Here is a 57,671-nt window from a genome sequence, read left to right as displayed (position 1 = left end):
GATTGACGAACAGGCGATGGCCGACCTTGTCGCCTATCTCATCGAACCCGCCCACTAGTATCTCTCGACATTTCAAGGAGTCGAACATGACAGACCATCAACAACATCAACGTGACCGCCGTTTGTTTCTCAAAGGAAGTGCCGCGATCGGCGGCGCCATGCTCAGCCGAACGGTGATGGGTGACACCAGCAGCGAGGCGAGCTCGGACAAGCCGGCGTCAGCGAACGAAACTCAGCGCGTCGCGATCATCGGTGTCAACAATCGTGGCTCGGCGCTCGCTAAAGGTTTCATCGCCAATCCAGACTCGGATGTCGTTTGCATCTGCGACGTGGATTCACGGGCAGCAGAAAAGGCCGCCAACATGATTGAGGAGCGATCGCAACGACGGCCTGAAATCGAAACCGATATCCGTAAGGTGCTCGACCGAGCTGAAATCGACGCGATCGTGGTCGCCACACCGAATCACTGGCACGCGCCCGCCACGATCATGGGATGTGCCGCAGGCAAGCATGTCTACGTGGAAAAACCCTGCAGTCATACCGCCGAAGAAGGCGTCTGGGCCGTCGAAGCCGCACGCAAGCACGATCGGACCGTGATGATGGGGTCGCAGCGCCGCAGCTGGCCGGCGGTCATCAAGGCGATTGAGATGGTCCAGTCAGGACGAATCGGCAAAGCCGCTTACGCGCGAACGTGGTACAACAATCGGCGACCGTCGATCGGTCACGGCAAACAGGTCGCGACCCCGGATTGGCTCAACTGGGAACTCTGGCAAGGTCCAGCACCGCGGCAATCCTATCTTGATAACCTGGTCCACTACAATTGGCACTGGAAATGGCGATACGGTAACGGTGAACTGGGCAACAACGGCATCCACATGCTCGACCTCGCGCGCTGGGGCTTGGAGGTGAACCATCCCAACCGCGTCACGGCCGGCGGCGGCAAGTACCGGCATGATGATGATCAAGAAACGCCCGATACGATGATGGTGACCTACGACTTCCCCGAGTCCAAATCGATTACCTGGGAAGGTATCAGTTGGTCGCCACTGGGGCCGTTCGATAGCCAAGTCGGTGTCAGCTTCCATGGTTCCGCTGGATCACTCGTCATCCTCGGTACTGGCTACACGCTGTTCGACGACCATAACAAGGAAATTGAAACGGTCAGTGATAGCGGTGGCGACACTACACATATCGCTGAGTTCCTCGACTGCATTGAGTCTGGACGACGCCCCAATGCCGACATCGCCGAGGCTCACCGCAGCACCCTACTTTGCCACCTCGGCAATATGGCGTATCGCACCCAGTCGACTCTACAGGTGGACCCCAAAACGGGCAAGCCGCAGAACGATTCAAACGCTCAGAGCATGTGGGGCCGAGAGTATGCCAAGGGTTGGAAGCCCCAGGTCTGAGGGTGGAGCCGATCGAGGAATCTCTGACGTCAGTCCGTTAACAGGAGTGGCGTCATGGGATCCAGGGATGGACGATCTGTTCAATGGAAGTCCGCACGGTATTCGAGCGGTTTCATTCCCGCGATTCGCTTGAACGTACGGTAGAACGTCGACAACTCCTCAAAGCCCGATTGAAACGCGATGGATGTCACCTTGTGGTCCGTCTCACGAAGCAGCATCCGGGCATGGTCAATGCGTAGTTGATTGAGATAACCGAGCCAGGTTTGTTGCATTTTCTGGCGAAAATCGTTGGTGAATTTTCTTCGCGACATGCCGCAGGCGGACGACGCCGACTCCACCGTGAGGGCTTCGTAAAAGTTCGATTGCATCCAGATCACGTATTCGTCAATCACATCGATGTCGACCGCGCCGCCGGTAGCTGACGGATGGGTGTCGTTGGCTCCCCGGTCACCGCCCGACGCCAATGCGAGCCGAGCAAAAATCTCAATTGCTCCCGCGATCGCAGCCAAATTGGATGCGTTGTCTCCGCGTGAGACAAGATAAAGCAGACGCCGCATCCGCTGCTCAATCTTCAGCAGAGACATCCGTTGGCGAGGCAGTTTTCCAAACGGAATCATCTGTTCGATCGATGCACAGAGCGAAATCTTGCCCGGATCAATTGCTAGACCGTAGAGCGAAATCGGATGCCGAGAATCATCGATGACCCGGTGCCGTGTGCCCGATGGCACCAAAATGCAATCGCCCGAAATGCAATTCCTAGGATCGACCGCCTTGGCGGGCCAGTCCGCCTCCACACGACCGCGGCCCTCGCGGATGATTAGCAGTTTCGGAAAACGATGCTGTGTCCCTTCCATTAGAAAGGACTCGTTGTGCCTGCTTTCAAACACCCACATGCCTGAATCGGACATCGATTCGGCGACGGGAACGCTGCGGCGGTAGGATCGTTTGGTTGCCATGCCGCACCATATTCGGCGCTACGTGCCCAAATTGCAAGTCGTTTATGCGCAAAATGCGAGGCAGCACAGGCGGCTACTGGCCATGATTACGGCCGTGGGGATCTGAGCCCTTGTTCCATCGCATTTATTCTGAGGTTTCTTGCATATGTCAAACACTACCGAATCGAATATCGACCGTATTCCTCCGATTCGCAAGCGACGATCGATCAGCGGCATGTCTGCGATCCTGTTGCCGCTTTTGTCCGAAACAGAAATCGATTGGAAGGGGTTTCGAGACCACGTCAAGCGGACTGCCGATGCGGGCTTGGTACCCGCAGTCAATATGGACACCGGTTTTGCCAACCTGATCTCCGAAACGGAGCGTGAGCAGGCTCTCGCCGAAACGAAACAGGTCATGGGTGACGGCGAGTTCGTCGCGGGCGTGTTCGTCAAAGACTCGCCCGGCTCTCCATTTGACTTTGACGCCTATCGGCTCGGCCTGGATCAGATTCAAAAACATGGTGGCACACCCATTCTCTTTCAATCGTACGGATTGACTGAGCAGGACGACGAGCAGATTGTTGAGTCCTATCGACGTATCGGCAATCATGCTGGCGATTTCCTCGCCTTCGAGCTCGGCAAGATGTTCGCTCCTTTTGGAAAAATCTACAACCTCGAGGTCTACGCCGGTCTGATGGGCATTGAATCCTGTCGCGGTGCAAAACACTCTTCGCTGAGCCGAGAGTTGGAATGGCAGCGGCTTTTACTGCGAGACGAAAAACGTCCCGATTTCAAAGTGCTCACCGGCAACGACCTCGCAATCGACATGGTCATGTACGGCAGCGACTACCTGCTCGGACTGAGCACGTTCGCTCCGGAAGCGTTCGCCCGTCGCGATGCGATGTGGGCCAGTGGCGATGCGGGATTCTACGAGCTGAACGATCTCTTGCAGTACCTGGGGTTCCTCGCCTTCCGAGACCCCGTTCCTGCCTACAAGCACAACGCCGCACAGTTTCTGCACGCACGCAATTGGATTGAAACCTCGCTGACGTATCCCGGCAGCCCGCAGCGTCCGGAGTCAGACGTCGCTTTGCTAAGAGATATCCTGCAACGCCTCTCTTCCTAATTCACCACTACCGACTGCAAGCTTTGATCTAATGAAAACAATAACCATTGCCATGCACGGTGTGACCGGGCGTATGGGCACCAATCAACATTACGTTCGCTCGATCCTCGCGATCATGAAGGAGGGGGGCGTGGCTTTGCCCGGCGGCGGACGCGTCGCTGTCAAACCCATTCTGCTGGGGCGAAACGAGTCGCGTTTGCGGCATCTCGCCGAGACCGTGGCTCAGCATGAGATCGGCGAATCGGTCGCCTGGTCGACCGATGTCGACGCCGTCATCTCCGATCCGGCGACAGATATCGTCTTCGATAGTTCGAGCACACAGATGCGATCATCGATTGTCCGCAAAGCGATCGCGAACCAAAAAGCTGTCTACTGTGAAAAACCAATCGCCGTCGACGCCGATGACGCGTTCCGGCTTGCCAGCGAATGCGAAGCTGCCGGGGTCAAAAATGGCGTCGTGCAAGACAAGCTTTGGTTGCCTGGAATTCGAAAGTTGCGAATGCTTCGCGATCAAGGATTCTTTGGCGACATCCTGAGCGTACGAGGCGAGTTCGGATACTGGGTCTTTGCGGGAGACCAGCCCAACCAACCGACCCAGCGTCCGTCGTGGAACTATCGCAGCGAGGATGGTGGCGGCATGATGATCGATATGTTCTGTCATTGGCAGTACCTGATCAATGACCTCTTCGGCCCCGTGGACCGAATGCTGGCCCATGCGACCACCGACCTCCCCGCCCGGATCGATGAGTCAGGGGAACCCTACACCTGTACCGCTGACGATTCAGCCTATGCGTTGTTCCTGCTCGAGAGCGGAGTCACCTGTCAATTCAACAGCTCTTGGGCGACCCGGGTTCGCCGGGATGATCTGTTGACGGTCCAAGTCGATGGGACGAGGGGATCGGCAGTGGCCGGTCTACGCGAATGCTGGACGCAAAGCCTCGCGGCCACACCGCGACCGGTGTGGAACCCTGATATCGCCCAGCCCATCGATTTCTATGAGAGTTGGCAACAACTGCCCGATGCCACCGATTACGACAACGCGTTCAAAATTCAGTGGGAACTCTTTCTTCGTCATGTTGTCGCAGGAGATGAGTTTCCCTGGACACTGAGAAGCGGAGCCGAGGGTGTCGCTTTCGCCAATGCCGGCGAAACCTCCGCTCGTGAACAGAAATGGGTTACCATCGACAATCAGAGATCATGATGACGAAGAGCTCTCGATGCCACCGTTTGGCCGTCCACACCCAGACCACGAAACCTTTATCCCTGGCCGCCGCATCCGCCGCATATGCCCAACGCGGGATTGAGGGGATCAGTGTGTGGGTGGAAGCGCTCGAGGGTCTGACAACGCCTCAAGCGAAACAGATTATTGATGATTTTGGATTGCAGGTTCCTGCCCTGGTGCGCGGTGGTTTCTTTTGCGCGGCCAGTCTCTCAGAGCGAGAGAGCCGGATCGAGAACAATCGGCGGCTGATTGAAACCGCCGCTGGATTGGACGCGGAAATGCTCGTGCTCGTTGTCGGAGCGCTACCGGGTGAATCACTGGAAACCCAGAGAGGCTGGGTCCGTGATGGAATCGAGCACCTGCTCGCTGATGCGGAGGCTGCCAACGTCAAGCTCGCGATCGAACCGCTCCACCCGATGTACGCGGCCGACAAAAGTTGTATCAACCGCATCGCGGAAGCTCGTCAGATCTGCGACGCGCTCGACCATCCCGCTGTGGGTGTCGCTGTGGATGTCTATCACGTCTGGTGGGATCCGGACCTGAGTCGCGAGATCTGCCTGCTCGGCACCAAGAACCAAATCTTTGCGTTCCATCTGTGTGATTGGCGAGTACCCACGCGAGATCTGCTGACCGATCGAGCCTTGATGGGCGATGGCTGCATCGATCTCAAACGTCTCCGCCGCGAGGTCGAGGCGGCAGGGTTCCAGGGCTGGAATGAGGTAGAGATTTTTTCCGAACAGCACTGGGCGGAAGATCAAAATGCCTTTCTCGATCAAATCGTAGAGAGATACAACCACGTGTGCTGAGCAGGCCGCCATCACGGTCGATGTTCCTGCCGCAATCGCATTCAGCATGGTTGTTCGACTCGCGCTCATGGTTCGGCTAGAATCGCCTCCTGACGCGAGTCGTAAGTTCAGCATGAAAAAAGGTCTTCTAGCATGACGATGTTTCGTATTTTTTTCTGCACGGCGGTAGTGCTCTGTCCCGCCGTACTGCCCCGTTCAGTCTCACCAACGCGTGGCTTGGTTGCCCAGGAATCGTCAGGTGAGACTGCCGGAGCCGACGAGATCACCGACTGGGCACGCCGCGATTTTTGGCGAACCACCGGTGACAAGCCTGTTTCGGACGGGTGGCAGTTTCAGGATGGTGCCATCACCCTTGCCAAGCCTCGCGAAGGCGGCAGCATTGTCACACCTCCTCTACCATCACACTTCGAACTCGACTGGCAATGGAAGATTGAAGAGGGAGTGAACAGTGGTCTGAAGTACCGTGTCCGTCGGTTCGGAAAGCATCTGTTTAGCAATCGCTTACTCGGACTTGAGTACCAGATTATCGACAGCCAGCCCGATAGCACGTCGAAAGGATCCACCGCGTCGATTTATGACCTCGTTGGCCCCACGAAGGAGAAAACGCTGAATCCGCCGGGCCAGTGGAACCATTCAAAAATTGTAGCGGTCGGTGACAAGATTGAGCATTTTCTCAATGGCGAACGGGTTGCCGCTGCGATCACGTCTGGGCCCGAGTGGGAAACGGCGATCGCGTTGAGCAAGTTCTATGGAAGTTCGGATTTCGGACGCCCCCAAACAGGCGACCGTTTTATGTTGACCGACCACGGCGGCAAAATCACCTACAAGGACTTTCAGTTCGTCGCTCGCGAGGCGGTTGAGTCCTCTCAGGAAACTCGCCAGGGACCTTTTCTGGCTAACGCGACGCGAAATAGCTGGGCCGATCAAAATAGCATCGTTATCTGGACGCGAACGACACGTAATCAAGAGATGCTCGTCGATGGCAAGCCGTTCGTTCAGATCGATAGGAAAAGAGCCGGCCAGCTCGCGAAGATAAAGGACGCTGACAAACTGCTCGGCGTGCAGCTGCCCGAGGACGCTTCGCTCGACCAAATGTTCGGAGCTTGCCCTGGCGAAGCGGGCAAGGTGCGATTGACCTACTTCCCCAACCAAAAGCGGAATGCCGCGAAATCGACACAGTGGACAACAACAGACGCTGAGAGCGACTTCACCGCCCAGTGGAAGCTCGAGGGGCTCCGACCCGATACGAAGTACGCAACGGTTGTCGAAGCACAAACGGTCGATGGGCGTCCATCGGCGGTGCTGCGTGGCTCGTTCCGGACGGCTCCCAACCCGACCGAGCCGGAAGATCTGAAGTTCTGTATCACGACGTGTCACGACTTCATCCGTCGCGACGATGGGCTGCAAGGTCATCAGATCTATCCCGCGATGAACCAGATACAACCCGATTTCATCGTGCATGCAGGTGATATCGAGTACTACGATAAACCCGACCCGTGGGCCCTGACGAAGCCCCTGATGCGATTCAAATGGGGACGCATCTTCTCGCTGCCCAGCAATCGTGATTTCTACAATCGAACAACCACTTATTTCATCAAAGACGATCACGACACGTTGGCGGACGATTCCTGGCCCGGGCGTACCTACGGTGCCGTGACCTTTGCCGAAGGTGTCAAGCTGTTCAATGAGGAACAATTCCCTAGCAAGGATGATCGCTACAAGACGATTCGGTGGGGACGCGATCTGCAGATTTGGATTCTCGAGGGTCGCGACTATCGAAGCCCCAATGACATGCCGGATGGACCCGAGAAGACCATTCTCGGTGAACAGCAAAAAGCTTGGCTCTTCCAAACACTGGATGAATCCGATGCTCGATTCAAATTAATCTGCAGCCCGACGCCGATCGTTGGTCCGGATCGCGCGAACAAGAAAGACAATCATGCCAATGAAATTTTCGCCCATGAGGGCCGCCAACTTCGAGAGAAGCTCAGTTCGGTTCCCGGTGTGATCGTGTTCTGCGGCGACCGCCACTGGCAATACGCTTCCGTCGATGAAGCGACGAACCTTTGGGAGTTCGGTTGCGGCCCTGGTAGCGAGAAACACCAATTCGGGTGGAAGCCGGGTGATGAACGCCCGGTTCATCGCTTCCTCCGCGTCAAAGGCGGGTTTCTCTCAGGTGAATTGGCTTATCGAGACGAAGACGAACCGTCCACCCTGACGATCCGGCACCATCGCGTGACGGGCGAGAAGGTCAGCGAGTTTGAATTCCCCACATCAATACCTGAGACGGCCAACGACGACAGCAATTAGCTCCGCGGTGTCAGCGGTGAGCTTCACGCGTCTTGGCCTGAAGGCAGCGTTAGACGATCGAATCGCTTCCCAGCCCAGTCAACTGGGCTGGGTTCGCTTTCGAACGTATCCGGTCAATCTGCCGATTGTGACTTCGGTCCCGGTGTCAGATTCTCAATCAGGTAACGAATGATCAACATCCTTAGATGCACCTGAGTTCCCGTTCCCTCACGCATGCCATGGTCGCGATTGGGGTAGACCATGTAGTCGAACGGTTTGCGAAGCTCAATCAGGCGATCGACCAAGCCTTCGATAATCTGGATGTGAGTGTTGGTTTCACCAGTTCCGGTAATCATCAATAGCTTGCCCTCGAGCCCCTCGGCAAAGTTGATCGGGGCGGAGCGTTCATAGCCCTCAGGATTCACCTCGCGAGTCCGCATGTATATCTCCTGAAACCAAGCGTTGTAGAGGTGTGGTTGAGGCTTGGGAACGACTGCGATGCCCACATCGTACAGGTCGCTCTGACGGAACAAGGCATTGAGCGTATTGGAACCACCACCACTCCATCCCCAGATCCCCACCCGCGAAACATCAACGTAAGGTCGCATGCGGCCCAATTCTTTCAGTGCCGCGGCTTGTTCTTCGGTCGAGAGTGGCCCCAGGCTGCCGAATATGCTACGCCGCCATGCCGCGCCCTTTGGCGCCGGAGTACCTCGGTTGTCAATCGAGACGACAAGGTATCCCATGTCAGCGACGACGCGGCTGAAGTCGATTTGTGCAACGCCCCATTTGTCTAGCACTGTCTGAGCATAAGGTTCACCGTACACATAGACGAACACAGGATACTTCTTGGTTTCATCGAAGTCCTTTGGTTTGATCATCCAGGCATCGAGTGAAATATCGTTACCGATATCGATCTGCAGAAATTCAGTCGGATGCGAAACGATCTTCTTCATCTTCGCTTTCAGCTCGGCTTGATCCTCGAGCACGCGAATGACTTGGTGGGTGGGCAATTCGACAAGGTCGACGACAGGCGGCGAGTCCAGCGTCGAGAATGTATGAAAAGCAAGACTCGCGTCGGGCGAGAAGTCGTATTCGTGCGTACCCGCTGGCTCCGAGGGAGTGATTCGCTGCAGTGTGCCCGTTCCATCCAGAGGCACGCTGTACAGATACTTCTGCGTCGCATTATCCGGCGACGCATAGAAGTAAAGTTGGTTTGTATTCTCATCGGCCACGGCCCGATCGATGATGTCGTACTCGCCTGGAGTCAACACCGCTAGCTCCTCACCCTCGCGAGAGTACAGGAACGCATGTCGCCAGCCATCCTTTTCGCTGTAGACGACGAACGCACTGCCGTCGCGAATCCAATCCAAACCGGAGCTGATCTCCTGGCTCCCGATTGCCCACGCCGAATTAGTCTCACTGTAGATGCGTTTCGCATCACCCTCGATGGGAACAAGGTAGAACTCACGTGTGTCGCGAAACCGGCTCAGTGTTTCAACGAGCACTTCCTCCGAGTTACCAGCCCATTCCACTTGACCGAGATAGAATCCCTCCTCAGGTTCGTCGATGGGCAACCAATGCACTTCGCCACCGCTCGAATCCACGACACCAGCGCGCAGCGAAGGGATTTTCCCGCCTACTCTGGCAAAGCGGACCTCCTGCACGTCGGGATAGCTGGGGTCGCTGGGAAGCAGCACAGAACGTTGTCGCACGTCGGTCGAATCGGATTCGACGAACAAAACATGTTGTCCATCGGGACTCCACATCGGATTGCGATATCGGATATCCCGATCACTGGGTCGTTTCATCAAAACCGTGCGATCTCCGCTTTCGAGATCGCGCACAGAGAGGTTTCCCTTCCGGAACGCGATTACTCGGTCTCCACTCGGTGAGAGATAGCGTTCTCGAGTTGGGATCGTGTCGCTCGACGATTGCATGCGAGTTCGCTCGCCGCTCTGAGCGTCGTACTTCCACTCAACCATCTTGTCCGTCTCGGGTTCACGCTCCCGCATCGTGTATCCGGAACTGTCGGGGAGCCACTGCGCGTTGAACGGAACCGGGCTTAACTCACCGTCCTCGTAGATGGCCTTCAACCGTGGTATCGCCTCGTCGACCCAGTCCGAACTGGGGGAACCTTGCGCGTAGATCGTTCCAGAACCGCACGACATACAGAGCATCGAGCTGAGGACCAAGGACGAGCGTTTCAAGTGTCTTAGCATGGTGTCGTGATCGTTTCGCAAGCGTACTGGGAAAAGGGGGGGCTGCTGCGTGACTGGACTCTCAACGTGAGCATGACTCGAGGCCGCGTCGCAGCAGACGACCGCAGGTTATACACGGATTCTGGCCGGAGCCTGGGCCAGGGATAAGTGAAATCATAGTTTGCAACGCGCGCTAAAAGGGCATCTCCGCGAGGCACCAAGAGCAACCAGAGTTAGGCTTCCTTCAGTCGATCACTACGGAGGAGAACCTGCCGTTGATGCCGAAAAATCGATTGAGTGTTTAGCTGGGACAATATATGGAGATGGGCCAAAACAGGGACCGGATTCGCGACCATAGTGGGCACTGTTTACCGTCGCAGGACGTTCTTCACAGCAATTGTTTCGTTCGTACTGGCACTCTGACACGAGACCGCATCGAGCAGTCCACCGCACCTCCGTCAACACCATCGCCGCATGGTTACTCGGTCCCATCGGACCTGCGATTCACTTCCTTCACGAGCGCAATTTCCGCGTCAATTCTCGCCACAGCGCCGTCGGTTTTCTCACGAAAGCTCACATCTCCGGTTAGGTACCGTTCTGCTAACTGAGACTCATTGGTTCGGCGGTTTTCCACGATACTCTCTCGAATCTCAACTCGCTCAGCAGCGGACTCGGCGAGCATCCACTCCGCATGAAGCAACTGAAGTTGCGCGTCAAGCACGTCGCGACCGTGGAACACACCCTGCGCGAACTGCGCTTCCGCATACGTGAGATTGCTCGCAAGAACGTCGCGTTTCTCCGCGAGAAGCTCTCGAACCCGAGCCGCCGAGTCCGGCCCGGAGTTCTGCCCCGACGTGGCGGACGCCAACATAAAGGTGGCGAAAGCAAGAGTAGCGGCTAGCGAGATTGACTTGAACGAAAACATACACTGTGCTCCGAGATCTCGGGATACGAAAGGTGATCCAGCCACTTGCCAGAGGCGGGCTCTGCGAACGTGATTCAACCCCAGCTTAGCAGCGCACGATCAATTTCTGTCGTAGTGGACGAGGCGACGAGCTGGTCATTACCCACAAGTATCCCGAAAGGGATGATAGAAAATAGTCGTAGGTCAGCGCATCGCCACCTACGGTTGTTCGTTGAAGATGGAGCGTCGACCCCGAAGTGGGTCGCAGACCTCGTCGTGAATGACCTTCAACCCCATTCGGGCTTGGCACGTGTGTTTCGCGGCGTATCCGGTGGTATTCGCGTGCGCTCGACCCCCGGCTATTCTCTTCAACGCCTTCGGCGTAGGAAAACTTGCGGGTAATCAACAGCTCGTCGCCTCGCCCACTACTAAAACCGACACTTATTCATCGTGTGTTGCTTAGTTACCTTTTCTCGCCACGGGGCATCGGATTCCAAACGCGTTTAAATGCACAGTATGTGGCCCTCATCTTCTTCCTTCTTCGGCTCGCGTGAGACTCGCCATCTATTGAGCACGGTTCGCCTGACGACGGGCATTGTCGTAGCTGACCGGATCGCTCAAGAGAGGACGTCTTGGACGACCCGGCCGTGGACGTCGGTGAGGCGGAAGTTACGACCGGCGTGTTCGAATGTCAAACGTTTGTGATCGAGTCCGAGTTGGTGCAGAAGAGTGGCGTGGAGGTCGTGCATGTGAACGCGGCCTTCAACGCCTTGAAAGCCAAACTCGTCGGTGGCACCGTGCGAGCGGCCCGGTTGGAATCCGCCGCCAGCTAACCAGACAGTGAATCCGCGTGGGTTGTGATCTCGACCGGTCCCATTGTTTTGCGCATAGGGCGTGCGTCCAAACTCACTACCCCACCAGATGATGGTGTCCTCGAGGAGACCACGCTGTTTCAGATCCTGCATCAGTGCGGCGATGGGTTGATCGACAGCCTGAGCATGATCGGCGTGTTTGGGTAGATTGGAGTGTTGATCCCAAGCTGGGTTGGCAGAGTTATCACCATAGTTGACTTGGATGAACCGGACTCCTGCTTCACAGAGCCGACGGGCCAGAAGACAGCGTTCGCCATAGCGTTTCGTTTTCGGATTGTTGAGCCCATACATGTTCTGCGTGTGGGCTGTTTCGGTGGAGAAATCGAGCACTTCCGGTGCGACGCCTTGCATCCGCCAGGCGAGTTCGTGAGACTCGAGGGCGGCTTCTAGTTCAACGTCATGAGGCCCACGGCGTTGCAGCTGGCATTGGTTGAGTTTTTGCAGCAACGCAAACTGCTCACTCTGATCGCGATCCCCCAGACCTGCACGTGTCAGACTGTCGATGGACAAGGGCCCTCCGTTGGCATTGCCCAATGCCGTGCCTTGAACCTGAGGCGGTAGAAAGGCACTGCCATAATTCCTCGCTCCGCCATTGCCCACCGATGGGGCGATCGAAACGAAACCGGGGAGATTTTGGTTTTCACTGCCTAAGCCGTAGAGTGCCCAGGATCCGAACGAGGGACGGATAAAGTTGGTCGCGCCACAGTGCAGAAACAGCGTAGCCGGACCATGGGCCACGCCTTCGGTGTGCATCCCATGCAACATACACATCTCATCGATGTGCTCGGCCATATTGGGGAAGAGTTCCGAGGCCCAGCGTCCGGATTCGCCGTAGCGTCGAAACTTCCAAGGCGATCGCATTAGACGGTGTTGGGTTGCCTGACCGGTTTTGGCCAATTGACGCGAATCGTCGAAAGTGAGTTTCTCGCCATCGCGATCAGCCAGCAACGGCTTGTAATCGAACGAATCCACCTGGCTGACTCCGCCCTGCATGAACAGGAAGATAATCCGTTTGGCTCGCGGTGGATGGTGCAGCGTCGGAGCGAGATCGGCGGCGGCGGGTGATTGAGAACCCGCCAACAGTGAGTTCGCTGCGAGTGCCCCAAAGCCGCACGCAGTAACCTGCAGCATTTGACGGCGGCCAGAATAATATGGAAGCATGTCGAGTCCTATTCGAGATAGCGGAAATCGAGCGAGGCGAACATTGCGTGCACCAGCAACTCCATCGATTCGTCATCCTTGGGATCACCGTGGCGATGCAAAAACGCTCGGCAGGTGGCGATCTCCTCTGGTGTCGGCGATCGGTAGAAACACTCCTGATAGAGCGCTTCGATTAACGTCTCATCATCGCTAAGATTGCTCTGTGAACGAAAATGATCAGCGGCCGCGGTTGCCCGCTCCACGACCCAAGGATGATTCATCAGCACGAGTGCCTGCGTCGCGACGGTACTTTGTGAACGGTTTCCCACCGAGACACTTGGGTCAGCGAAATCAAAGGCTTCAAACATCTCGGGCAATGAATTGCGAAAGACGGGTTGATAGAGACTTCGCCGCGTCGATTGATGCTGATACCCGTAATCCGATCGGGTGCCAGGACGAATCAGCGACCCGCCCTGGGTCCGGTCCAGTTCCCCGCTGATCGCCAGCATCGCGTCGCGAATTTGCTCAGCCGAAAGTCTCCGAGTCTGGCCGCACCAATAGAGTTTGTTGTCGGGATCGATGTCGCGTTGTTGATCTTCTGGAGAAAGGCAGCGTCGACGATAGGCCTCCGATTGCACGATCGTGCGTACTAAGTGCTTGGTCGACCAGCCACTGCGTATCAATTCAGAGGCCAGCCAATCCAGCAGTTCCGGGTGCGTTGGCGACGAGCCCGTGGTCCCAAAGTTGTTGACCGAGGCGACAAGGCCGCGCCCCATCAACCAACTCCATACTCGATTGGCGTAGACTCGTGCGGTCAGTGGATTGTCTGCCGACGAGAGCCAATCGGCGAGCTCGCGTCGTCCACTGGACTGCGCCGCAATCGCAGGGGTCTCGCCAATGGCTGTTAGCACGCCTCGGGGTACCACTTCGCCCAAGTGATGGACGTCGCCGCGGATGTGGATCGCGATGTCTTGCGGCGGCTCATTCTCGATCAGCGTCATGTAGCGTGGACGCTTGCCGAGTTCAGCTTCGAGTTCGGCCTTCTCTGCCTGGAGGCTCTTGATCTCACGTTGGAGCTTAGCCTCAGCAATCTGCTCAGCGGACGGCTCGTTCGCATTCTCCGCGGCATCCTCGCTCGGTAACCCGTCTGCGAGCGATGCGACCGGCAGGAACTGGACCGCGTCAGCGATCACGTGACCATTGGCTGCTTCGTTACTGACCAAAACGAACGCTTGGCCATCCTGCTCAAATCGAAACGTGCCCAGTGAGATCCACGTGTCTTCCTGCGATGGTTTCTTCCGCTGGTTGATACGGAGTTTGGATTCACCGTCGGCGCTGAACACTCCGACCAACGCGTTGCTGGCTCGGTTCGCCCCAGGCGTGTAGGCCATCCGCACGATGTAATCGCCAGGCGTCAGGGAAGGTGGTTCGAAGGTGGCGGATTTTTCGCCCTGCCCGGTTGCTCTGTCGTGAAGATAACTGCTGCCAACAAATCGCCCCACAGACGTCGATTCGACCCACTGACCGACGAGAGCTGCGTCTCGACTATCTACCACCACGCCAGCGAGATCGGCGACAGAGATGCTGCGTTTACCGGAGACCAGCTTGGTGTTCGAATTTTTTTGAGCTGCAGTTAACTTGCGCTCAGTCGCCGCCAGCTGACTCGCGATCGCATCAAAACGGGCCGCTTCGTCCTCGGGAATCGGCAAGGGCCGCTCCACCCACTTCGACACATTGGAATGCTTGAGGGCCACCGTTGAGCTCATGATGCCCGCCAGGGCATAGTAATCGCTGGTTGGAATTGGATCGAACTTATGATCATGACACCGGGCGCAACCGATGGTTTGCGCTAGAAAAGCACGACCGATGACTTCCAATTGCTCATCGATGTAATCCATCTCCAATTGGTCCTTATCCTGCTTCTCTAGATTCGTGTTTCCTAAGGTCAGGAATCCCGTCGCGACAGACTGCGTCTGATGCTGGTCGACGCTGTCATGAGGCAGCAGATCGCCCGCAACTTGCTCGCGAATCATCTGATCGAACGGCCGATCCTCGGCGAAAGCGGTGACCAAGTAATCACGATATCGCCACGCCTCAGGCAGAATGAATCCACGCAGCGTGATCGACTCCGCATACCGTGCGACGTCCATCCATTTCCGGGCGAAATGTTCACCGAAACCAGGGGAATCCAACAAACGCTCGACGGTCTCGTCGTAAGAGACATTCTTATCTCGGTCGTCGCCGTGCGGAGGCAACCCTGTTAGATCAAAAGTCAAACGTCGTACCAGTGCGTCATGGTTCGTAGCGGGAACCGCAGTCAATCCGGACTCCGCTAACTGACGGTTGAGCAGCTCGTCGATTCGCGATCCCTTCGAACCAGTCGTTTCGCTGCTTTCGGGTAGCGGTTGATACGCCCAGTGCTGTTGAGCATCTTCGACCGACATGGACGAAGGAGGCTGCGTTTCGGTCCCCGTTGCCTCGCGAGGATCGGTCGCGCCGTCGTCGATCCATTTTTCGAAATCCCGGATCACACTCGCTGGCAAAGCTCCTTCGGGCGGCATTTGCAAATACGGGTCGTCATAGCGAATCGCCTGCATCAGGAGACTGTCACTCGATTTTCCAACCGTGATCGCCGATCCTGAATCGCCGCCGGCTTGCCAACCGTCACGTGAATCGAGCAACAGACCGCCACTCGCCTCAGTATCGGCAGCATGGCACTCCATGCAGTGTTCGACGAGGATAGGACGAATTTTTGATTCAAAGAAATTAACTTTAGCAGCGTGTCCTGCTGCACTCGTCGGGTCGCCGGATTGGGCGACGGCGATCCCGCCGGGGAGCGTGGCTCCCGTGAGGAACGTCCAGGAGGCAATCAAAATTTTGAGGTGGGCACGCATATTTCAGCAGTGGTTCAGCGCTAAGGTGGGACCGCAGCAGTCTGCGGCAGTGGTTTCTGAGTCACCCAAAAGGCTGGTGTTGCGAGGCCAAGCACCCCGCTAAATCGCTCGTCCGCCTTCTACGCGACCGACCCAGCATACCGTAATGAACCGGCACGTGCAAAAAAATGGGGGGCATCCACGTTGAGCGTGGGGAGATCCAATGCACTTGGCCCAACGCAGCCTGGCCGAGCAATTGCAATTGTTGTCAGGCCGGAGGCCGACACATCCCCTGCCGTTGGCGCCAGCTCACGTCAAAGCCGATGGTAGCCCGACGCATCAGCGAGGAAAATGCAGTGTTTTGCGTGGCGAACAAGTGATCTTCGCTGACGCAGCGGGTTACCAAGACCGCTTCGCGGTCGAAAGTAGATGGCATTGGCCGTAAGGCCCCGAGTGGTGGCGTCTATCCGGCCACTTAGCAATGCGTGTTCAATAAGTGGCGAATTTTTCGAAAGCTTTTCTGTGGTCGACAAGTCGACGAGCTGGAGATCCTCCACAAATTCTCCTACGCCGAAGGCGTTGAAGAAAATAGCCGGTGGTTTGAGCGTCAGCGAACACCACCTGATAGGTCGCCAAAAGCAAACGCTAACCCCGGATGGGGTGGAAGATCATTCACGACGGGATACTTCTGGGTATCCAACAGCTCGATGCTTCGTCCAATACGACACGTATTGTTCCCGCGCTCCTTGCACGTCTCGGCTCAATAAAGCGACGCCCGGTAAGGCCCTCGGTTCATGGTGGGGGTACCCGGGCGCGCGCGGGGTAGGAGGAGATCAGTGAGGGTTCGCAGGAGGCATGATCAAAGTAGATCGTCGACCCAGTCGAGTTCGTGGGCGATATCGACTGCCAAATCGCCAGAACGCATCTCGTCGGGAAGGACGGACCAGGCGTAGGTTTCCACCTCCAGGTGCCCAGTGAATTCGAGCGGGCGATGGGACGATGTTTCCTGGGACGGAGAGGCCGAGAGCTGCTCGACGGCGTCGAGAGTCTCACCGATCTGGTCCTGCGTGGTCTTCAAGAACCCGAATTCTTTCATGAACACGGGCACGTGGAAATGAATGACCCAGCGTCGATCGGTCACGGGAGTTACGGTGGTTTGGTCAAGAAGCTCGGGGAGGTCTTCGGCCAATTCGAATCCACCGTCGGCGAGCTGACGCCCGGTTTGGTGCAGGTATCTGTCTTCGGCGAAGGAGCGTAGTTGTTCGAGGGTGGCGGCGTGATCGGAGGGATCAATCGACTGCCAATCGGCAACAATCGCGCTGCTGACTTGGATCTTGCCCAGCACGATGCCGGCATCGGCGTACTGTTGCAGCGTCGCTCGTTGATCTTCCATCATCACGGCGGAATGACAGACATCGTGACAGACACCGATGTATCGCCGGTGTGTGGGGTCGGGCAGCTGGGTCTGAAACCACTCGACGAGTTCTTCAGAGCGTTGGAGCAGACAGCCGGGCTCGGGTTCGATGGCAACGATGATCCGCTTGCCGGTACGATTCTCTAGCATCCGCAGGTCTTCGGCCAGACGGCGGAAGTTAGTACCCGCATGATGCACCTCCTCTTCACTGGCATCCCTCCAACGGGGCTCTCCCCCATCGGATTCGAATTCGTCAACCTGCCGCGGCCAACCGATCGGTAGAGTACTGATCGTTCCGGTCGTGGTTTCCTCGGGCAGTAGTTCGGCGAGCACTTTGGCAAGATCACGCGTGAACGAAACACGCGCATCCGTCCACCACGTGGGGAGATAGACGTCGTGCTTGACGCGTTCTTTGTGGAAGTCCTCGAAAGGAAAACCATTGATGGTGTATGCCAACAGATCGTTCTGCTCGATCGCTTCGACGAGCGGCGGCATGCCCTGTCGTCGCAGCGTCCGGCAGGCGGGCTGCGGTAACCATAGTCCCACACCGAGGCGATCCTTTGACTGCCACCGCCGAGCGACTTCGGCGGAGATGTCATTGAGCGTATCGCAGATCTGGGGAACCTCGGTACCCGCATGAATATTCGTGCAATAACCCAGTGTCCAATGGGCGCGTGAATCGGATCGCATGGAGAAAAAACTACCTTATCGAATGCATTGCCATAGGGAACATTGCCGTGAGTTCCGCTACGAAGTCGTAGAGCGTAAACTGCCGAGCCCCGCTTGTCGCCCCGGCAAGGTAGTTTCCGCTCACGCCGTATCCCATCCACCTTCAGCAATCGTGCACTCCTATGGCTCATCTCACTGCAGAAATCATCTCGATCGGTGATGAAATGACCAGCGGCTCTCGGCTGGACACCAACACGGCATGGATCAGTCGCCGGCTGGCGGAACTGGGGGTCGAGGTTCACTTCCATAGCACGGTCGGCGATACTTTGTCGCACAACATCGACGTCTTTCGAATCGCTGTGCAGCGTGCCGATCTCGTCGTCGCGACAGGTGGGCTCGGACCAACGCGTGATGATCTGACCCGTGAAGCGATCGCCGAATCGCTGGGCATGCCACTGCAGTTCGATGCGGATTCGTTCGCCAGAATTGAAGCCATGTTCACTCGCCGCGGGCGTCAGATGCCGGAGCGAAACCGCAGGCAAGCGATGTTTCCCCGCGGGGCCAATCCAATTCTCAATCCGCAGGGCACCGCACCCGGTGTCGACGTCGTCGCCACACGGCCGGACGGGTCGACCTCACGGATCTTTGCTCTGCCAGGCGTGCCCGCCGAGATGACGCGAATGTTCGATGATTCGGTTGCCCCCGCTATTCTCTCTATCGCTGAGGGGGGCAAGCACATTCGCAACAGCGTGATGAAGTTCTTTGGACTGGGCGAAAGTGATATGGAACAAAGGCTGGGCGAGATGATTTCTCGCCAACGGCAACCTCGGGTGGGGATCACCGTCAGTGCAGCAACGATCTCGCTACGCATCTCGGCGCTCGCCGACAGTGTCGCCGAGTGTGAGGCGATGATCGCAACGACGCATCAGGAGATCATGCAGCGTGTCGGTGATCTGTATTTTGGAGATGGCGAAACCTTCGAACAGCAGCATGCCGTCGATGCCCAACTGCGAGACCGAAACGAGCGATTGTGTGTGATCGAACTCGGCCACGCGGCCCCACTGGGCGATTGGTTCGCTGCCCTCGGGGATTCTCCTGTCCTTGCCGGTGGTTTGTCATTGGTTGGCAATGCGGAACTGCGACATTTCGCCGGCCTGGATACCTCTGACGCTACGCACCAGGACTGCGTGCAGAAGATTGGCGAGCGTTTCACAGCGGACTGGATGGTTGTCGTCGATGCGTACCCCGATCTGAATCGGCTCAAAAACGACGTCACGCCCGCGTCGGACGTCACCTTTTCAGTCGGGCATCCCGACGGCAGGTTGACGTCGCAGACCGAGAACATTGGTGGACACCCCAGCATCGTGCACGCTCGGATCGCCAAGGCGGCACTGCAGTACCTGCGTCAATGTCTCGCCGAAGCAACATGCCGATGAACCGCGTAAGAACGGGAACTTAGCAACACACGATGAATATGTTTCGGTTTTAGTAGTGGACGAGGCGACGAGTCCTGCGGCTTTGGACTCGTCGCCTCGTCCACTGCGACAGAAATTGATCGTGCGTTGCTTACCAGCTCAGTGCATCGATCTTTGCGAGCAGTTCGCGGGACCGCACGCGGTTCCAGTCCACGGGCAGGGGAGCGACGAATGTCATCGGCTCGCGCCGTGTTGGATGTTCGATCGTCAGCCGGTGGCTGTGCAAGGCAATCCCGGTTGGCCATGGCGTCTGGCTGCCGTACTTGCGATCGCCGAGAATTGGCCATCCTCGCGCCGCCAGCTGGACACGGATCTGGTGCTTCCGCCCCGTCAGTGGGGCGATCGCCAGCACACTGCTGTGATCACTCGAGGCCAAGGTTTGAAACAACAGCGACGCGGCTTTCGCGTCCTCGCGAACGGTTCGTGCGGCTCGCATTCGGTGTGCGTCATCGTCCTTGTAGAGAAAATCATCGAGCTGGCCTCGATCGGCCAATGGCGCGCTACGATGTGGCTCAGCTCGAGCGACCGCCAGGTAGGTTTTCCGAATCGAAGGTGGTCGATTCTTTCCCCCCGCTGGCTCGCCTCCGCCCGCTGGTTTGCCGGTCTTGCTATTGAGGTCGCGCGCGTGGCCGGCAAACTGGGCGTTCAATCTCGCAGCCGCTTTGCTGGTCCGGGCCAACACGATCACCCCAGAGACGAGTGAATCAAGACGGCTGACGATGCCCACGTACACGCCGTGGGGCTTTTCGTATTTTTCCTTCAGGTAGGACCCCGCTAGGCTATGCAAGGTAGCCCGGTCGCCGTCACCCATCGTGGCTAATCCAGCGGGCTTATTGACGACGAGCAGGTGATTGTCTTCGTAGAGGACGTCGAGCGGCATTTTTTCACTACGGGAGGTATTGTTTGGATTAGAATGGACGGCTGTCAGCAGCGACAGAACGGTTCACGTTGGCTCGGGCAGGCTTGCTCGCGTGCCGAACCTGTTCGTTTCGTTGAACGAAATTGACGCCCGCTGCGACGTATCCCAATTCGGTTCCTCTCCTCGATTGCCGCCCCTCGCCCATGATTCTCTTCATCTGCTGGGTTGTTTTTACTCTCGTTCTGATCATCGCGTTCACCGTCGCGGCTGTTCTGGAGAAGCGAAATCAAGATCCGCCAGCGGTGACCGAAGAGCCGCTTGATGAGAGCTACGAAAATAGCGATTCGATGGAAGACGAGGACGTGGTGGAGGAATTCGAGGGTGCGGAAGAATTTTCTGACCAACCTGCCGGTGACGCTGTGGCAGCGGACGATTTCGCGGCCTTTGATGAAGAGTTCAAGTAACCGCCAGGTGAACTGCGTCCATGGGGGGGGCGAGCCGATTTGCAAGTCACCACCAGCTTTTCTACGTCGAGGGCGGTAGCGAAAATAGCTAGCCGTTTGAGCGTGGCGAATACCACCGGAAACGTCCGCACCTGCTCAGCGGGGCCGGCTCCCATCGAGAACGCCTCAATGGACTGATTAAGAGCCGTCGTCAGCACTGTCTTCGCGCCACGTGGGACGTTTGCGACGGGCACGCGGGTGGTGGAAGACTATTTCGTAGGGCGAGTCGCTGGCCTTGAGTTTGCGACCAGACGGACGGTGCGTTGGACGCACGACCTTCGCCCGCAATTTCTGGGTCGCTTCATAGTGATCGTCGTCCAGTTCAAACTCGACGTACATCTCGTTTTGGGGGACGATGCGCGGATCGCCGTCCCAGGACATCTTGTGAAAAAACACGTCTTCGCGAAAATCTTCGGCTTGGATAAAACCGAACTCACCATCATCGCGAATGTATTTGATTTCGCCCAAACGTTTCTTCTGGATTCGAAACGGCTTCTTCTTTTCTTCGTCATCCTCATCGCGTGAGCGACCACGCGAAGAAAAACCAGACAGCGGGCGCTCAGACACAGGAGTATTTACTAGCTAGATGGGTGGAGGAGGGGTGACGCCGAGCGAATCGACGTCACGCAATAACGATGATCTTAGTTGAGTAGATGAGCATCGGCAACGTGTTCGGTCCCCAACCAACGCGAAACACTACCTGCGGTCGCAGCGCGAATCAGTTTTGGCCACAGCCATTCATCGGCGGTGGAGAGAATGTCATTGGTCGCACGGATCCGATGCCACACGCCGTCTTCAATCTCGTTGGACAATTGGTACTGAGACCAGCCCAAATGGCCAACGATCAGCCGATAGGGCACCGGCTGTTCGGCTTGCAAGAGAGCTTCGAGATAGTCGCGCTGCGCGGCCACGAAGATCCCTTCGCCCGCCTCGGCTTCAGCGAGGTGCTCGGCGCCGTGCACCGCCACGACGGGTCCAGAGAGTGGGCCACCAAAATACAACGATTTTCCTGCGAGGATCTCACCCGCCTCAGGATCCCCAGAGGGTCCCGTGAACGCGACAGCGTGCTCGGCTGGAGAATTGGGCGAGCTGACGGAATCGGGTGCGTCGTCCGCGGCCTCATCGCCCGAGAAATCAACTGCATCCGCCTCGGCGGGCGTCTCAAATTGCGACAGGCGATTCGTCGGATTCGAGTTTGGCAGCTGGATTTCGCCCGGCAGCTCCTGGTTTTGGGGAGACTGAAACAATCGCATGGGCCGATTGAGCATCACGCCTACTGCGGACTCCTCGTCCTCATAAACGAGCAAACACACGCCGCGATTGAGTACCGTACCGTCGACCTCAGTCGTCGCTACCAACAGATCGCCCACTTGGGAATTTCGCACGTTAGAACCTCAATAGAAAAAGAGAATTGCTGTGTGAGCCACCTTGGCAGGCACCCTCACAACAATTCCGATAAGGGGCAATTGGCGCGCCAAAGCATCTTTGTTTCATTGAAAATGCTTTCTCCCCAGCCTGATGGGGAGCGAGCCTCGACCTGGATTTTTAGGATAAATCATGAATTCATCGCCCCACGAAGCTCCGCAACCAGCGCGTATCGACCAGATGCGGCGAGACTACACGCTCGGTGGCCTCGATATTCAGGACGTCCACGACGACCCGCTGGTTCAGTTCGAACTCTGGTTTGCCGAAGCGACCGGACGCCCCCACGATGCCCATCCGGTCACCAGGGAGTCCGTTGCCCAGGAGGCAGGCATCCCGGGCTGGTTCGAGCCCAATGCGATGACACTCTCGACTACGACCGCAGCGGGAGATGTGACCAGCCGCACGGTATTGCTGAAGGGAATCACCTCGAAACAATTCGTTTTCTACACGAGTTACGAGTCCACCAAGAGTCGCCAGATCGCGGCCAATGCGAACGTGAGTCTCTGTTTTTTTTGGCCGCATCTGCAGCGTCAAGTGCTCGTGTCGGGGCGGGCCGAACGCACGGATCGAGAATCTTCGACGGCCTATTTTCAATCTCGCCCCTACGAGAGCCAACTCGGTGCTCACGCGAGCACGCAGTCGTCGACGATCGAGTCGCGTGAGATCCTCGAGCAGCGGATGGCTGAGCTGGCCGAAAAGTACCCGCCCAATACGACCGTCCCGCTGCCGGAAAAGTGGGGCGGATATGCGGTGACACCGGTCGAGATCGAATTTTGGCAAGGTCGCACCAATCGGCTGCACGACCGCATTGTGTACACGCGGCCTTCCGACGCAGGGCCGCAGACGCCTTGGCAGCTCTCACGGCGGTCGCCCTAGCACAAACACTTGAAAGTGCATGACCTCTTCAGCGGGCGGTGTGGGTCCACACACTGTGGCTTTTTATGGCACCTACCATCTCCTGCACCAATGTCTCGCTCGGTCGCCGATTTTCCTCGTCTTCACAGTGTGTTGCGATGCCGCGGAGCTCGCCCATGGAACGAAACCATGTCTCTTGGCGGCGGGCGAGTCTCCGGGTATGGAAGAGCACTTGTTCAGCAACCGCCGACCAATCCGGTTTCGTCTGTGGCTCAGCCAACCACTGGCGAAACTCGTCGCTCTGCAGCACCTCTCGGTAGCCAACCGCCGTCCCGGCCGTCCGAGACAGGGCGGGGTAGTCTGCGACCAAGGCTCGGATCTCATCGACGAGCCCGCTGGCAAACATCTCCTCGACTCGAGACGCGATTCTCCGGTGCAGCACGTGGCGTGGTGTCTGCAGGACGAAGGCGAGTCCCTCGTCGGGTCGGCGCTCGACATCGAACTGTTGTTGCCGGTGGCTGATCGGTGTTCCCGTTTGGCGGGCGAACTCGAGTGCCCGGATCATTCGTCGCACGTCGTGCGATTGAATCCGCGATGCTGACAACGGGTCGACTTGCTCGAGCCTTTGATGCAGCGCTGCGGCGCCATGTCGCTGGACATCTTCCATCACCGCCGCTCGGAACGCCTCATCGGCAGGCGGGCCGGGATCGAATCCCCGCAAAATGCCCTTCAAATACATCGGCGTGCCCCCGACGAACATCGGGCGATTGCCGCGTGCGTGAATTTGGTCGACGAGTTCATGGGCGGTCGCGAGGTACTCGGCGACGCTCGTTTCTTGATCGGGCTCGACGACATCGATCAGATGATGGGCGACGCTCTGTTGCTCCTCGGCCGATGGCTTCGCCGTGCCGATGTTCATCCGCCGGTAGACCGCGATCGAATCGAGTGAGATAATCTCAATTTGCGGCGGTGTCTCCCCGTTGGCCAGCACCGGATTAACCGGCAGATCTTGCATGGCTTGTGCGACCCGTACCGCCAACGCTGTTTTTCCCGACGCCGTGGGCCCAGTCAGGACGAGCGCCCGGTCCAACAGTGGCGGAAAACATGCGTTTTTATCGGGCGATGTCGATGGACGAGGCGTCATAGAAGGCAAATAGATAATCCAGTTTCGGTTTTACTCATGTGGTAGAATGCAGCTCGCCATCTGAGTCGAGGTTCTCAGTGTTGTGCAGAGGCCACGTTTGGGAAAGGGGATCTGAATGGGCATGACTTATTTTCGCCGCTACCGAATGGAGCTGGATCTGCGCGTCTTTCGTGCCCAATGGGATCAAGAGAGTTTGGCCTCCGCCGGCTATCAATTTGTCGGTTTCGAGGAGGGTTTGATTCGCGATCATGCCCAGGCGAAGTACCAGAGTTTTCGCAGCGAGATCGACGCCGACGTGTTTCCCTGTCTGGGTCGCCGCGATGGATGTCTGCGATTGATGCGTGAGATCAGCTCCCGGGCCACGTTTGTGCCTGGTTCCACCTGGTTACTACGCTACCACGACCGACCGGGCGGACGTGGAATGCCGGTGGGGACGATCCAGGGTTTGGAGGCTGAGGGATGGGGCGTGATCCAAAACATTGGTGTCATCGCTGAGCATCGCGGGCGTGGTTTAGGGCGACTTCTCATCAACCGAGCCGCTGCCGGGTTCCAGGCCGCTGGGATCGATCAGATGCACCTGGAGGTGACCACCGCCAATACCTCAGCAATCCGTCTTTATGAACAGATTGGATTCCAGCGAGCGCAGGTTGTCTACAAAGCCTGCGAGATCGCCGGGTAGAATCATCGTTTCGGGCCGTGCCAGGAGGTTCGGGACAAGGTGCCAGCGGTCCCTTCGCCAAGTCTGCCGCTGCTGCGACGATGTTGAGGGATGCCGCCGATTGGCCACGTTGCGTTTTCAGCAATAGCTTCTAAGTTATGGCGCTGTTGCGACCACGTGAGCCTCACCCCAGGCAGGGTGTGCCCCTCTCCGGTGAGGCCGTGAACCCGCACGACCAACGACTCGCCTCCCAAGGGGTCCGCTCCCTTTTCGGATAGGCGTTTTACTTCCACTCTGCATTTGCGAGACCCCACCGCCATGATCCGGCATCCCCTTCCCACCTTGCTGCTCCTGCTCGTTCCCGCCGCCCTCGTCCACACGGGCTGTCGCCGCGAATCGACTCCTCCGGCTCCGGAGAAGAGTGCCCAGACGAGCCCGAAGTCCGCAGTGCCCAGCAAGCCGGCGGCTCCCCAAGTCGAGCCGGATTCGCCGGTAGCGGTCGCAGCGATCGAGGAATCTGGATTCAATGTCACCAAGGATAGCAACGGCGTCGTTGTTGAGATCAGTGGTGGCAATGACAAGATCCAGGACGTGCTCGGCCAACTCGAGGGGGTCCCCAGCGTGACTTCGATCGCATTGATCGGACCCACTGTCGACGATGAGGGAATAGAGAACCTTGCCCACTTGAAGCAGTTGCAGCGACTCGACCTCACCGGCGCCGCGATCAGCGACAAGTCGCTCGAGACGATCGGGAAACTCAGCAATCTCATCGCACTCCAACTCCGCCGCACCGCCGTCACCGACGAAGGCCTCCAACAGCTCACCGGGCTGAATAAACTGCGGGCAATCGATCTTAGGAACACCAACATTGGCGATGCCGGAATGGCACCGCTGACGAAGCTAAGTTCGCTCGAGGATTTGCAGTTGGAAAAGTCGCAGGTCACCGACAAGGGGCTGGTTCAGCTCTCTCCACTGAAGCTAAAGTCGATCAATTTCAACTACTGCACCACGATCAGTAATGAAACGATGGCGATGCTCGGCAAGATGCCGTCACTGGCGTCACTGCAGGGTGACTACTCCAAGGTCGACGATGAGGGACTGGCGTTGATCAAGGACCTCACGAATCTCAAGCGACTTCGTTTGCGCGGATGTGACGTGACCGGCGAGGGGATCGAGCATGTCAAGGGAAACCCTAAGTTGGCCCGCGTCGAACTGCGTGATTCGTCCCTCGACCGCAAAGGACTCGAGGTACTCTCGTCGATGCCGACGATCACATTCCTCGACATGAGCGAGTGTCGATTGGCCAAGCCTGAAGACATCGCATTGGTTGGCAAACTCACCGGATTGACCTATCTCGGTCTTTGGGAAACCAAGACAAACGACGAAACGGTCGCCGCGTTCGGTGATCTGACCAAGCTCAAAGAGCTCAATTTGAAATCGGCATCGGTCAGCGACGAGTGTCTGCCGACGCTCATGAAACTGACTGCTCTCGAGCGGCTCAATGTGGCCGGGACTCAGTTCACCGATGAAGGCTTCCTTCAATTGGGGAGCCTACCCAATCTGCAGTATCTCAACGTGGCCAATACGAGCATCGGGTACGATACAATCGATGAACTGATTGAGAAGCACGAAGGGCTCGAAGTCGTCGACTTTGAAAACTGAGCGTCCCAACCTCACGACGAACCCAGCGGGCATCCGCATCGGCTATCATCTACGGAATCACCCATTGGAGTGGTAGCCTAGGTTTGTTTGCGTAACAGACAACTTGACCAGCAAGGAAAAGCTTTCATCGATGAACCGCAAGTCACGACGACCGAGTGAGCAGGATTTGCCGCTGCCCATTCACCGCTCCTACGTCGACAAGGTGGATGGTGATTGCGTGCTCAAAGTGCTCGCCGACCAACTTTACTGGATCTGTGACCTTGGCAGTTGTCTGTCGGCTGAGCTCGTCGATCGTGAGCACGCACCGTACACGTGGACCGTTCGTCAGGTGATGGAACACTGCGTCGATGCGGAGCGAATTTGGGGGGACCGGATGCTGCGGATCGCGGCGGGTGACACCACGAACTTGCCCGCGTGGGACGAGAATGCCTACGCCGCTGCCCGCTTTGGGCTGGGTAACCTCACCCACTTGATCAGTGAGCTAGGCAATCTCCGGCAGGCGAATCTGCTTTTGCTCGGCCGGATCGTTCCCGCCGCCTGGGACCAGGTCGGCCGGGTCGACTCACAGCCGCTGACACCGCGTGGGATCGCGTGGTTGGCCGCCGGTCACCTGCAGCATCATTTTGAGATCATCGAAGCCCGCTGCGAGATTTCCCCGCAACGCTTGCCCATGTAGTCCCCGCTGCCCATAGGCAGCAAAAATTGACTGGCGTCGCCTATGTCGAATCCGTCCTCCCCTCCGTCGCTTGAAAGCTCCTCGGCAGTGATGCGGCGGGCGGCGAGAAGACGGGTGATGCAGCGTCCCGAGCAGCCCGGGATTCGGCAGAAAATGTATGACATCATTTTTGAAGCCGAGTCAGCGGCAGGCCGAGCCTTCGATATCGGCCTGCTCGTCGCGATCATCACGAGTGTCGTGTTGGTTTCGGTCGAAACCCTGCCCCAGTATCAGGGCATCGAGACCGCCGTTTCTGACGGCGAACTCGTCAACACCGGCGAGACCACTGTTCCCGAACGCACCCCCTTTTGGTTGATCGCGGGCGAGTGGGGGCTGACGATTCTGTTCACGTTGGAATACGTCGCCAGGCTGTCGTGCGTCCGACATCCCATGCGCTACGCGACGAGTTTTTGGGGGATTGTGGATCTGCTCAGTGTCCTACCGAGCTATCTCGTGTTCTTTGTCGGCGATTCGGCGAAGTCGTTTGCGATTCTCCGCAGCGTGCGTTTGTTGCGGGTATTTCGTGTTCTGAAACTTTGGCGGATGATGAGCCAAGCCGATGAGTTGGCCGATGCGATCTGGAATAGCCGGGACAAAATTATCGTGTTTTTGTCCGTGGTGATGGTTGCCGTGACCATCAGTGGAGCGTTGATGTACCACATCGAGACGGTGATGGTCGACAATCCGCGTGACAGCGACTTCACCTCGATTCCCCAATCGATGTATTGGGCGATCGTGACGATGACAACGGTCGGATACGGCGATATTGTGCCTCATACCACGATCGGTAAGATTATCTCAGCCGTATTGATTCTGCTCGGCTACAGTTTGATTATTGTACCGACAGGATTCGTCAGCTCCGAACTCACACTGCAACGCAGTGGCGAGGCGATGGAGTTGCGTGCATGCCCGCAATGCGCCGCTCCACGTCACCACCGCGATGCCGAATACTGCTATCGCTGTGCAACGCACCTGGAACGCCAGGCACAACGATCTCAAGACAAACAGCCTATTCAGAACGGCTGAGAGCCTCTCAACCCGATTACAGTCCCGACCGGCTGCTTCTTTTCCTCTCACTTTCCTCCCCCTCCATTCTCATGCCCATTGCAGTGAAGTGTGGCTGTGGCAAACAGCTCAAGGTTCGAGACGAACTCGCCGGCAAGGCGATTAAATGCCCCGACTGTGCGAGTGTGGTCAAAGTGCCCGCTGGCGGTGGGGCAGCAGCCAAACCCCGCCCTGCCAAACCCCGGCCCACTGCACCTCGGGCTGCCGCCCCCGCACGTCCCGCACCGATGCCGGAAAGCTCCGAACTCGACGATCTTTTTGCCGAAGAGGGCATGGACCGAGAGATGGGCGCGGTCTGTCCAGCCTGCCGCAAGGAGCTGCCCCCAGGGGCGGTGCTGTGCACCAATTGCGGGTTCAACAAAGAGACGGGCGAGCGATTTGAGAAGCACCAAGTAGCCGGTGTCGACATCGACAAAGGAACCATGGCGCTCGACAAGGCCGAGCGGGACATGGACGAGGCGAAACGGCTGCAGAAGGAGATGATCGGCAAATCGGGCATGCCGGCCTGGATGCTGGCGCTGGTGCTGTTCATCCTTGCCAGTGCGATGGGGATCGCCGTGCTCGCGGTCAACGCCTCTCGGCGGGAAGAAGCCATTAACTTCAACCCCATGCAGATGTTCATGAATCTGGGTGGATCGGCGTTCTTGCTGGTAGCTCTCGGTGCCCTGTTGAGTCTGATCACCGTGGCCTTTCGCTCGGATACCAAACAGGGACTGCTGTCTCTGACGATTCTCTACCTGTTCGTATTCCCATTCAAATACGGAAAAGGCACCTGGAAGATTCTCGCAGTTGCGTTGATCTGCGGCGGAATTTCCGCCGCCTTTTTCTACGGTGCGTCCCGGATGTAGCGGACGTCGAATCGCTGGCGGATGGCCCCTGCCTCGTGTGTGACTCTCCCCTCGCCAATTGCTCCATGCTCGTCGTTGGGCGGGAGCGGGCGAAACGCTCCATGATCGAGCACACGACCATCCGGTGCCGGATCCGCCGGCATCTGCACGACGCAGAAGTCGTCGCTCCACGCGGCGCCGAGTTCGCCGGAGTCATCAATTTCTCCGTTGTCGTTGTCATCCCATCCCGCCCATCCCGGCTGGCGATCGCGGCCGGGAGTGATCCAAACGGGTAAACTCGCGTCCCAGAGGTCCGTACCGACGGGAACGATCTCGAACGAGCTCGGCGTGTTGATGGTGTGATGCCCTACCGGAGCGAAGGAGACTCGCCACGGCGTATCGTTCGCCTCCTTGGCCGCGGTCGATCCGATCTGCGTCTCGATCACCTGCCGGACCCGGTCTGCGGTAGCTGTCGTATCGGGCACGCCGGCGGCTAACCATAGCCCACGCCATCCGGCCAGGCACGCTACCAACGCGATCGAGATCCAATTCCATTTCATGGGCGGTTAACTTCCGTCGCGGAAACTATCGAAATACTGTTGAGTTTGGTCCCGTTCGTCACGCGGCAGCAATTGGTCATCGAGAGCGTCCTCTTCCTCGCTCATCGAGGCTTCGATCACATTCTTGATGGTTTCTCGAGTGATGCCTTTTCGGTTGGGGCCATCGGCGAACCCGGTGATCACGGCTCGGCCCCGCTTGACGTCACCTTGGACCTTGCTGTCGTAGGTATTGGTGTCTTGGTCGGAATCGTCACCCTCGCCCGGTCCTGGCCCCAAGCCACTGCCCGCCTGCAGACCACCGGTCCCGTTGCCGTTTTGACCCATGCAATGCTCGCAACCTTGACCGTTGCAGTTCTGGCAGTTCATCTGGTTCTTGGACTGTGCGAGATCATCGAGCGTTGATTGTAGATCCTCGAGTTCGCTCATCGCGCTCTGCATCTCACCGAGTTGTTCGGACATTCCCTCCATTTCTTGGGCTGCAGATTCCGTATCGCCTTGCTGCATCGCTTCGGCGGCATTTTCCATCGATTGAGCCATGTTCTGCATCTGCTGCATCTGAGCATCAGCAGCTTGGGCGTTATTGAGTTTCTGTTGCAACTTAGCAGCATCCTCACTGCGGCCCTCGCGTTTGGCTTGCTCTATCTGCTGCTGCAGCTGCTGTTTTTTCTGTTCATGTCGCTCAACGGCTGACTTCATCTGCTGGGCGAGCTGTTTGGCTTGGCCAGCGAGTTTTTCCTTTTCCTGTTCACTCAGTTGACCGTCCTTGAGCTTTTCAGCGAGTTTACGAAGCTCCTCGGCCGCTTGGCCAAAATCGCCACGTTGGATCTGATCGGCAATCTTCTGGGCCGGACCACCGCCGATGCCCTTCATCTGGGCGAGGGCCTTACGCATATCGTCGGGCGAGCCAAGCCTTCCCTTACGAGCCTCGATCTGTTCCTTGATATCATTGAGCTGGATCAAGGCGTCCTTGCGATCGAGTGAGTCGTTCTTGGTGATTTGGTCGAGTTGCTGTTCCATGTTCTCGAACAGAGCTCGGGCCTCTTCAAGGCCCTTGGCTTCGGAGGTGCGGCGCTGCTGCGAAACTCGCTTCTTCAGCTCCGCTGCGACGGTTTTGACCTGACGCACCTCAGCCGAATCCACTGAGTTGGCGAGTTGTTCGGCGGGAGTCGACGCCGGTTGCACCACGGCGATCATGACAGCGAGGATAGGCACGATCGAGAGGGGCAGCCAAGCCGCGGACCCAGCTCGTAGCGGGAACTTATCGGCAATTCGAATTGACTCGGCTTGTCGGGCGGCGTCGTCACGAAGGGCGGTGGCGAAGGACTGCGGACTGCCATCGGTCTGGGAAACGGCCAGCGAACTGCTCAGTCGCTCGTGGAGATCAAAGCGATGATCGATTTCCGCGGCGACTTCTTTCAGCGACGGGGCGCGCCACCATGCATGCAGGGCTGCCACGGCCACCGCGATCCCGACCGTCCCCACCAGCCAACCCACAATCCACTGGCCCGGTTCGATCGTGGGAGTACCGTCTGCAGAGGGCGCCATGCCCATTGCTGCGCAGAGCTGCGGCAGCGGAACAATTGCCATCGCGCCAATGGCAAGCGTGCTGACCAGCAGACTCACGAAAAGAGTGCGATTCAAGCTCCGACCGAACTGCCCCGCGATCATTCGTCGCTGCGCCTGACGGACTTTGCTCAGCACGATGGTATCGGTATCGGAAGACATTCGGAGGGTTCCCTGGAAGTGGACGAGCCAGTGTGCTGGGCGAATCGGATCACCTGGCTCTTGTCGCATTGTAGCGGAGTTCTGCCGCTGGCGCTAGGTTTCTGCTGAGCGGGTGGCCACGGCCAGTTGGGCTCTTAGGTGGGAGGGCGACGAGCTGGTCATTCCCCACAAAACCGGATCCCCTGTCAGCTTGTCTGACAGGAATCTCCGTTTTGTGATTAGATCAAGATGGAGCATTCACCCCCGCTCCCATGCGGGCTTGCCCCGCATGACAGCAAAGTTGATCGACTTGGTTTCCTGTCAGACAAGCTGACAGGGGAACTCGCGTCGATACCGCGGTTTTTCTAATTTGAAAACGTCGCTTCGGCGTGTGACAAGCACACGGGGGAGCAAACTTGTGGGGAATCAACAGCACCAAGGGCCCCTGATCCCCATGGGGTGAAAATCGACGGTCTTGATTTCCCGTTTGTGGCGATTGCGGTTAGACTCGAGATTCAGTCAGCGTAATCCACGGTGTGCTGCTCGCGTAATCGACGTTTGCGGGCATCTCCGATCGTTTCAGTCCCTCTTTGTCGCCTCTCATTGCTATGCCTGCTTCCGACAACACGAGTGCCTCGTCGTCCGCCGCAGGGGGATTGCCGGACCCAGATGAGTATTCCGATCGCGACGTGGTGATCTATGACGGCAAGTGCAATGCCTGCTCGCTAGCGGCGCGGCGGATGCATCAGCTGGACTTCGGCCAGCAGCGGCTGGCGTTTTTATCGCTGCACGACGAACGCGTTGCCGAGCGATACCCCGATTTGAATCACGACGAGCTCATGGCCCAAATGTACGTCGTCGACTCGAACGACAATCGACATGGCGGCGCCGACGCGGTCCGTTATCTGTCACGTCGATTGCCGATGTTGTGGCCACTTGCCCCGCTGCTGCACATCCCGGGCAGTGCGAATCTATGGCGGAAGGGGTATGCGGTGGTCGCCAAAAACCGGTACTGGATCTCAAAAAAATTCTTCGGCACGAAGAACGAATGCGAATCAGGATCCTGCTCGATCCATTATGAAGATCCCGTGGAGTAACAGCTTCCTTAACGGGAATAATTTGACTGCCCGCGGTTCGCATCGAGTCGTTTGACTGACTATCCTGCAGACCGGCTTGAACAGGATTGAGCCGTTTGTACGCCCGCCCGGGTCCAACCGTCTTTCTCGACGAGGCATCCTTTGAATCTTCTCCCTCCGCGTCCGCGCCTGTTTCTCGCAGTGGGGCTGCTCCTGGCTAGCACCGCTCAACTCGCTGCCGCAGACGGCCGCGATGTCGCCCCCACTGTCGGTCTGCGTCAGAATCCATCCACCACCGTGCTGCTTCGCGGCGCCACGGTGATGGCGTCCCCGGACGCCTACGCCGGCTCGACCGCGGCTCGTGGCGAAGAACCAGACTCGAGCCAACCCGAGGGTCAGGATATCTTGATTCGGGGCGGTGTGATCGTCGCGGTCGGACCGGGGCTTGAGCCACCGCCGGGCTGTGAGATCATCGATTGCGGGGGCAAAACGGTTTCGGCGGGCTGGATCAATGCCTGGCACGAGGTGGGGTCTGACGCGACGACGTCTGCCGAAGCGGGCGACGATTATTGGAATGCCAATATTCTCGCCAATCGCCGCATCGTCGAACTGGAGTCGGTACCCGATGCCGAGAAACTGCGCAGCCAAGGGTTCACGACGACTCTGCTCGCCCCATCGGGCAGAATTCTCGGCGGACAACCGGCGGTTTGGTCGCTCAACGAATCCGCCGACCACGAGTCCGGACCGCAGCGGCTCGTCGATCCTCCCTGGATGACCGCGGCGCTGAGTGTGCCCCGCCCGAATGATGCTGGGGAGCGGTACCCGAACTCGCCGATGGGCGCCGTCGCTCTGCTGCGCCAGTCGCTCTATGACGCTCGTTGGTACGGCGAAGCCACGGCGGCCCAGCAAGCCGATCGGACGCTGGCAAAACCGCATTTCAGCATCACGCTTGATACTTTGAATCCGGCCATGACGTCGTCCACGTTTGTCTTCGACGCTTCGAACGAGCGGATGGCATTGCGGGCTGAACAGATCGCCAAAGAGTTTTCGTTGCGAGCGATCATTCGCGGTTCAGGCCGTGAATACCGAGATGCCGCGGCAATCGCCGCCACGGGACGGCCCCTGTTGCTCCCGCTGAACTTCCCCAAAGAACCAAATGTTGCCACGCCGGAGGATGCTCGCGAAGTGGAACTCGTGGACCTCCTCCACTGGAAACTCGCAGCGACCAATCCCGCCGAAATGGTCGACCGCGGAGCGACGGTCTGCTTGACGACCGATCGTAGCGACGACATCGATCAGTTTCGCAAACGCTTGCGGAAAGCTGTTGAGAGTGGATTAGCCCCTCGTGACGCGATCGCCGCCCTGACAACGACGCCCGCTCGGTTGCTGGGCCTCGAGGCGACGCATGGTCGCATCGCCGCCGGCATGAGCGCCGACTTGATTCTCGCCGATGGGGATCTCCTGGACAAAGACACCGATGTGCTGAAGGTGTTCGTGGCGGGGCAAGAATTCGAGGTCACCGCGAGGCCCGGCGAAGAACTTCAATCGCTGGTAGGTTCATGGCGTCTGCAGCTCCCCAAGAGCAACCAGCATCCGGTTGATTTGGCGGTGAAGCAAAAAGACGGTCGGGTTTCGGCGAGTTTAATCGTTCATCCCGGCTCAGACGACTCGGTCAAAATTGAGCTGAAGAAGATCGTGCAGCGCGTCGACAGGTTCGCCGCCCAAATCCAGTTCGATGACGACTCCGACGCAAGACAAGCATTGGATCTGCCGCCGGGAACCCACCGGATCGTCGTCAGTTCCGCCGGGAAGTCGCTCGGTGATGTCTCCGCCGATCGCGCCTTGAGCGTGCAGATCTCGCCAACCGATGCACCGGCGCGGCGCTACCAGACGGAGTGGACGGATGCTGATAAGCAGAACGCCGAGTCCGAAGAGACGCCTGAGTCGAAAGTTGACGCTGACGATCCCGATGAGGCTGACGACGGCGACGAAGCTGACGATGAGCAAGAGGAGAGTGATGCTGAGGAAGAGGAGCGTGACGGGGCGGAATCGCCTGCCGAGCAAGACTCGTCTCAGGGCAAAGCTGCTACCAAGGCGGATTCCCAGGTTGCTGCCGAACCCATCGAAGTCGTCTTCCCTTTGGGCGCCTACGGGCGTCGGCAGCCGGTCGATCGCCCCCAACGCGTGCTCTTTCGTGGTGCTTTGGTGTGGACCTGTGAAGATCGTACAGACCTCAAGGTGCCCGATTCGCCCATGGATGTCTTGATCGAAAATGGCAAAATCGCCGCGGTGGCCGATCACATCGAGATCGAGAAAGGTAGCGACTGTGTGGTCATCGACGCCCGTGGTAAACACCTCACACCGGGATTGATCGACTGCCACTCCCATGCTGCGACCGACGGTGGGATCAACGAATCGGGGCAAGCGATCACGTCGGAGGTGCGGATTGGTGACTTCATCAACCCTACCGATATCACTGTCTATCGCCAGCTCGCTGGGGGCGTGACGTCCGCGAACATCCTGCACGGATCGGCCAACCCCATCGGCGGCCAGAATCAAGTCGTCAAGTTTCGCTGGGGCGATTCCATGGACGACTTCCGTTTTGACGGAGCACCGGCAGGGATCAAGTTTGCCCTCGGTGAGAACGTCAAACGCTCGACATCACGCTATCCCAATACGCGAATGGGAGTGGAACAATTGCTTCGCGACCAAATGCTCGCTGCTCGCGAGTACGCGATCGCCCACCGTCGTTGGCGGGCCGGCGAACGGGACAGCTTGCCGCCGCGTGTTGACCTGCAACTCGAAGCGATTGCAGAAATTCAAGCTGGTCGCCGCTGGATTCATTGTCACAGCTACCGGCAAGACGAAATTGTCGCAACGCTCGATGTGCTCGCAGAATTCGGTATCCAGATCGGATCGCTGCAGCATATTCTCGAGGGCTACAAGGTCGCCGACGCGATGCTCGAACACGGCGCCATGGCGTCTTCGTTCGCCGATTGGTGGGCGTACAAGTTCGAAGTTTACGATGCGATCCCGTACAACGGCGTGCTCATGCACAACGCCGGAATTGTCGTTTCCTACAACAGCGACGATCCGGAAATGGGGCGGCACCTCAATACCGAGGCTGCCAAAGCGGTCAAGTACGGTGGCGTCCCGCCCACCGAGGCTCTGAAGTTCGTCACCCTCAACCCCGCCAAGCAATTGCGGATCGACGAGCGGGTGGGATCGATCGAAGTTGGCAAGGAGGCCGATTTGGTGCTGTGGAGTGGACCGCCACTCTCGACCACGACCCGCTGCGAGCAAACTTGGATCGATGGACGGCCCATGTTTGATCTCGAAGACGACGCTCAGCTCAAGAAACGCGACCGGGCCTGGCGCAGTCAGCTCGTTCAGGAACTGCTCGACGGGAAACCCAGACCTGCCCCGCAGTCGGACGAGAAGTCGGACGCGTCGACCGACGTTGCCGAGGAAGACCGTTGGCTCAGCTATGACGAATACTGCTCCTCCCGAGGCGGCCAACGCGCCGCGATTGAAGAACGCTCGATGGACCAACGCGCCCGGGAAAAACGATCACGAGAACACAGCACAGGAGATACGAAATGAAGGTTTCACGTCGCCATTTATTGGCATCGGCTCTGGCCCTCACCTGCTCGCTGACGGGCTCGATCGGACACAAGGCTCAGGTTCACGCTCACGATATCGTGCCCGGTGCGCCTCAGCAGCAACCGGTGTTAATCGAGAACACCACGCTGCATATCGGCGATGGTTCGGTCAAACGCGACACATCGCTGTTGTTCGATCAAGGCATGATCACGCGAATCGGTCGGAACGTGGAACGCCCCGAAAAAGTGACCGTGATCGACGGCCGAGATAAGCATGTGTATCCCGGTCTGATCGACGCGTTCACGAACTTGGGGCTGCGTGAAATCACGGCCGTTGATGTAACCGTCGACAACAGCGAACGAGGCGATGAGAATCCGAACGTCCGCTCCTGGGTCGCCTTCAACCCGGACAGTGAGCTGATTCCGGTCGCGCGAGCCGGTGGCGTGATGGCCGCCCATGTTGTCCCCGGAGGCCGCTGGATCCAAGGCCAATCTGCCGTCATGCAGCTCGACGGATGGGGGGCCAAGGATATGCTGATCAGCGGCCCCTGCGGTCTGTGCGTGAATTGGGAGAGCATGGTCCCAAGGGGCAGCGACGCCAAGGCAAACGCCAAGCGATACGATGAACAAATCGCCAAAATGGATGACTTGCTCGACCAAGCCAGGCGTTACCGAGATCAGCGTGCCGCCGATCCGTCCGCCGCCAGCGACGTGCGGCTGGAGAGTTGGATTCCCGTTGTCGAGGGAGAGCGGCCGGTATTCGTGCAAGCCGACCGGATGGCAACGATTGAATCGGCGATCGGGTACTTCACCACACGGGAGATCCCGCTGGTGCTGTGCGGTGCGGCCGATGCGATGCACTGCATCGATTCGATTCGCGATCACGACGTTCCCGTCATCTTGATCGGCACCTACCGCTTGCCACGCCGGCGGCACGATGCCTACGACGCCCTCTATGAACTGCCCTCGCAACTTGCCGAGGCCGGCGTTCGGTTCGCCATCGCGGGGGAGGGCTCGGGGTACCCCGGTGGCGCTTCCAACGTTCGCAACCTGCCCTATCATGCGGGGGTAGCTGTCGCCTACGGCCTCGACCGAGAGCAAGCCGTTCGTAGCGTGACGGGATCGCCTGCTGAAATCCTCGGTGTTGCCGATCGAATCGGCACCCTCGCGAATGATAAAGAGGCCACCCTGATTATCGTCGACGGTGATGTCCTCGAGTCGGACACCCAGGTCGTCGACGCCTACATCCAAGGGCGGAAGGTAGACCTCCGCAGCCGGCACCGCCAACTGTACGACAAGTACAAGCAGAAATAGGTGGACGCCGACCGCGTCTGAATCTCCGCTACGACCGCTAAGACTTCACTTTTTCAGTGCGTTCTGGTTAAGTTGCAGGATTTTTCCCTTTTTGCTGTGGTCAAAAGCTCGTTAATCGGAAATATTTATGGGTACAAGGTTTCTGGTTAAAAAGCTCCCGCACGGATTGGGTATTCATGACTGCTCTGACATCGACGGCCCCTGCACGATACACCGACGCCAACGAAGTTGACGCCCTGCGACGAGATGATGCTGGGCAGTTGTCTGACGAACGGAAGCAGCCCAATAGCCCTGCGGTATCGGTGCTTGCCGAGAGTTCGGTTTCGGAACTGCGTCGCTTGCGAGTAGAAGAGAGCGACCAGTCCATCTATTTGAGCGGCCGCGTTCGTAGTTTCTATCACAAGCAATTGGCGCAAGAAGCCATTCGCCCAGTCGCCGATGGCCGCCAAGTGGTCAACCGCGTCGACGTTTGCGACCGAGGTCAAATCTGAGTTTGGATGGCCTTGGTACGGAAACCTGGTAGAACATCGGCGTGACTCGGCATGCCGGCTGATCAGCGCGTGATCAATCAGTCGCGGATTTAGCGAAGGCTTTCCGTAGTGGACGAGGCGACGAGCTGGTCATTACGCACAAAACCAGATCCCCTATCAGCTTGTCTGACAGGAATCACCGTTTTGTGATTAGATCAAGATGGAGCATTCACCCCGCTCCCATGCGGGCTTACCCCGCATGACAGCAATGTTGATCGACTTGGTTTCCTGTCAGACAAGCTGACAGGGGAACGTGTGTCGATACCGCGGTTTTCTAATTTCAAAACGTCGCTTCCCGTGTGACAAGCACACGGGGGAGCAAATAAATGGGTAATCAACAGGAGGCGACGAGTCCTTGGATTTGGCGCCAGTTCAGGACTCGTCGCCTCGTCCACTACCCTAAGAATAAGTCGTGACAGACCACTAGTATCCAATGATTGTTCAAAAATGCGTCCCTGACGAACAAACGCTCGCCAGGGACCGACAACACCATTGGCGTACCGCTTTTGCAGGGAAACGCTGGCGACCGAGATATCCCTTGCCAAGCCAGCACCTCTGCAGAGCTCGGCTCCGTTTCTCTCGGCAGTGCCAGTCTAACATTGATCATCACATCCCACAAATAAATCCTTCGATACTGGAGCCATGCCTTGAAAACCTCGGGCGCACGCTCCCGTCGGATGAGCCAAAAAAAGGCAGTACTCGTGAGGAGTACTGCCTTTTCAAGCGTTCGCTAGTCAGCAGGATCGCTCACTGCCGAGTGGATGCTTCCTTAGATCGCATCCTCATCGATTACGTATTCTTGCCAAGGCACATCGCTGGATTTGCCACGAGGTGTGAGCAAGGCTTGGTAGACACGGTAATCAATGGAAGTGGTGATATAGCGAGTACCACCATCGGCCATGCCCGCGTTAACGCCATCAACGTGAGCCGACGAGGGACGTGCGAGGTCTGCAACGGTAGTCGATCCCACTGGAGAACCCATCGTTTCAACAAAAATGGCTTCACTAGCAAGTGGTCCGCGACCATTGATTTTGTGTTTAGCCTCCACTGCGACAGGCGCGCCGTGGCTCCAAAAGCTGGTCAAGTTAGTGTCGTTAAACTGGTCATCCTCGTAGTGCCAAACCATTCCCTGGACATATCGTGCAGCAGGTGGGTAGCCAGCAGGGGTCGCTTCATTAGTGCCGCTGAGGACAGCCGCGGCCTGTAAACCGAGCGCGTTCCAAGGTAGAGCCTGCACATTCTCGCTAAAGAGCATCGTGTTGCCCTGACCATCTTTCATGTCGTCCAGACGCATCTTCGGGCCGATGGCCGCACCAGAAGCACTGTTTCCGGCATATTTGTTGTTGAAAACACCATTTGCTCGGCTCATCGAATCTTCAAAGTTCACCAAAAACCCTTGCGTCGTGCCGCTTCCTGCATAGGGCTCCATGCCATTGTTAGAGATGTAACTATTGCGCGCTTTGTCTGACTCGTCGTTCGGATTACTCGGGCACTGCATAATCGCGAGGTTGGGCGAAGAGTTCGTGTTGAACTCTGCGCTAGTATCGAGAATCGGATAACGATCTTCGGTCCATGCTTCGTAGGTAGGCTGGGCATCGAGCCATGGCATCAAGGCAACGGTCCAAGTGCCGAGTTTGACATGCTCGTCGATGGTTCCGGCGGGATCCGATGGGTCGACGCCACCCGGGAAAACGCCGTAACTCTGAAGGTACCCAGGCAGTTCGCCTTTGGTGTTTTCGTGTTGAATTGCGGCCAACGCCAGGTTTTTCAGCTGCGTGGCACACTGGTTCCGCCGCGCGGCTTCCCGGGCGGCATTGACAGCGGGGATGAGCAGACCCATCAGGATGCCGATGATCGCGATGACCACCAACAGTTCGACGAGCGTGAATCCGGGACGTTTGTTTTTCATCTGGCGTGGGTCCGGTACTTGGAGAAAGAAGAGCAGTCCAGCCGCGGGATATTCATTTCGATCTATCCGCCCTTGGCTGATTACTGAAGATCGCAATCGATTATATCCCGGTTGCACCTTGCGATGCAACTAGTTTCTTCGCCTTGGCAGCAGCAATATGGGTCGAATCCCCACGCAGAGAGGGGCTCGAGACGCTCTCGCTCCGCAACCAGAAGCCTGCGCAGTTAGCCGCGGATTGCGATGCGCGGGAGCCGCGCGAACCTCTCGACGGTGGCGTTGCGGGTTGTCGAATAATTGAGCTGAGACGCATCAGCGGCCGGGTGGGCGGCGTTACCTGGGGCCATATGGCTAATGCCACCTACTTCCGACCGCGAAGCGGTCTTGGTAACCCGACGCGTCAGCAAGGATCACTTGCTCGCCACACAAAACACCGCATTTTCCTTGCTGGCGCGTCGGGTTACCATCGTGATGACGCCCCGAACGGGGGCAAAATAGATGGCATTGGCCATACAGCACTCGGCTCACCATTGCGGGGCCACAGAATTGGCACAACATTCGCTCCAAAAGTCTCTTGGCTGGACTGGACATTTAGTCACAATCAGCGAGGGGCGTCTATTTTTTCGTCTTGGTGGCGGATGGGAATGATGTTTGGTCATTCGCTCCTATCGCTGCCCCGCTCGATGCGGGTGCCTGCCGATTCCGCGCGGCGGCCCAATCGCCGCGTAATCCCACTTTTAACACGTTTTCGGAGATTCGTAGTATGACTCGTATTCTGTTCTCTCTCGCTGCTCTCTGCCTGATCGGCTCGCCAATCGTCTCGGCAGGCGACGCGACGGCATCGAAGGATTCCGCAGACAAGGGACTTTGCGCCGGCGACAAGGTCGGGGCGTTCCAAGTTACCAAGATCGCTGGCGGTGAAGGCGACAGTGTGAAAGAGGGCTCCACCCTCTGCTACCGCTGCAAGTATGGCCAACGTCCCATGGTGATGGTGTTCACCCGCGGTACCGAGGGTTCGGTCGCGAAATTGGTCCGCCGCATCGACGCCGCTGTCGTGAAGCACTCCGACGATGAGCTGAAGGGTTTGGTGACGCTGATCGGTAAAGAGCCAGAGGCTCTGACCAACGACGCCAAAGCGATGGCCAAAAAGCTGAAGAACAAGAAGAACGTGCCCATCGTGGTCGCGAAGGATGCTAAGAACGGCCCCGACAGCTACAAGCTGAATGCGGACACCGCGGTCACCGTCCTCTTGGTCAACCACTCGGAAGTCATCGCTCGCCACGATTTCGCCGCTGACCAAATCGACGTTCCTGCTGTGATGAAGCAAGTCAAGGAAATGTTGAACTAAGACGATTGCCAAGCCTATTCGGCTAGCATCACGATTTCCCGCTGTGCTCCGCATAGCGTTTAAGTTTCCGATCGAGCGTACTGCGCTCGATCTTGAGAATCCCCGCCGCTTTGCTCTTGTTGCCGCCTGTGCTTTGCAGCGTCTGCTCGATGTGTTGCCGCTCCAGTTCAGCCAACGAGATTGCTGGTGGCTGGACCGTGGCGGGGGATTCCACCGGCGGCGGCGTGAGGCGGCCGCCCTCTTGAGCCGGTGTCAGCAGCAGGTCGGCGGTATCAATCTCGTGTGGACCGCGACTATCCAGCGGCGCCATCACGACCGCTCGCTCGATCACGTTTCGCAGTTCGCGTACGTTCCCAGGCCAAGAATAGTCCAATAGCTTCTGCTTGGCGGGCCGAGACAGGCTCATCGGCATCCGCCCCATCGATTGCACGAAGGAGGCGACGAAATGTTCAGCCAAGAGCACGATATCGCGACCTCGCTGGCGTAGTGGTGGGACGACAATCTCGATCACATGCAGCCGGTAGAACAGATCCTGCCGAAACTCACCTTTCCGCACCATCTCTTGGAGGTCTCGGTGGGTTGCCGCGATCACGCGGACGTCGACCCGGACAGGAGATTGCCCGCCCACTCGCTCAAACGGGTGCCCCTCGAGAACTCGCAACAGTTTGGCTTGCAGGTCCAACCCCATCTCGCCGATCTCGTCGAGCATGAGCGTGCCACCCGAAGCGGCTTCGAATTTACCTTTTTTGGAATCGGTCGCACCCGTGAAAGCCCCCTTCTCGTGTCCAAAGAGTTCACTTTCGAGCAAGTCCTTGGACAAGGCGGCGCAGTTGAGGCAGACCAAGGGCCCGTCGGCCCGCTCGCTGGCGACGTGGATGGCCGAGGCAACGAGTTCTTTGCCGGAGCCGGATTCTCCCCGCAGCAGCACCGCGGCATGGGTCCGTGCGACTTGGGCGATCTGGACCTGCACGTCCGCGATCGCTTTGCTGCGGCCAAGAATTTCTACGCGGCCGGCGAGCTGTTTCCGCAATCGGCTGATCGTTTGCTGGGATTGATGCAGGGTTTGTTCGAGTTGGTGCCGTTGATGCAGCGACTGACAGGCTTGGCAAAAGATCTCGCAAGCGGTGACGATCAGAGCGAGGTCCCGTTCGGCTAGCGACGCATCTCCCGAACCGGTCGTGGCGTGAACGAGTCCCCGGGCCGGCCGCGGCGGTCCTTCGGCAGCGTCTTCGCCTTCGATCGGAACCTGCAGCGGCGCCAGCACGAGCGATTCGACATCGATCTCACCACGCGTGTCGGCGGTAGCGAGGTGTCGATCGCCGAGGACGTTGCGGGCCAAGAGCGCCGCCGCACCGGGGGCCCGGATCTGACGGACGAGGTTCTCCGGGGGCCGCCGGTAGCGATGACCGGCCCGTTGATGGACGTGCCGGGGCAGTGGTAAGTCTTGATCGGCAGCGAAGAGATACAACCCGATCTCCGCCATCGGCAGTTGGCTGGCAAGCGTCTCGGCGAGAGTTTCGAGCAAAAGTGTCGCGGCGGCCTCCCAGTCGCCTGCGGGGCACTCCAGCCGCCCCATCGCAAAGGCCATTTGCAGCAACGAGTGGCTCGCGGCGTCGCTCCCGTCCGCTGGCGGCGTCTGAGCGGCAATCGTGTGGACCGGCCTCACCGCGCGACGTGCGTCTGATTGGGTCGGTTGCAACGATTGTGCAGGTGACTGCGAAACAATATCGAGCCATTGCGATTCGGGATCGGGCGAAAAATCGTCGCCCAATTGCATGGCGTCCTCGGTGGCTCCCTCTTCGAAATCGGCATCGCCACCGTCTGGCGAGACAGCTGTTGAAGCGGGGCCTGCCCAGCGCGCGAGGTCGTGGGTGAATCGCATTTCGAAGCCGGCCACCTGCAACCGATCGCCTTCGGTCAATTTGCTCGGATGTTGCGAATTAACCCGCGAATCGTTGATGAACACACCGTTTCGGCTGGCGAGATCCTCCACGAACCAGCCTCGATCCTGGTGGAAAACCCGGGCGTGCTGGCGGCTCGCTCGACCGCTCCGGAGTACTATTTGGTTCTGCGAGGAGCGTCCCAGTATGACGTCCCCGGAATTGGCCAATCGATAGACGTCGGTCCAGCGGGCACCGTGATGGAGAACCAAATAGGCATCCATTGTGGAGGAAACTGCGGTAGAATGATTGGTCTTGCTTGTCACTGGAAAATCTCACAACTATTCTAGACACTCGCCGCCATCTTACGAAACTTTTCACCTGAGCAGGAATCTGTCTCGATGCGTTCTCTCCTCCGACGCCCGTTTGCCCATTCGCACGAAGACGGTTCCCCGTTTGCCACGTGCGGACTATTTGCCACACTCGCTTGTCTGGTCGCACTCCTGATGACTGCGAGCACGGCCCATGCTGGACTCGGCTTAGGAAACCGGCAGGCTGTCGGGGGGGTCATGATCGACCCCGAAGGCAACGTGCGGGCAGCCACCGCAGCGGAACAGAAGGAGATGGCTGCCAAACTCCGGGCGGCGATCAACCAACCGGCCGGCAAGCTCGGCGAGGCGACCGATACCCGAGTGATCTCGCTGGCGAGGTTGCAGGACGCGCTGCGAGATATCCATGAATCCGGCGCCAACCTGGACGACGAAACCGCGTTCTTAGCCGGTTTGCAGCGGATCGAATATGTCGTTGTCGATCAAGAGAACCATGACATCCTGTTGGTCGGCCCCGCCGAGCCATGGGAAGTGCGTCCTGACGGAACCGTCGTCGGCAAGGAGTCGGGCGGCTCGGTGCTGCGTCTCGATGACTTGGTGACTGCCTTTCGCAGTGTCGAGGAGGCCCGGCGTGATGGCGGGATCCGCTGTTCGATCGAACCCACCGCCGAAGGCCGCAAACGGCTACAAGGATTCTTGAAAAACATCGTGCTCCGCCCTGGCCAAAATCCAGCATTCCTCGAAGCCGGAATGCGACAAGCCTTTGGGCCGCAGATGGTGAAGCTGGCCGGTGTGCCCACCGACAGCCGATTCGCTCGTACGCTCGTGGCCGCCGATTTTGAAATGAAACGGATCGCCATGGCTCTGACCCCCTCGCCCGTCGAGGGGCTGCCGAGTTACCTCGACATCGCCCGCAACAAACGGCAATCGGCTGCCCAGAGCCCACGGTGGTGGATGGCCTGCAACTACGACGCGATTGCTCGCGATCCCCAAGGCGATGTCTGGAAGATCAGCGGCCAGGGCGTCAAAACGTTGACCGAAGAAGACATCGTCGCCGACGACGGCAGTGTTGCTTCGGACGGACGCCAGGATCCTTTGGCGTTGAAGTGGGCCGATGCGATGACGGACCAATACGACGCATTGTCTAAGGAACGCCCCGTGTTTCGTGATCTCCGCAATGTCATGGACCTCGCCGTCGTGGCGACGCTGATCACGCAGGAACAGCTCGATCAACGCAGCGGGATCGATCTGAACGTTCTCCGTGGTAACGATTCACTGATCGAAACACCACGGTTCGACCTGCCGCAATCACTCAGCCCACAGTGCAGTTTCATTCACGGCATGGCCGGTTGGACGGTGACAGCATCCGGTGGCGTGAACATCAATGCATTCGGCGTGGTTGATAACCAAGTCGAGGAGACTGAACTGCAAACGCTCGTCAGCGTCCGTGACGACAACCAAGCCGCTGGCTGGTGGTGGAACGGCGAGTAGGTTTCTCTTGTCGCAGCGACAGCGGGTTTGGTAGCGTCGGTCGGATTCGTCGGAATCCCCGACACTGCCGTGAGAGCATTCCGTTAGCCCCCTGTCCGCTGCCATGAGCCATTTTCGTCGTCAAGACGACCGCCGCCGCCGCGTTCTGATGACGACGGCAGCGGCGACATCTGCGAGCCCCACGAGCGCTTCACGCAGCCGGATTGAATCACTCCGCGAGGCGCGGCACCCCACGCTCGTCTACGGCACCCGGGTCGACGAGGCTCTCCAGGGACGCTGGTTCTCGCTCGTACCCGTCGAGCGGTCGACCTTGGCGAAACTCCTCTCGGCACTCGCGCTGAGCGTGCTCACGGTCGTTCTATTGAATGACGCCACCGTGCGATTCGCGGCAATCGAAAGTCGCCCCGAGTTCGTCAATGTTTTGCAAATTCACCGGCTCGGCAGCTTGGGTCGCTATGTCATCGGCGTGATGTACCTCGCCTTGGCCGGCGCGGCCTGGATGGTTTATCAGCTCCGCCGATTTCGCAACGATGATTTTCGAGGCGACTATCGGCTTTGGCAGTGGGTCGTCGGCGTTGCCCTGTCGGCCAGTCTCGCGACGATGGTGCCAGTGCTGGCGATGTTCGGCGGCGCCGTCGAATCGCTGCTCGGCCGGCGGATCGCTCTCTCTGGACATGATTGGATCGGATTATTTCTCGTCGTCGGCGGCGCCATCCTTGCCCTCCGCACCATCGCCGAGATGTGGCGATACCGGGCGAGCATGACACTGTTGATCGCAGGCTGGCTCTGGGCGGCAATTCCCGTGGCGGCCCAGTGGAACGTGATCGTGGTCGACTCCAACTTGAAATGGTCGATCGTCACCTCTGGATCGCTGGTCTCGGTATCGCTATGGCTCGCCGCCTCGGTGTGCTACTTGCGTTCGCTCTATCACGAAGTTCGTGGGATTGAACCGTCGATGGGGATTGTCGAACGAATCCGCAGCGTTTCGCTGCCTGGCATCAATTGGCGGAAATCTGAATCGCGCGGTGACTCCTCAGACTCCGACGCCCCGCAGCCACGCAAACCGACAACCAAGCCGGTTGCAGCCAAACCAGCCACCGCGCAGGCGAAGCCGAGCGAGCCCGAGTTCAACCAAACACCTGCCAAGCCGACCAAGTCCACTGACAGCGATGCGGATCAACAAACCGATTCCGGCAGCCCCTCCCCGAAACGGCGTTTGTTCGGCTTGCTACCACCCGCCAAAGCAAAATCCGCCAAGCCCAAACCTAAGCCAACGAAGACCAAAAACGTGAAACCGAAGTCCGCCCAGGTCAGCGATCACGAATCCTCCGAAAGCGAGCCGACGCCTAGCAAGCAATCAGCCGCTCGCAGCACCGCATCGCCCGATCGCGGCGAAGACAGCGCAGACGGTGAGGAAAATCCCAAGCCCAAACGCAAATGGTGGCCGGGCCGAGGAGCCAAGCCCTCACCCGATCCAGCGGCGGACGTGCCAGCGAAATCGGCAGCGGATCCACCTCGCGAAGAACCGTCGCCCACCGACGACGAAGCGCCCAAGAAACGTCGCTTCGGCCTCGGTTCGATGATGAAGCGAAAGAAGCAGGCGGAAACGGACGACGACGAACCCGAGACCCAACCAACCCAGCCAGCAGGAAATCGGGCTGCCTCGAAATCCAATTCGGCGAACGCAGCCGAACAGCCAGCCGACGATGACGACGACCAAGATGAAAGCGCAATCTCGGAAGACGATATCGACTGGTCGGGCATGAACAAGGCGGAACGTCGCCGGATGAGAAAGCAGCTCAAACGCAGCGGCCGAGCAGCCTGAGCTGCTTCATCGATAATTTTTTCCTGAGCGAACCGCAGCGCAGCGGAAGAGGCGGCGAGCCGGTCGTTAGGAAACGGACGCCTCATCCGAAAGAAAGACGTCGTCGTGGACCGGTCGCTGCCACGCTTCTTCACAGTGCTCACACGACTCGGTGTCAACGCGGCGTGCGTTTCCGCAGTGGCTGCACGCCGTCCGGTGCACCCGGCGGTAGATGGCCAGGATGGACAGTGGAGCGATCAACCCCAGCATCACGACTGACACGGACCAAGCGATGGATTGTTGTCGAGAGAGACCGCGTCGATTCGCCGCTCGGCGGGTGAGCCAGATCGCCAGCAGCGTGACCAAGGCGAAGCTGCCGGCTAAGGTAGTGAACTGGATCGGGAAAGAAAGTAGGCCCTGCCAGCCTTCACCCATGTCACCACGAAAGACGCTTACCCAAGTCGCCAGCACCGCCACGCAGACCCCGACGGCACCTGGCAGCACGCCCAGTAGTACAAAGCTCCAGCGGAAGCGATCGATGTCTGTGTCTCGGATCGGCAAGGGTTGTGAATCGTAGCTGACCCTCGCGAACTCACCGCTCGCTGCGACGCGGTAGAGTTCTTTGGTCTGCAGGTGGTGTGTGGACATGAAAAGCGTGCTGCCGGCGAGACCGAGGCGGAGGTTCTTGGCGGACGCGATGAGGCCCGGAATCGGGAAAGTATGCACTCGTTGGGCGTGAAGAGAGAGCTTGGCGAGTTGCCGGTAGTTCGTCGGGTTGTATTGCCCATCTTTCCTTTCCGGTTCCTGATACCACGTATCCGACCCGGTTTCATCGACGAGCTGATACTCATGGATTTCATTCCCATGACGTAGCAGCAGTCGCGGCGCGTGCCCCGGATCGCCTCGCACCACCGTGGCCGAGTCGTTCGGTTGGTCGATGATCTGCGTGATGGAAACCGGCGAGCTTCCGACTAAGTATACCCCGTCGGAATCAATCAATGGCGGGGTGTAGCCAGACTCCTGAAAGAGTAAGAACGTACTGCTACCGCTGGGATTCGACGAGAACGGGCTGCCGGAGAAATCACGGGGACTGTAAACGCCGTCCCGGGCGATCGTGTGAGTCCACCGCCGCACCGGATAGCCTTGATAGCAGAGCAGGAACCCTCGCTCGTCGTAGCTGGTCAACAAGCTGCTGTCGATGTTGAAGGCAGGCCGGGTGAAGAACCCATCGCTGGAAGATGTCGATCTCGTTGTCACTTGCAGTGAACTGAATGGGTGGAGATGGTCAGCGTCGACTGCCCCTTGCTGGCTGTCGACGGCCGTGTCGCTGTCACTGATGGCGTCTCCAATGATGGCTTTCGCTCCGATTGGCCGATCATGATACCGGCTCGTTTCGCCGTCGTATTCGCTCAAGTAGGTGACCAACCATGGATCGCTTGTCGCAGTGTTCATCGCGAGAGTTTGGTAGGGCTGCGGAACGTACAGATTCGAGCGTGTGAATTGCTCCCCGATGATCGCGAACAGAGCAATCGCGGCCAGATAGGACACCGTCGCACCAATCAGTAGGTAGGCGGGTATTTGCCAGCGATGTGAGAGCTGCTGGTTGGTACGCCAGGCCGGTGGATCAGTAGCAAGTTCGACCCAGCTCTGGCGGGACACGATGACGATCCACGCCAGAACCGGAATCACCAACAGCAGGCAGACGCCCGACCACCAGAGCCCGCCGGACGTCAACAGAGCAAAGAGCAAGAACAAAGCGGCGGCCACTGGTACCAGCGGCAAGCAGCGTGTGCCCCACCAGATCGCAGTTCGCGACATCACCATCATGGCCGCAGGATGCATCGCGAACGCGGCCAAGCAGAATACGAGTGAGGGAACGACCTGGGCCGGCCGCATCGGGTACCAATCCATGCCGTTGGCACCTACCCATAATGCGAGTATCGCAATGGGGACGATCACACTAACGGCGTAAAGCATGAACCCCGCTTGGGTCTTGGCCAGAAAGATTTGGCTCGCCGTGACACCGCGGTGCTGGAGGTACGCCGCTGGGCCTGGCTGCAGGTCCCGATACGACTGAACCACACCCAACGCAAAAGCGAGCAGCGGGGTGACAATCGCTAGCTGCATCAACAGCTCGCCCGCCAACAAACCGCTCGAATTGCGATCCTGGGGATAGGCGATCCAACACGCAGTGGCGACCACCAGCATGCCGATGGGTAGCCAGCGGACGTTTTCGCGTAGTTCTTTCCAAAGCAACCGTTTCATGATGCATCCTCGGTATAGAACGAGTGATAAACTCGGGATCGGGATAGGTACGCCAGCACCGCGTCTTCGAAGGTCACGTCGGCCGGTTCCATCGCGCGGCTCTCGATCGCCGACAGTGCCGCCCGCGTGTCCTCGTCTGGGTCCACGACCGTCACCTGCCAGCGCTGCCCGAGTGGCCGGCAATTGACAATCCGCGGAATCGGAACCGGCATGGACAGATTGCCCGCCGCCGTCGGCGAGTCAGGCGCATCGATCGTCCAAGCCGCGATCCGCGCGCGAAAATGATCGATCGTTGTATTGACGACCATCGTGCCGTCGACCATCAATGCCACGCGGTCGGCGACTCGTTCGACATCATCGAGCAGGTGACTGCTCAGCAAGACCGAACGCTGGCCCGATTGGCAGAACTCGAGAATTGTCTCATTGAGAGCTCGACGACTGACCGGATCGAGCCCCAGAGCTGGGTCATCGAGAATGAGCAGTTCGGGATTGCTCGCGAGCGTCGAAGCTAACGACACGCCCGCCCGCTGGCCGCGACTCAACCAAGCCACTTTGGCTTCGGTGTCGATCCCGAAACGGCGGACCGACCGCTCGAAAAATCCACCATCCCAGCGCGGATGCGTCTCCCGGCCAAATCGCTCGCACTCCCGCACCCGCATCCACGGATAGAGAAAGTGGCCCTCAACGGTGTGCCCGATCCGGGCGCGAGTCTCCGGTGTGAGGCAGCGACTGTCCACGCCGAGCACTTCGCAGGACCCTCGCGTCGGCTCGAGTAGCCCCAGCAGCATGCGGATAGTCGTCGTCTTGCCCGCACCGTTGAGGCCGAGCAAACCGACGATCTGGCCGCGCGGGACAGCGAAATCCAGCTCCTCCACAACCGCTTTGTGACCAAAATAACGCGTCAGCCGCCGCGTTCGAATGACATCAGACTCAGCCATTTTGTTTGCCTCGCGAGTTGAGTTTGTCGAGTTGTACGCTCATCCGCTCGAGAATCTCTGCGTTTGAGAAATCGAGCCGGATGGATTCGTTGACCGCCGTTTCCAGAGCCTCGTCGAGACGCCGCAGACGCTCGTCTTGGGAATAGACCGCCCGCCGCTCGGTCACGAACACGCCGCGACCTGGCTGGGTCTCCAGAACCCCGTCCGCGACCAGCTCCGCGTAGGCTTTCGCCACGGTATTGGGATTGACGACGAGCTCCTTCGCCAACGCCCGCACACTCGGCAGCGGATCGCCGACTGCGAGCTCGCCAGCGGCGACGGCGCGCTGAACCTGGTCCGCAATCTGGCGATAGATCGCGGCACCACTGCCTGGGACCACTCGAATTTGCATCACCAACCCTCCACCGAAACCGGGGAACCAACTGTACTGCTACACATAGTACAGGTGGTGCAGCGGCGAATCAAGGGTCAGCTCGAATTTTCCGTCGGATGAACCACTTTTTTTCCCAAAGCGCGAGTGGGCCGGAAACGATTCGCGTCTCGCGACATCATTCCGTGTCGTTCATTGGAGCCGCTGGCGATCGAGCGCTGTCGATGGAGTCGATGCTGGCGTCGCCATGCCGAACCGAGTGTCGCGCGGCACCGGGTAGCGCCGCGTACCCGGTGCGCTGTGAAGCATTGTTCTGTGATTCTCAGAACAACCGTAGGTGGCGCTGCGGCTATTCTCTTGAGCGCCTCTGGCGTAGGGAAACTTGCGGGGCCCAACCGTTCGTCGCCTCATCCACCACCGAAAAGCTTTCGCTAAATTCACCAGGTATTGATCACGCTATGTTAAGCGGCCGGGTGGGCGGCGCTACCCGGGGCCTTACAGCCAATGCCATCTACTTTGCCCCCGTTCGGGGCATCATCACGATGGTAACCCGATGCGTCAGCGAGGAAATTCCAGTGTTTTGCGTGGCGAACAAGTGATCCTCGCTGACGCGTCGGGTTTCCAGGACCGCTTCGCGGTCGAAGGTAGATGGCATTGGCCTTACGGCACTCGGCTCACCACCACTGCTAACGCCGTTCATCCGATGCGATTCAAACTGATTCGGATCGGACGAGGCGACGGTAGTGAGGGGTGACGCACTCTACTCGTGCTCATGTTCATGCTCGTGGTCGTGCTGATGGTCTTGGTGATGCGGACTTTCCATCAAGTGTTTTCTTAGCAGATCCTCTCCATAATCGTTGCCGGGTTCGCGGAACACTGTGTGGATGTGATTGACAGGCCCGGAACTGCGCCCAGGCGGAAAGTGATTGTCGAATTCGATAATCACGGTAGGCCCATGGATGCGGTAGTAGTACGGCTTGCCCTCGCTGGTTCCCGCCCAAGCGAAGTGGATTTTATCCAAACCGGACTCCAGGATTCGTTCCATTTGAATATGGGCGATGTCGTGCTCGTAGTTATGCGCATATTCTTCAATCAAGGATACGAGCATGCGTCGTTGGGTATCGTTGAGTTCCGACGCTGGCAATCCGGTGGGCTGTTTCAACTGATCTCCGCGAGTGGGTCCAGTGATCACGTCGCGGGGTGCCACTTCAGCAATGGTCGCTTTGGCACGCTGGTCTTCGTCAAGCAAAGCGTAGAACTGTTTGCCTTTCTCGTCCTCGGCACCTTGTACCTTCCAACCCGCGTAGGTTCCCTCGGGCAGCCTTGCAGGGTCGGATCCCATGAACTGGGGGCGCACCGATACTTCATCGCCGACGACGGTAATGTTGAGTGCCAGGTGATGGCCGTCCAATTGCCAGCCCCAGGAATCATCCTTCTCGGGATCACCGAAGATCCCGATCCAGTAGAGGTCATGGCCGAACATGGGTGTACGATTGGGACGGCGTTCCTCCGCCATGCTTTTGAGGAGCTCGTCGACGTGCATGATCCCAGTCGTCTTCAAGTACCCCTGGCTACTCAGAGTGCTCTGCAGCAACTGATGGGCAAAGGAGCGTTGTTCGGATGACATCTCTTTGAAACTAACGCCTTCGCGCTTGAACGAGGTGGCCGGAAGATTGCTCCATGCTCGGCGCTCCTTGTCATCCATGGCGAACATGGCTTGTTCCCGCAACTCTGGGCGAAGGCTTTGGAGAAACGCCACAGCAGCTTGGCGGATCTCAGCGACCGGCGCTTGGTGCTGTGATTCTTTGTCTTGTCCGGACGAGACGGACACACCGAGTAGAACGATTGCGTGTGCGAAGAGGGTGATCGGTTTCATGATGGAATTTCCTTCGAGAAGTGTTCCTGGCTGATCTTATCCTCATGAATTTAGATGACTCATTAACGAACAGCAAATAAGCGGCAACGTTGATCGCTCGCGAGAGTCTCACACGCGGGCGGGCATCCGACTCACGCCGGTCGGCTACAATAGCAGCTATGAAAACTACAATCCTGCTAGCAGCATTGCTCGTCTCCCATTTCGCGTTCGTTCAGACGTTCGCCAGTCCGCCCAATGTGGTGCTGATCATGGCCGATGATTTCGGCTACGAGTGCGTCGGCGCCAACGGAGGGACTTCCTATCAAACCCCGGTGCTCGATCAGATGGCCCGCGACGGGATTCGTTTCGATCACTGCCACGCCCAGCCCTTGTGCACGCCGACGCGAGTTCAGTTGATGACCGGGATCTCCAACGCACGCAACTACAAGGACTTCGGCGTCCTGCCCCGCAGCGAGATGACGTTCGGAAAAGTATTCCAGGAGGCTGGCTACGCGACCTGCGTGGCTGGCAAGTGGCAGTTGGGCAGGCAGCGTAACTCGCCGCAGCATTTTGGTTTTGATGAGTCTTGTGTCTGGCAGCAGTCGCGAGGTCGAACGGACAAGCAAGGTCATGACACGCGATTTGCCAACCCATTGCTCGACGTCAACGGCGTCCCCCGAGCGTTTACCGGAGGCCAGTATGGGCCGGACGTGGTCAGCGATTTCATTTGTGACTTCATCGGTCGCAACCAAGACCGACCGTTTCTTGTCTATTACCCGATGATCTTGACCCATTGCCCGTTCTCGCCGACCCCCGATTCGGCGGACTGGGAGGCTAGCAGCCGCGGTTCAAAAACGTACAAGGGCGATCCCCAATACTTCGGTGACATGGTTGCCTATACCGACAAAATGGTTGGCAAAATCAACACGAAACTTGAGTCGTTGGGTTTAGCTGAAAACACTCTGGTGCTCTTCCTCGGTGACAACGGCACGGACGAACCTATCGTCTCGGTTTGCAATGAACAACGAGTCGCGGGAGCCAAAGGTGAAACGATCGACACGGGTACCCATGTGCCGCTGATCGGTACATGGCCAAGCGTGATCGCGGCGGGGCAAGTTTGCGATGATTTGATTGACACAACCGACTTCTTTCCGACGATTGTTGCGGCGGCCGGCGTCGATGTGCCGGAGGGTCTCGATGGGCGTAGTTTCCTACCCCAGCTCCGGGGTGAACCCGGGAACCCGCGTCCCTGGATCCACGCTTGGTACAAGCCGCGCAAGAAGTCCGACTTAGCCGTTTGGGTACGGACGAAGCGATTCAAGTTGTATCGTGATGGTGAGTTCTTTGATACGCGTCGCGATCCATTGGAAAAGCATCGGTTGGATCCGAAACAGCTCAACAACGATGCGGCCGGCGCCTACGAGGTGCTGTCTGCCGAGTTAAACGCTGGCACTGAAAAGGAGGGTTCATCTCGGAACTGAGTGGCAGTCATCCGGAATTTTTAACGCGTACGCTCCCACGTCCAGCGAGCAACAGGGAATCCTCAGTTAGCGCAAGCTCACCGCGGGTTCACCGCACCCCAGGCGGGCAGCTGATGCAGGGAACGACAGGCGACTCGATGCCCCCTTCCCGAGCCCGCGGCGCCGCAGAGTTTGAGTTCGCTATTTCCAGCACCTGGGTTCGACGCGACTTTCGGAGCGGTGGCAAGATCGCTCGCCGTAGAAGTACATGCCTCGAAAATCCACCACCGGATACGACAAATTAGCTTTCGCTAAATCGCCACTCTCGGATCACGCGTTGCTAAACGGTAGCCTGCCACTCAATTCCGTGAAGAACGAAGAATCGAAACGCTATCGCATCCAATCATCCAGATGCTCGGCAACCCAGTCGTCATCGATCAGATGGGGGTAACAGGTACGCACTCGATCGATCTCGGACTGCTGGCCGGGCGACAAGTGAAGGTTCGGGTCCAGGCAGCGTGTGCTGGCGAGCAAGCCTTGTTGCTTGAGTACATAATGGATGCCGGGGATACAGCCTGCGAAACCGTTGGCTGCATCGAACAAGGCCGCGTTGCAGTCGGTGACCTCCGTTGCCAGTGTCAGTAGCTCACTGGAGATTTCACGATTTTGGCGGGCCGCGTGACACTGCGCGAGCAACTGGACTGCATTCTGCGTCCAACAGGCCCAGTGCCCGAGCAAACCTCCGACCATCTGGAGCGAGATCGCGCGCTCACCGGTTTGAATGCGGTACTCGGTCAATAGATCCATCACGATCGAATCATCATTGCCGGTATAGAGTGCGATTTCATCACCGCGTTCAACTTCGGCGACAGCGCGAATTACATCATGTGTCTTGTAGCGATCGAACGGTGCGATCTTGATCGCCACGAGGTTCGGCAACAGCGACAACTGCCGCCAAAAATCGATGGATAGCGGTCGGCCTCCAACGGCTGGCTGCAGATAGAACCCGATGATTGGAATTTCCTCGGCCACCGCTTTGCAGTGCTCAATCAGCTGGTCGTCGCTACCATCTTTCCACGCTGCCAATGAAATCATTCCGGCGTCGTAGCCCAAGTCACGTGCCAGGCAGGCATCACCGACGGCCTGGCTTGTTCGCCCGCACACGCCCGCAATCCTCACCGTTCGCCGATTGGCTTGCCTATCGAGTTGGTGAAACGTTTCAGCAGCCAGTTGCAACACCGGACGCAGCAATCCATGTCGGGGCTCGCGGATCTCGAACTGCGTCGTATGCACCCCGACGGCAATACCACCGGCTCCGGACGCATGATAATAACGAGACAATGCCCGCTGCGATCGCTCATCAAATTTTCCGTCAGCGGTCAGCGCCAGCGGATGGGCGGGAATCGCGATCCCTCGTCGCAGTTCTTTCATCACGGCCGCAGCGGGCATTCGCCGGTCCCGCCCGCCGCGTGCTTCCTTCCTCGACTTCGAGGGCTCCGCTGAATCCGATTCGTTGTCAGCACGCGGGTTCCGCCTCGAGTGATCAGAAGTTCCCATCACGCACCTCAAAGTGAGTGGGCTTGTTCAAAAGTCGCTGGCCCTTACTGACCCAATCCGCTGTCCATTCGATGACGGTCTGGATCGGTGTCTCAGGCTGGCCTAACACTCGACTGCAGCGGCTAGCATCGCTCAACAAGGCCGTCTCCGCTGCGACTCCAGTAAACTGCACCGGGCGGTCCATCAATCTGCCGAGCGTCTGAGCGACCTCGCGAACAGACAAAACGTCCGTGCCCGTCACGTTCAATACTGCCATCGGTGACTGGCACAGCCCGAGAGCGCGGACGATCAGATCGTTGGCGTCACCTTGCCAGATACAGTTGAAGTAGCCCTGTGTGAGATCGACGGGTTGTCCAGAAAAGACTCTGCAAGCGATATCCGTCAACACTCCGTAACGTAGATCGGTCGCATAGTTCAACCGAATCGCCATGACGGGCGTCCCGTGTTGCAGCGAGTGGTACTCGAGAATTCGCTCTCGAGCGAGCGCTGCCGAGGCGTACTCGCCGACCGGGGCGAGCGAATCGGACTCAACCGCGCCAGCAGACTTCACAGGCGAGAATGAATACACGTTCCCGGTCGACAGGGCGACCACATTGGACGATGCATAACGCGTCATCGCGTGGCTGGTCGCCAGCGTATTGATGGCCCACGTGTGAGATGGGTTCTGGCGGGTGCCAAATTTCGAGCCGACCAGGTAAACCACGTTGGCGGCGTCGGGCAGCTGACTGATGGCAGCCGGTTCCATGAGGTCGGCAGAGATTGTCTCAACGCCTCGTGCAGCCAACCAGTCGCGGGACGACGGGTCGGAAAATCGACTGACCGCGACAACGCGAGCATCCGCGCCCGAGGCGACGATCGCGGCCTGGACACGCCCGGCGAGCGATGGTCCCATCTTGCCGCCAGCTCCCAAGATCACCAACGGACCGCGGAGCGACGCCGCAAATTCGATGAGCCGGTCCGACGGCGTCAGCAAACGCTCGTCAAGGGCCGCTTCGTTGGAAAACGACTCCGGAAGTGAATCGGTAATACTCATTAGCAAGAGCTTTCTTTCATCGCAGCGGAATGAGAGTGTGAGAGCGAGTCGCCCGTGGCCGGGAAGAACTCTAGTCTAATGGACGCTGCAGTCGCACTGTAGACGCGCAAAAGTCAGACGTTCACTGGTGTAAGATGCTGGTCCAGTATTCAAGAGAATCGGATGCGATCGTATTGATGAAATGCAGCAAAAACCAACTAGACGACATCTACCGCATCCAGTCCCGGAGTGTGTTTGCGACATTGGTCCGTTTGCTCGGCGACTTTAATCTCGCTGAGGAAGCGATGCACGAAGCGTTTGCAGCGGCCTGGGAGCAATGGCGGCATCACGGCGTGCCGGAGAATCCGAGGGCGTGGCTGATTTCAACCGGGCGATTTAAGGCGATTGATGCAATTCGTCGGCAAAGTCGATTCGGTGAGAAGCAGGCTGACGTGGCCGCTCGTCTCGACGCGATCGAATCCGACAATGTGGTTCGGGCGGGCTACGAGATCGAAGACGACCGGCTGCGACTGATTTTCACCTGCTGTCACCCAGCGATCGCGCCGAAGATTCAAGTGCCCCTGACGCTGCGCGAGGTCTGTGGACTAACGACCGAGGAGATTGCTCGGGCGTTCTTGGTCCCACCGGCGACGATGGCACAGCGAATTGTGCGTGGAAAAGCAAAAATTCGCGATGCCAACATTCCCTACGTCATTCCGTCTCACACGGATTTGCCCGAACGCCTCGATGCCGTGTTGGAGGTCATCTATCTCGTCTTCAACGAGGGCTACTCGGCTACGGCCGGTGACGCTCTGACCCGAGCCGACCTTTCGGATGAGGCCATTCGTCTGGCGCGATTGATGCTGGAACTGATTCCCGATCCCGAGGTGGTTGGATTGCTGGCGTTGATGCTGCTGCATGAATCCCGACGCCCCGCTCGGGTTTCCGAGGACGGTGACATCGTGCTGCTGGAGAATCAGGACCGCAGTCGCTGGAACCGAGAGCGAATCGTTGAAGGCAAACGGCTCGTCAAGCAATCGCTGTCTTCACGCCGCTTTGGCGTTTACACCATCCAGGCGGCGATCTCGGCTGTGCATTCTGATGCCGCGACGGCAGCCGATACGGACTGGACTCAGATCGTTGCTCTCTATGATGTTCTGCTCCAGGCGGCTCCCTCCCCGATCGTCGAACTCAATCGCGCCGTTGCCGTTGCCATGCGCAGTGGCACCGCAGCGGGCTTGGCATTGGTCGACGAGATACTCGATCGCGGTGATCTGGCGGACTACCACCTGTTGCATTCGACTCGTGGTGAATTGCTCCGGCGGATCGATCAAGTCGATGCGGCTGCTGCTGCGTTTCACCGTGCCTTGGAACTCGCCCAGCTAGAACCTGAGCGACGATTCCTTCAAGGAAAGCTCGATCAAATCGACGTCTCGTAGTCAACGAGCCGGTGATGACCCGGTCGCCGCTTGCTGAGCATGACGGCGTCGAATCGAAAAAACTTTTTCACGACACTGTCGATTCGAGGGTTTCCCGATCGACTATTGTTCAGAAAGCCGCTGGCGATGAAAAGTAATTTCTCAGCATCGCCCGGAGAAGTGTCGAACCGGGCGACGCCTGTT

At 58.3% G+C, this 57,671-nt stretch carries 43 protein-coding genes (1 of these 43 running past the window's edge); 23 read left to right on the top strand and 20 right to left on the bottom strand.

The window, feature by feature from the left end:
- Both CA85_RS02220 and CA85_RS02215 read left to right on the top strand, forming a co-directional pair.
- A protein-coding gene (locus tag CA85_RS02220) for a PVC-type heme-binding CxxCH protein (RefSeq protein ID WP_246112415.1) crosses the window boundary here: on the top strand, window positions 1–58 show its end. The gene continues 2,456 nt to the left of window position 1, outside the view; the window shows 58 of its 2,514 coding nt (coding positions 2,457–2,514); its start codon lies beyond the left edge, outside the window; the stop codon is at window positions 56–58.
- 28 nt (window positions 59–86) lie between these two features.
- Complete coding sequence (locus CA85_RS02215; RefSeq protein ID WP_146389642.1) at window positions 87–1,409, top strand: Gfo/Idh/MocA family protein; 1,323 nt, start codon at window positions 87–89, stop codon at window positions 1,407–1,409.
- Window positions 1,410–1,489: 80 nt separating this feature from the next.
- On the opposite strand, the gene CA85_RS02210 is transcribed toward CA85_RS02215, so the two are convergent.
- Entirely contained in the window at window positions 1,490–2,365 is an 876-nt protein-coding gene (locus tag CA85_RS02210) for an AraC family transcriptional regulator (RefSeq protein WP_146389641.1), read from the bottom strand.
- Window positions 2,366–2,510: 145 nt separating this feature from the next.
- On the opposite strand from CA85_RS02210, the gene CA85_RS02205 reads away from it, so the two are divergent.
- The 4 genes from CA85_RS02205 (at window position 2,511) to CA85_RS02190 (ending at window position 7,808) form a co-directional block, all read left to right on the top strand.
- Window positions 2,511–3,470 carry a dihydrodipicolinate synthase family protein gene (locus CA85_RS02205; protein WP_146389640.1) on the top strand — a complete coding sequence of 320 codons (960 nt, stop codon included), beginning with the start codon at window positions 2,511–2,513 and terminating at the stop codon, window positions 3,468–3,470.
- 31 nt (window positions 3,471–3,501) lie between these two features.
- Window positions 3,502–4,671, top strand: a complete 1,170-nt coding sequence (locus tag CA85_RS02200) for a Gfo/Idh/MocA family protein (RefSeq protein WP_146389639.1) — start codon at window positions 3,502–3,504, stop codon at window positions 4,669–4,671.
- A complete protein-coding gene (locus CA85_RS02195) occupies window positions 4,668–5,498 on the top strand; it encodes a sugar phosphate isomerase/epimerase family protein (protein WP_222435385.1) in 831 nt (276 codons plus the stop codon). Before CA85_RS02200 ends, CA85_RS02195 begins: the two co-directional genes overlap by 4 nt.
- A 138-nt stretch (window positions 5,499–5,636) precedes the next feature.
- On the top strand, window positions 5,637–7,808 hold the full coding sequence (locus CA85_RS02190; protein WP_186774691.1) for a family 16 glycoside hydrolase: 2,172 nt from the start codon (window positions 5,637–5,639) through the stop codon (window positions 7,806–7,808).
- Window positions 7,809–7,921: 113 nt separating this feature from the next.
- On the opposite strand, the gene CA85_RS02185 is transcribed toward CA85_RS02190, so the two are convergent.
- The 5 genes from CA85_RS02185 to eboE all read right to left on the bottom strand — a co-directional run bounded on the left by CA85_RS02185 (window position 7,922) and on the right by eboE (window position 17,881).
- Window positions 7,922–9,958: a S9 family peptidase gene (locus CA85_RS02185; RefSeq protein WP_246112414.1), complete on the bottom strand. Its 2,037-nt coding sequence runs from the start codon at window positions 9,956–9,958 to the stop codon at window positions 7,922–7,924.
- A 508-nt stretch (window positions 9,959–10,466) separates the two neighbouring features.
- On the bottom strand, window positions 10,467–10,913 hold the full coding sequence (locus CA85_RS02180) for a hypothetical protein (RefSeq protein ID WP_146389636.1): 447 nt from the start codon (window positions 10,911–10,913) through the stop codon (window positions 10,467–10,469).
- Between the two features lie 596 nt (window positions 10,914–11,509).
- Entirely contained in the window at window positions 11,510–12,925 is a 1,416-nt protein-coding gene (locus CA85_RS02175) for a DUF1501 domain-containing protein (protein ID WP_146389635.1), read from the bottom strand.
- A gap of 8 nt (window positions 12,926–12,933) precedes the next feature.
- Window positions 12,934–15,798 (bottom strand): DUF1553 domain-containing protein, encoded by a 2,865-nt coding sequence (locus CA85_RS02170; RefSeq protein WP_146389634.1) that lies wholly within the window; start codon window positions 15,796–15,798, stop codon window positions 12,934–12,936.
- A gap of 838 nt (window positions 15,799–16,636) precedes the next feature.
- Complete coding sequence (eboE, locus tag CA85_RS02165; protein ID WP_146389633.1) at window positions 16,637–17,881, bottom strand: metabolite traffic protein EboE; 1,245 nt, start codon at window positions 17,879–17,881, stop codon at window positions 16,637–16,639.
- Between the two features lie 161 nt (window positions 17,882–18,042).
- Here eboE and CA85_RS02160 point away from each other — a divergent pair, with 161 nt between their 5' ends.
- Window positions 18,043–19,296 (top strand): competence/damage-inducible protein A, encoded by a 1,254-nt coding sequence (locus tag CA85_RS02160; RefSeq protein ID WP_146389632.1) that lies wholly within the window; start codon window positions 18,043–18,045, stop codon window positions 19,294–19,296.
- 130 nt (window positions 19,297–19,426) lie between these two features.
- Here CA85_RS02160 and CA85_RS02155 read toward each other — a convergent pair whose 3' ends face one another.
- Window positions 19,427–20,215 carry an RluA family pseudouridine synthase gene (locus tag CA85_RS02155; protein ID WP_146389631.1) on the bottom strand — a complete coding sequence of 263 codons (789 nt, stop codon included), beginning with the start codon at window positions 20,213–20,215 and terminating at the stop codon, window positions 19,427–19,429.
- A gap of 122 nt (window positions 20,216–20,337) precedes the next feature.
- On the opposite strand from CA85_RS02155, the gene CA85_RS02150 reads away from it, so the two are divergent.
- A complete protein-coding gene (locus CA85_RS02150; protein WP_222435384.1) occupies window positions 20,338–20,658 on the top strand; it encodes a hypothetical protein in 321 nt (106 codons plus the stop codon).
- A 177-nt stretch (window positions 20,659–20,835) separates the two neighbouring features.
- Here CA85_RS02150 and CA85_RS02145 read toward each other — a convergent pair whose 3' ends face one another.
- Both CA85_RS02145 and CA85_RS02140 read right to left on the bottom strand, forming a co-directional pair.
- On the bottom strand, window positions 20,836–21,264 hold the full coding sequence (locus tag CA85_RS02145; RefSeq protein ID WP_146389629.1) for a cold shock domain-containing protein: 429 nt from the start codon (window positions 21,262–21,264) through the stop codon (window positions 20,836–20,838).
- 74 nt (window positions 21,265–21,338) lie between these two features.
- Window positions 21,339–22,082 carry a YqgE/AlgH family protein gene (locus CA85_RS02140; protein WP_146389628.1) on the bottom strand — a complete coding sequence of 248 codons (744 nt, stop codon included), beginning with the start codon at window positions 22,080–22,082 and terminating at the stop codon, window positions 21,339–21,341.
- 172 nt (window positions 22,083–22,254) lie between these two features.
- On the opposite strand from CA85_RS02140, the gene pdxH reads away from it, so the two are divergent.
- Window positions 22,255–22,998, top strand: a complete 744-nt coding sequence (gene pdxH / locus CA85_RS02135) for a pyridoxamine 5'-phosphate oxidase (RefSeq protein ID WP_146389627.1) — start codon at window positions 22,255–22,257, stop codon at window positions 22,996–22,998.
- A gap of 28 nt (window positions 22,999–23,026) precedes the next feature.
- On the opposite strand, the gene miaA is transcribed toward pdxH, so the two are convergent.
- Window positions 23,027–24,121, bottom strand: a complete 1,095-nt coding sequence (gene miaA / locus CA85_RS02130; RefSeq protein ID WP_146389626.1) for a tRNA (adenosine(37)-N6)-dimethylallyltransferase MiaA — start codon at window positions 24,119–24,121, stop codon at window positions 23,027–23,029.
- A gap of 115 nt (window positions 24,122–24,236) precedes the next feature.
- Here miaA and CA85_RS02125 point away from each other — a divergent pair, with 115 nt between their 5' ends.
- The 5 genes from CA85_RS02125 (at window position 24,237) to CA85_RS02105 (ending at window position 29,069) form a co-directional block, all read left to right on the top strand.
- Window positions 24,237–24,800, top strand: a complete 564-nt coding sequence (locus CA85_RS02125) for a GNAT family N-acetyltransferase (protein ID WP_146389625.1) — start codon at window positions 24,237–24,239, stop codon at window positions 24,798–24,800.
- Between the two features lie 297 nt (window positions 24,801–25,097).
- Window positions 25,098–26,441, top strand: a complete 1,344-nt coding sequence (locus CA85_RS02120; protein WP_146389624.1) for a leucine-rich repeat domain-containing protein — start codon at window positions 25,098–25,100, stop codon at window positions 26,439–26,441.
- 130 nt (window positions 26,442–26,571) lie between these two features.
- Window positions 26,572–27,117: a DinB family protein gene (locus CA85_RS02115; protein ID WP_146389623.1), complete on the top strand. Its 546-nt coding sequence runs from the start codon at window positions 26,572–26,574 to the stop codon at window positions 27,115–27,117.
- A gap of 42 nt (window positions 27,118–27,159) precedes the next feature.
- A complete protein-coding gene (locus CA85_RS02110) occupies window positions 27,160–28,182 on the top strand; it encodes an ion transporter (protein WP_146389622.1) in 1,023 nt (340 codons plus the stop codon).
- Between the two features lie 71 nt (window positions 28,183–28,253).
- Complete coding sequence (locus tag CA85_RS02105) at window positions 28,254–29,069, top strand: zinc ribbon domain-containing protein (RefSeq protein WP_146389621.1); 816 nt, start codon at window positions 28,254–28,256, stop codon at window positions 29,067–29,069.
- Here CA85_RS02105 and CA85_RS02100 read toward each other — a convergent pair.
- Together CA85_RS02100 and CA85_RS02095 are read right to left on the bottom strand one after the other, a co-directional pair.
- The gene (locus tag CA85_RS02100; protein WP_146389620.1) at window positions 29,048–29,608 is read right to left on the bottom strand and encodes a hypothetical protein; all 561 of its coding nucleotides are present in this window, start codon (window positions 29,606–29,608) and stop codon (window positions 29,048–29,050) included. The two genes, CA85_RS02105 and CA85_RS02100, sit on opposite strands and share 22 nt — an antisense overlap.
- Before the next feature lie 6 nt (window positions 29,609–29,614).
- Window positions 29,615–31,333 carry a hypothetical protein gene (locus CA85_RS02095; protein WP_146389619.1) on the bottom strand — a complete coding sequence of 573 codons (1,719 nt, stop codon included), beginning with the start codon at window positions 31,331–31,333 and terminating at the stop codon, window positions 29,615–29,617.
- Between the two features lie 587 nt (window positions 31,334–31,920).
- Here CA85_RS02095 and CA85_RS02090 point away from each other — a divergent pair.
- The 4 genes from CA85_RS02090 (at window position 31,921) to CA85_RS02075 (ending at window position 37,795) form a co-directional block, all read left to right on the top strand.
- Entirely contained in the window at window positions 31,921–32,409 is a 489-nt protein-coding gene (locus tag CA85_RS02090; RefSeq protein WP_146389618.1) for a thiol-disulfide oxidoreductase DCC family protein, read from the top strand.
- A gap of 141 nt (window positions 32,410–32,550) precedes the next feature.
- Window positions 32,551–35,991, top strand: coding sequence for an amidohydrolase family protein (locus tag CA85_RS02085; protein ID WP_246112412.1), 3,441 nt, complete (start codon window positions 32,551–32,553; stop codon window positions 35,989–35,991).
- On the top strand, window positions 35,988–37,304 hold the full coding sequence (locus CA85_RS02080; RefSeq protein WP_146389617.1) for an amidohydrolase family protein: 1,317 nt from the start codon (window positions 35,988–35,990) through the stop codon (window positions 37,302–37,304). The genes CA85_RS02085 and CA85_RS02080 overlap by 4 nt, the downstream gene beginning before the upstream one ends.
- A gap of 176 nt (window positions 37,305–37,480) precedes the next feature.
- Window positions 37,481–37,795, top strand: coding sequence for a BON domain-containing protein (locus CA85_RS02075; RefSeq protein ID WP_146389616.1), 315 nt, complete (start codon window positions 37,481–37,483; stop codon window positions 37,793–37,795).
- An 808-nt stretch (window positions 37,796–38,603) separates the two neighbouring features.
- On the opposite strand, the gene CA85_RS02070 is transcribed toward CA85_RS02075, so the two are convergent.
- Window positions 38,604–39,743 carry a DUF1559 family PulG-like putative transporter gene (locus CA85_RS02070; RefSeq protein WP_146389615.1) on the bottom strand — a complete coding sequence of 380 codons (1,140 nt, stop codon included), beginning with the start codon at window positions 39,741–39,743 and terminating at the stop codon, window positions 38,604–38,606.
- 760 nt (window positions 39,744–40,503) lie between these two features.
- Between CA85_RS02070 and CA85_RS02065 the strand changes: the two genes are divergently transcribed.
- Window positions 40,504–41,088 carry a hypothetical protein gene (locus CA85_RS02065; protein ID WP_146389614.1) on the top strand — a complete coding sequence of 195 codons (585 nt, stop codon included), beginning with the start codon at window positions 40,504–40,506 and terminating at the stop codon, window positions 41,086–41,088.
- 28 nt (window positions 41,089–41,116) lie between these two features.
- Here the strand turns inward: CA85_RS02065 and CA85_RS02060 are convergent, their stop codons facing one another.
- Window positions 41,117–43,252 (bottom strand): sigma 54-interacting transcriptional regulator, encoded by a 2,136-nt coding sequence (locus CA85_RS02060; protein ID WP_186774690.1) that lies wholly within the window; start codon window positions 43,250–43,252, stop codon window positions 41,117–41,119.
- Window positions 43,253–43,369: 117 nt separating this feature from the next.
- On the opposite strand from CA85_RS02060, the gene CA85_RS02055 reads away from it, so the two are divergent.
- Both CA85_RS02055 and CA85_RS02050 read left to right on the top strand, forming a co-directional pair.
- A complete protein-coding gene (locus CA85_RS02055) occupies window positions 43,370–44,788 on the top strand; it encodes a DUF1598 domain-containing protein (protein ID WP_186774689.1) in 1,419 nt (472 codons plus the stop codon).
- A 103-nt stretch (window positions 44,789–44,891) separates the two neighbouring features.
- Window positions 44,892–46,613: a hypothetical protein gene (locus tag CA85_RS02050; RefSeq protein ID WP_146389612.1), complete on the top strand. Its 1,722-nt coding sequence runs from the start codon at window positions 44,892–44,894 to the stop codon at window positions 46,611–46,613.
- Between the two features lie 66 nt (window positions 46,614–46,679).
- Here the strand turns inward: CA85_RS02050 and CA85_RS02045 are convergent, their stop codons facing one another.
- From CA85_RS02045 to CA85_RS02025, 4 genes are all read right to left on the bottom strand, one after another.
- Window positions 46,680–48,857, bottom strand: a complete 2,178-nt coding sequence (locus tag CA85_RS02045; RefSeq protein WP_146389611.1) for a hypothetical protein — start codon at window positions 48,855–48,857, stop codon at window positions 46,680–46,682.
- The gene (locus CA85_RS02040; protein WP_146389610.1) at window positions 48,854–49,795 is read right to left on the bottom strand and encodes an ABC transporter ATP-binding protein; all 942 of its coding nucleotides are present in this window, start codon (window positions 49,793–49,795) and stop codon (window positions 48,854–48,856) included. The genes CA85_RS02045 and CA85_RS02040 overlap by 4 nt, the downstream gene beginning before the upstream one ends.
- Window positions 49,788–50,186 carry a GntR family transcriptional regulator gene (locus CA85_RS02035; protein ID WP_146389609.1) on the bottom strand — a complete coding sequence of 133 codons (399 nt, stop codon included), beginning with the start codon at window positions 50,184–50,186 and terminating at the stop codon, window positions 49,788–49,790. Before CA85_RS02035 ends, CA85_RS02040 begins: the two co-directional genes overlap by 8 nt.
- Window positions 50,187–50,925: 739 nt before the next feature.
- Window positions 50,926–52,041 (bottom strand): DUF3500 domain-containing protein, encoded by a 1,116-nt coding sequence (locus tag CA85_RS02025; protein WP_146389607.1) that lies wholly within the window; start codon window positions 52,039–52,041, stop codon window positions 50,926–50,928.
- A gap of 158 nt (window positions 52,042–52,199) precedes the next feature.
- On the opposite strand from CA85_RS02025, the gene CA85_RS02020 reads away from it, so the two are divergent.
- Entirely contained in the window at window positions 52,200–53,501 is a 1,302-nt protein-coding gene (locus tag CA85_RS02020; protein WP_146389606.1) for a sulfatase-like hydrolase/transferase, read from the top strand.
- Window positions 53,502–53,870: 369 nt separating this feature from the next.
- On the opposite strand, the gene CA85_RS02015 is transcribed toward CA85_RS02020, so the two are convergent.
- Together CA85_RS02015 and CA85_RS02010 are read right to left on the bottom strand one after the other, a co-directional pair.
- Window positions 53,871–54,929 (bottom strand): dihydrodipicolinate synthase family protein, encoded by a 1,059-nt coding sequence (locus CA85_RS02015; RefSeq protein ID WP_146389906.1) that lies wholly within the window; start codon window positions 54,927–54,929, stop codon window positions 53,871–53,873.
- Window positions 54,930–55,023: 94 nt separating this feature from the next.
- Window positions 55,024–56,070 (bottom strand): NAD-dependent epimerase/dehydratase family protein, encoded by a 1,047-nt coding sequence (locus tag CA85_RS02010; RefSeq protein ID WP_146389605.1) that lies wholly within the window; start codon window positions 56,068–56,070, stop codon window positions 55,024–55,026.
- Between the two features lie 176 nt (window positions 56,071–56,246).
- On the opposite strand from CA85_RS02010, the gene CA85_RS02005 reads away from it, so the two are divergent.
- Window positions 56,247–57,488 (top strand): RNA polymerase sigma factor, encoded by a 1,242-nt coding sequence (locus CA85_RS02005; RefSeq protein WP_146389604.1) that lies wholly within the window; start codon window positions 56,247–56,249, stop codon window positions 57,486–57,488.
- Window positions 57,489–57,671 lie beyond the last annotated feature (183 nt).

Origin of the sequence: Allorhodopirellula solitaria (assembly GCF_007859855.1) — a bacterium.
Taxonomy (GTDB): Bacteria; Planctomycetota; Planctomycetia; order Pirellulales; family Pirellulaceae; genus Rhodopirellula; species Rhodopirellula solitaria.
This window is presented reverse-complemented; position numbering and strand designations above follow the sequence as displayed.

Excerpts from the sequence above, each read along its gene's own strand:
- CA85_RS02035 (WP_146389609.1), bottom strand. The coding sequence starts at position 50,186 with ATGCAAATTCGAGTGGTCCCAGGCAGTGGTGCCGCGATCTATCGCCAG.
- CA85_RS02110 (WP_146389622.1), top strand. The coding sequence starts at position 27,160 with ATGTCGAATCCGTCCTCCCCTCCGTCGCTTGAAAGCTCCTCGGCAGTG.
- CA85_RS02155 (WP_146389631.1), bottom strand. The coding sequence starts at position 20,215 with ATGCCGCTCGACGTCCTCTACGAAGACAATCACCTGCTCGTCGTCAAT.
- eboE (WP_146389633.1), bottom strand. The coding sequence starts at position 17,881 with ATGCGATCCGATTCACGCGCCCATTGGACACTGGGTTATTGCACGAAT.
- CA85_RS02050 (WP_146389612.1), top strand. The coding sequence starts at position 44,892 with ATGAGCCATTTTCGTCGTCAAGACGACCGCCGCCGCCGCGTTCTGATG.
- CA85_RS02115 (WP_146389623.1), top strand. The coding sequence starts at position 26,572 with ATGAACCGCAAGTCACGACGACCGAGTGAGCAGGATTTGCCGCTGCCC.
- CA85_RS02175 (WP_146389635.1), bottom strand. The coding sequence starts at position 12,925 with ATGCTTCCATATTATTCTGGCCGCCGTCAAATGCTGCAGGTTACTGCG.
- CA85_RS02105 (WP_146389621.1), top strand. The coding sequence starts at position 28,254 with ATGCCCATTGCAGTGAAGTGTGGCTGTGGCAAACAGCTCAAGGTTCGA.
- CA85_RS02080 (WP_146389617.1), top strand. The coding sequence starts at position 35,988 with ATGAAGGTTTCACGTCGCCATTTATTGGCATCGGCTCTGGCCCTCACC.
- CA85_RS02120 (WP_146389624.1), top strand. The coding sequence starts at position 25,098 with ATGATCCGGCATCCCCTTCCCACCTTGCTGCTCCTGCTCGTTCCCGCC.
- CA85_RS02010 (WP_146389605.1), bottom strand. The coding sequence starts at position 56,070 with ATGAGTATTACCGATTCACTTCCGGAGTCGTTTTCCAACGAAGCGGCC.
- CA85_RS02040 (WP_146389610.1), bottom strand. The coding sequence starts at position 49,795 with ATGGCTGAGTCTGATGTCATTCGAACGCGGCGGCTGACGCGTTATTTT.
- CA85_RS02070 (WP_146389615.1), bottom strand. The coding sequence starts at position 39,743 with ATGAAAAACAAACGTCCCGGATTCACGCTCGTCGAACTGTTGGTGGTC.
- CA85_RS02090 (WP_146389618.1), top strand. The coding sequence starts at position 31,921 with ATGCCTGCTTCCGACAACACGAGTGCCTCGTCGTCCGCCGCAGGGGGA.
- CA85_RS02210 (WP_146389641.1), bottom strand. The coding sequence starts at position 2,365 with ATGGCAACCAAACGATCCTACCGCCGCAGCGTTCCCGTCGCCGAATCG.
- CA85_RS02185 (WP_246112414.1), bottom strand. The coding sequence starts at position 9,958 with ATGTCGTGCGGTTCTGGAACGATCTACGCGCAAGGTTCCCCCAGTTCG.
- CA85_RS02215 (WP_146389642.1), top strand. The coding sequence starts at position 87 with ATGACAGACCATCAACAACATCAACGTGACCGCCGTTTGTTTCTCAAA.
- CA85_RS02060 (WP_186774690.1), bottom strand. The coding sequence starts at position 43,252 with ATGGATGCCTATTTGGTTCTCCATCACGGTGCCCGCTGGACCGACGTC.
- CA85_RS02190 (WP_186774691.1), top strand. The coding sequence starts at position 5,637 with ATGTTTCGTATTTTTTTCTGCACGGCGGTAGTGCTCTGTCCCGCCGTA.
- CA85_RS02075 (WP_146389616.1), top strand. The coding sequence starts at position 37,481 with ATGACTGCTCTGACATCGACGGCCCCTGCACGATACACCGACGCCAAC.
- CA85_RS02125 (WP_146389625.1), top strand. The coding sequence starts at position 24,237 with ATGGGCATGACTTATTTTCGCCGCTACCGAATGGAGCTGGATCTGCGC.
- CA85_RS02180 (WP_146389636.1), bottom strand. The coding sequence starts at position 10,913 with ATGTTTTCGTTCAAGTCAATCTCGCTAGCCGCTACTCTTGCTTTCGCC.
- CA85_RS02205 (WP_146389640.1), top strand. The coding sequence starts at position 2,511 with ATGTCAAACACTACCGAATCGAATATCGACCGTATTCCTCCGATTCGC.
- CA85_RS02055 (WP_186774689.1), top strand. The coding sequence starts at position 43,370 with ATGCGTTCTCTCCTCCGACGCCCGTTTGCCCATTCGCACGAAGACGGT.
- CA85_RS02045 (WP_146389611.1), bottom strand. The coding sequence starts at position 48,857 with ATGAAACGGTTGCTTTGGAAAGAACTACGCGAAAACGTCCGCTGGCTA.
- CA85_RS02160 (WP_146389632.1), top strand. The coding sequence starts at position 18,043 with ATGGCTCATCTCACTGCAGAAATCATCTCGATCGGTGATGAAATGACC.
- CA85_RS02025 (WP_146389607.1), bottom strand. The coding sequence starts at position 52,041 with ATGAAACCGATCACCCTCTTCGCACACGCAATCGTTCTACTCGGTGTG.
- CA85_RS02195 (WP_222435385.1), top strand. The coding sequence starts at position 4,668 with ATGATGACGAAGAGCTCTCGATGCCACCGTTTGGCCGTCCACACCCAG.
- CA85_RS02020 (WP_146389606.1), top strand. The coding sequence starts at position 52,200 with ATGAAAACTACAATCCTGCTAGCAGCATTGCTCGTCTCCCATTTCGCG.
- CA85_RS02100 (WP_146389620.1), bottom strand. The coding sequence starts at position 29,608 with ATGAAATGGAATTGGATCTCGATCGCGTTGGTAGCGTGCCTGGCCGGA.
- CA85_RS02005 (WP_146389604.1), top strand. The coding sequence starts at position 56,247 with ATGAAATGCAGCAAAAACCAACTAGACGACATCTACCGCATCCAGTCC.
- CA85_RS02200 (WP_146389639.1), top strand. The coding sequence starts at position 3,502 with ATGAAAACAATAACCATTGCCATGCACGGTGTGACCGGGCGTATGGGC.
- miaA (WP_146389626.1), bottom strand. The coding sequence starts at position 24,121 with ATGACGCCTCGTCCATCGACATCGCCCGATAAAAACGCATGTTTTCCG.
- CA85_RS02170 (WP_146389634.1), bottom strand. The coding sequence starts at position 15,798 with ATGCGTGCCCACCTCAAAATTTTGATTGCCTCCTGGACGTTCCTCACG.
- CA85_RS02015 (WP_146389906.1), bottom strand. The coding sequence starts at position 54,929 with ATGCCCGCTGCGGCCGTGATGAAAGAACTGCGACGAGGGATCGCGATT.
- pdxH (WP_146389627.1), top strand. The coding sequence starts at position 22,255 with ATGAATTCATCGCCCCACGAAGCTCCGCAACCAGCGCGTATCGACCAG.
- CA85_RS02065 (WP_146389614.1), top strand. The coding sequence starts at position 40,504 with ATGACTCGTATTCTGTTCTCTCTCGCTGCTCTCTGCCTGATCGGCTCG.
- CA85_RS02095 (WP_146389619.1), bottom strand. The coding sequence starts at position 31,333 with ATGTCTTCCGATACCGATACCATCGTGCTGAGCAAAGTCCGTCAGGCG.